Genomic DNA, 57,671 nt, shown 5'->3' with positions numbered 1-57,671 from the left:
CAACCAGATTGTGCGGATAATTTGAGATAAGATTTGCCCCTTGGGTTGCCTGAACAAGAAACATGTTCGGGAAGCCATGGACATGCATGCCATGCTTGGTCCGCATCCCCTCTTCCCACGCCGTTTCAAGCGTTAGCCCGTCACGACCGACGGGATCAAAGCCGGTGCGGCGTTCCAGCGTCGTGCCGACTTCGAAGCCCGACGCATAGACAATGCAATCGACCTCATATTCCTTGCCGCCGACAACAACACCTTTTTCGGTAATCGCTTCAGCGCCCTTGCCATCGGTATCTATCAAATGGGTACCAGGATTGTTGAAGGACTGAAGATATTCGTCATGGAAACATGGCCGTTTGCAGAGCTGGCGATACCAAGCCTTGAGGTCTTCAGCTGTGCTTTCATCCGCGATCAATTCGTCGACCCGGGCGCGGATCTCTTCCATCTTCTGGATATCGCTATCTTCCCAAACAGCGAGCATATTCTCTACCGTGCGCTGGTCTTCGGGAAGCTCGTGAATTTTGGACCGGATGCGCTTTGTGAGGTCAGTCCAGCCATCCTGGACAAGATCTTCCTCGGCATGGCCAATGCCTTGATTGGCCGTGAAGTTTTCAAGCCACCGCTTCTGCCAGCCTTCCGTTGCGATTTCTTCAAACCAGTCGGCATCGATTGGTTCATTGTTGCGGATATCCACCGAAGACGGCGTGCGTTGAATGACGAAGACTTCCTTGGCAGCGCGCGCAAGATGCGGAACGACCTGAACCGAAGTGGCGCCAGTGCCGATAATTGCGACCCGCTTATCGGCGAGATTCTCCATCAACGCACCGTTCGGATCGCCGCCGGTATAATCATAATCCCATCGGCTGGTGTGAAAGCTGTGACCTTTGAATTTTTCAATACCAGGAACGCCGGGAAGCTTTGGAACATGGAGAGGCCCAGTACCCAGGCCGACAAAACTAGCGGTAAAATTATCCCCACGATCGGTGATGATGCGCCAATGGGACTGCTCTTCTTCCCAACGCATACTCTCAACCTTTGTATGAAATACTGCGTTCTTGTAAAGGTCGAAATGCTTCCCAATGCGCTGACAATGCTCGAGTATTTCAGGAGCGTGGACATATTTCTCGCTTGGCATATGACCGGTCTCTTCGAGCAACGGCATATAAACCATCGAGGCGGTATCGCATTGTGCGCCGGGATAGCGGTTCCAGTACCAGGTTCCGCCGAAATCGCCGCCTTTCTCAAGGATACGGATATCATAAATGCCGGCTTCTTGTAGCCGAGCTCCGGAAGCCAAACCGGAAAAACCGCCGCCGACAAACGCGTACGTAACATGATCGGTCAGCGGTTCGCGTTCAGTGCGTTCAACATAGGGGTCTTCGGCAAAATGGGCGAGCTGCCCTTTGAGTTCGAGATATTGCTCATTGCCTTCCGGCCGAATTCTCTTGTCACGCTCAGCCGCATATTTCGCGAGAATGGCAGATTTTTCGGTGGGGTCGATTGCTGCATTGCTGGCCATGGGCTTCCTCTAACGTAAACGGAAAACGCGTCGCGACCTTTCTGTGCAACATGTCGGCACAGGTCAACCGGGCGGGCCAGCCTCGATTGGTTTACTCACTCGACAAGTGCGCGAGAATGCTTAGCATTCCGTAACGGCATGGAGGGTATACAATAATGTACAAAGTCGAACTGACAGAATCACTGTTTCCAGCGCAAACGGACACGGCATTTCGGCAAATGACGATTGCCGAAATGCTGCGCGAACAGGCTGCGGAGCGCGGAGATCAGCTGGCACTGCGGGAATTGCTGGAAGATGGCAGCATGGGACGGGATTGGACCTATACCGAGCTGCTTGCCGATTGTGAGAAGCTTGGTCGCGCCATGGCTTCGCGCCATGCCGAGGGCGATCGGATTGCGATCTATGCCTCAAACTGCCCCGAATGGGTGCTCTGTCAATACGGCGCAGTGCTGGCCGGTCTTACCGTCGTTACGGTCAATCCTGCATTTATCCCGCGAGAGCTTCACTATGTCCTCGAGCAGTCCGGCGCGACGGCGGTGTACCATTCACCGGTCGTTCGCGGCACGGACCTGAAGGCAATTGTCGACGAGGCCAGCTCCACCCTTCCGGCTGTCGTACACCGGATCGAGATTACCAATCTCGACGCGTTGTTCGAGGGGCATGATGTCGGCAGCCTGCGCGAGACGGATCCCGACCATATTCTTCAGATCCAATACACCTCGGGAACAACTGGCTTTCCGAAGGGCGTGCTCCTGAAACAAGGCGGCATCCTGCAGAATAACACGGATCTGATGCGGCGCTGGGGCGCGACTCCAGGAGCAATTGACCTGACCCCTACCCCCCTGTTTCATGCTGGCGCATCCTGCTTCATGTTCGGCTGCCTGGTCATCGGCCTCACCTTCATCCCGATGCCAGCATTTGACCCAGCCAATATGATCACCGTGATCGAACGGGAGAAGGTCGAATTCACTGGCGGTGTTCCGACGATGTTGGTGATGATGGTCGACGAAGTCCACCGTTCTGGTCGTGACATGAGTTCGGTGAAGGCGCTGATGTCTGGCGCCTCTATGGTTGCTCCAGAGCTGGCGCGAAACGCGCGCGATGCCTTTGGTGTCGGCGTCCAGGTCATTTACGGACAGACTGAGGCATCTCCGGCGATTACCTTTGGCTGGGCCGATGACAGCGAAGAGGATCTGACTGAGACGATTGGGCAACCCATGCCGCACATGGATGTTGCGATCATTGATCCAGGCAGCGATCGGATCTGCGATATTGGCGAACAGGGCGAAATTTGCGTGCGCGGCTACAATGTAATGGCCGGTTATAACGATAATCCCGAAGCTACGGCTGAAACGATCGATGCCAATGGATGGCTTCATAGCGGCGATCTCGGAACGATGGATCCGCGCGGGTACTTGAAAATAACCGGTCGGGTAAAAGAGATGATCATCCGCGGTGGCGAGAATTTGTTCCCGGCGGAGATCGAAAACGCAATGCTCGAGCATCCGGCTATCGCTGAAGTCGCCGTGGTTGGCGTGCCTGATGAAAAATGGGGCGAACTGGTCGCCTGCTTCATGCGCGCTGCAGACGGTGGCATTCCCGAGCCGGCAGAACTCAAAGCCTTTGTCCGCGACCGTTTGTCGCCACAAAAGACACCGGCCTATTGGATTTGGGTTGAAGAATGGCCGATGACGGGATCTGGCAAGATCCAGAAATTTGCCATGGCCGAAGCGTTTACACGCGGAGAATATGACGCTCAAACGGCTTAGGCGCTAGTTTGCAACTGGCTCCGCGACAGCCTGACCGCGGGCCACCTCGCCGGCGATATGACGAAACGCCTTCTCGAAAATGGCAGGCGGCTGCCCGCCATTGATCACATATTCATCGTTCACGATGATAGTGGGCACAGACTGCACACCCCGAGCGCGTTGATGCGATTGGGACTGACGCACATGACCAGCATAGTCATCGCCGGTCAAAATTTCCCGTGCTCGCGTACCGTCTAGGCCGACAGATTCAGCAATCTCGACCAGCGTCTCATGGTCGCCCATATTCTTGCCGTCAGTGAAATATGCCGAAAACATTGCGTGTTTGAGTTTCCGTTGCTTGCCCTCTTCCATCGCCCATTCAAGCAAGCGATGCGCATCGAAAGTATTGTAGATCCGAAACCGGTCGCCGGTATTCATAGCAAATCCTGCCTCTTCGGCCCGTGCGCGGATTTCGCCACCTCTGCGCTTCGCTTCATCTTCAGACATACGATATTTGCTGGCAAAATAATCGGCGCGATCGATCCCCTCGGGTGCCATGTCGGGGTTCAGCTCGAACGGTTCAAAGCGGACATAGGCTTCGATCTCGTCGCCGATTGCGACCAATGCCTGCTCCATATTCTTAAGGCCTACCACGCACCAGGGACAGGATATGTCAGAGATGAAGTCAATCTTGAGTTGGGTGGTCATGGTTCGCTCCTGTGACAAGAGGGGTTGGGCATTGAGACTCGTCAACCAAGCAATCATAGCATGATTCAGGGATTGAATGATCTCTTGACTACTCGATCCGTCCATAGCGAAAATATTCTAAAGGAATCAGACCAATCGTCGTGTTTCTGTTGCTTGCCGGTTATGGTAGTGCTGCCGCGATAAAACGAAAATAAGATATCGGGCCGCACATGCGATACACTTTTGGAGACTGCGTCTTCGACGCAGATACGTTCGAGTTGTTGCACAACAGTGTGGTGGTAGACACTACGCCCCAAGCCCTCTCGCTTCTCCAATTTCTTATACTAAATCGCGGCCGACTCATTACCAAGGACGAGATTATCGACGGTGTGTGGCAAGGCCGATCGATCAGTGATTCAGCCCTTTCCGTGAGGCTGCACGCTGTCCGTCACGCAATCGGTGACAATAATCAGCAGATGATCAAAACTGTTCATGGACGGGGTCTCCGCTTTTCGGCGGTTGTTCAGGAACTGGCTCCACAATCAATCAGCACATCCAATGAACTCCCCAGAACCATCGTGCACTCATCGCGCCCGCCATCCGTGGCCGTCCAACCCTTCCACATGTTGGTTGATGGCGGGGAGAATGCTTACCTAGCTGAGGCACTTCCCGATGAAATGATCACGGCCTTATCGCGACTGCGAATATTGCGAGTGGTTTCGCGCGGTTCGAGCTTCCGCTTTCCATCCTTTTCAACAGACCACAGAACCCTAGCAACAGAGCTCGGCGCCGATTATTCAGTTGCCGGCGAGATGGAAATACAGGGCCAAAAACTCTCTGTGTCGATCGAACTATCCGATACCGATGAAGGCGCCGTGATCTGGCGGGATCGACTTTCAATACCGCTTGGCGACATTCATCAAGCACGCGAAGAATTTGTGCAACGGATCGCGAGTGCCATTCATCATCATATCGAGCGAAGCGAGCTCAATCGAGCGCGAATTCAGGTGCCCGAATCATTGAGCGCCTGGCACGGTTTTCATTTTGGAATGCAGCGATTGATGTGGAATCGACGCCCAGACTATGAAGGTGCACGAAACTATTTCAGCAATGCAATTGACGCCGACCCATCATACGCGCGCGCAAATGCGGGCCTTGCGACCATGTATATCTGGTCCTTCTTCTTCTCCTGGGAGGAAGATTTAAAATCCAGATTGGCCGCCATGGATCGAACCTCGCGACTGGCCTATGAGCTTGATCCATCGGATCCATTTTGTGTGATGACGTCCGCCAGAGCCGATATGGCGCTTGCCCGTCCTGCAGAGGTGATGGACAAGCTAAACCGCGCCGTGGAGCTCGGACCAAGCGATACCCATGTGCGCTGTGAAATTGGGCGGGTACTGGCAATTGGTGGCCATGTCGATGAAGCCCAGGCCCATGTCGATGTTGCGGACGAGCTGCATCCGCTGGACCTGTCACCCCGGCAGCCGTTATTGGTCCATATCTATATCCAGCTGGTTCGCGAGAACGGACCACAGGCGAGCAAATATGCAGACCGATTGATGAGCCTACCGGCCCCTACAATCTATACTCTCTTTTCAGTGATTGCCGCCTATCACCTGAACGGAGAATATGCGAAAGCAGCTGCATCAGCAGCTGAAATCAAGCGGCGCTTTCCCGGAATGACCGGTACGCGTTTCATTGCTGTACAACAGATGTTCGGTGATCAGCTTGCTGGGCTTTTTAGAGAGGTATTTGCCGCTCACGATTTGCACTAATAGAAGATTGCTACCTTCTGAACCTGGCCTTCTAATCGGCATGCTGAGCTGCATATCTCATTCAAAATACATGAATCTTTGAAAAGATTAGGCGATCCATCGCTTTTCTGAATATCTCTGACACACGCTAGTCATTTCTCCTGCGTAGCATCCTAGCCTATACCCTTGTGACGACACCCCGAGAGACAGGAGATGGAGATGGACGCGAAGACAGGCGAAATGGATGGCGGGTGCCCAATGGGATTTGACGGTGGCGTGCGCTCGTTACTCGGCCAACAGAACCGTGACTGGTGGCCCGACCAGCTGCAACTCGAAGTGCTCACGCAGAACGGCAAATCTCCAAGCCCGATGGATGCGGATTTTGATTATGCCGAAGCTTTCAAAGCGCTCGACTATAATGCGCTAAAGGCTGATCTTACGGCGCTGATGACCGACAGCCAACCCTGGTGGCCCGCCGATTATGGGCATTACGGCCCCTTCTTCATCCGCATGACATGGCATGCCGCAGGTACTTATCGCGTCTCGGACGGACGCGGCGGCGGCGGCGAAGGGCAACAGCGCTTTGCACCGCTTAACAGCTGGCCAGACAATGGCAATCTCGACAAGGCGCGCCGGCTTCTGTGGCCAATCAAACAGAAATACGGCAACAAGATCAGTTGGTCTGACTTGCTATTGCTCGCCGGAAATGTCGCGATTGAATCCATGGGCGGCCCAACCTTTGGTTTTGCCGGTGGCCGACCCGATACATGGGAGCCGCAGCGCGACATCTATTGGGGCAGTGAAGAAAAATGGGTGGATGATGGCGCACCCACGAGGATCAACCCCGACGAAGAGAAAGCATTGGAGACCCCGCTCGCTGCAATCCAGATGGGCCTCATCTATGTGAATCCAGAAGGCCCGGGTGGCGAACCCGATATTATGGGCTCTGCTCGCGATATCCGCGAGACCTTTGGTCGCATGGCAATGAATGATGAGGAAACTGTTGCACTGACGGCCGGCGGTCACACCTTCGGCAAAGCCCATGGCGCAGGAGATGCAGCACTAGTGGGATCCGCCCCAGAAGCAGCTTCAGGTCCGAATATTGCTGCTCAAGGCTTTGGATGGGAGAATCGTCATGGTTCTGGCGTTGGTCCGGACGCCATCACCAGCGGAATCGAAGGCCCTTGGACCAATACGCCAGATAGCTGGTCAGAAAATTATTTCCGGCTGCTGCTCGATTATGAATATGAGCTCGTCGAGTCCCCGGCCGGTGCCAAGCAATGGCAACCGATCGATCAGGCCGAAGACGATATGGCGCCAGATGCGCATGACCCGTCGAAAAAGGTCCCGACGATGATGACGACGGCCGATATGGCGATGAAAACCGATCCGGATTATCTCAAGATTTCAGAGCGGTTCCGCGAAGACCATGACGCCTTTAAGGATGCTTTTGCGCGGGCCTGGTTCAAGCTCCTGCATCGCGATCTTGGTCCCAAGGCGCGGTATCTTGGGCCGGAAGCTCCTGATGAAGATCTCATATGGCAGGATAATGTTCCTACAGGGTCGGCGCCGTCCAACAGCGACGTGGAAGCCTTTAAATCCGCCATTCTTGGCAGCGGGCTGAGCGTTGGCCAGCTTGTGAAGGCGGCCTGGGCGTCTGCGTCTACTTTCCGCGGCACGGATTATCGCGGCGGTGCCAATGGCGCGCGCGTGCGTCTTGCGCCGCAAAAGGATTGGGCGGTCAATGATCCCGCTGACCTGGCAGCGACGCTTGCCAAGATTGACGAACTGCGGGGCAGCCTCTCCATGGCGGACGCGATTGTCCTAGCCGGCAGTGCTGCGGTCGAAAAAGCCGCAAGCGATGCCGGATCGACCATTTCCGTGCCGTTTACCGGCGGACGCGGCGATGCGACGGATGAACAGACGGATGCGGACAGCTTCCAATATCTGGAGCCGAAAGCCGATGCCTTCCGCAACTATCTCTCGGCCAAACATTCGGTGCCGACCGAAGAGCTGATGCTCGACCGGGCATCCTTGCTCAACCTGACGATTGCGGAAATGACGGCCCTAATTGGCGGCCTGCGCGTCCTTGGCGCAAACACCGGCGATAGCCAACATGGCGTGTTCACCGATCGGGTCGGACAGCTGACCAATGACTTCTTCGTCAACCTGCTTGACATGGCCACGGAATGGACTGTGGTCGATGATAGCAGCGAAGAGGAATTTGTCGGTACCGACCGCGCCAGCGGCGATCAGAAATGGACCGCAACCCGCGCCGATCTCGTGTTCGGATCAAATTCGCAACTGCGCGCGTTAGCCGAAGTCTATGCATCCGATGATGCCGGCGAAAAATTCGTCGCCGATTTTGTCGCGGCCTGGACCAAGGTGATGAACGCTGATCGTTACGATCTCGGCTAATCGCTGGATCACCACTGGATTGAATATCTCCACCGGACCTCTCCGTCCGGTGGAGAATTCCTAGTAACCGACGGCTTGCCCGTCCTTGCGCATTTCGGTGGCCCCGGAATAGACTCCCGTTTCCGGATCCCGGGCGATCGCCTGATAGCCGCCAAACATGATGCCGTTGGTCACGACTTCCACAGTATGCCCCATTGCGCGCAACTGCTCGACAGTCTCATCGGGAATGCCCGCCTCGACGCTCAAGACACCCAGCAGATTGGCACCGGTACCTTCAAGATCGTCAGTCGGCCGCCGTCCGCCATCATGATTGAGACGCGCGGCATCTCCGGCCTCCTGAATATTCATGCCATAGTCGACCATGTTGATCAGCACCTGGACATGGCCCTGGGGCTGCATCCCGCCGCCCATCAGGCCAAAGCTCATAAAGGGCGCGCCATCATACATCACAAAAGCCGGGATGATCGTCTGGAACGGTCGCTTGCCCGGCGCATAGACATTGGGATGATCTGAATCGAGAGAGAATAGCTCTCCGCGATCCTGGAACATGAAACCCAGCCCGTCGGCGACAAGGCCCGAGCCCATGCCGCGATAGTTGGACTGGATGAGCGAGACCATCATTCCGCTGCTGTCGGCAACGGTCAGATAGGTTGTGTCGCCCTCCCCTTCGATCCGCGGATCGCCGGGTTGAAATTCTGGATTGGCCCGCGCCGGATCGATCTCCGAAAAACGCTGGTGACCATATTCCGGTGAGAGCAATCCTTCGATCGGAATGTCGGAAAAGGCCGGGTCAGCATAAAAGCGTGCAAGATCTTCGAATGCCAGGCGCTTGGCTTCGGTGATGTAGTGCAAGACTTCAGCGGACCCACGCGGCCATTGGGACAGATCGACATTGCGCAAGATGTTGACCATCTGGAGTGCGGCAAATCCCTGGCTATTGGGTGGTAGTTCGCACAATTCATATCCGTCGCGATAGGCAACACAGCCCACCTCGACCCATTCGCTCTCATGGGCCGCAAAGTCTTCAAAGCGCAGATCCCCGCCGATGCGCCGCATATAGGCATCGATCGTCCGCGCAATTTCACCTTCATAAAAGGCTTCACGGCCACCGGTCGCGATCGCGCGATAGGTTTGCCCCAGATCGGGGTTTCTGAAGATATCGCCCGGTTCCGGCGCACCGTCTGCGAAATAGGTCGCGCGGGCATTGTCAAACTCGCCGATCATCTCGAGCCGCTCTTCGAACCGCGCCAGGTTGCGCTCGAAATAATGCGCAATCACCGGCGCCATCGGAAAGCCATTCTCGGCATAGGCGATGGATGGCGCGAGTATTTCCTCCATCGACAGCCGACCAAATCGGCCATGCAACTCGAACCAGCCATCAACGGCACCCGGTACGCTCACCGGTAAATGTCCAAAGGGTGGAATCGACGTCGCATCGCGCAATGCCTCGCGCAGATCATCATAGCTGCGCCCCATCGGGCTCCGGCCAGACGCATTCAATCCGTAGAGACGACCCGTTTCCGGATCCCAAATGATCGCAAAGAGGTCGCCACCAATTCCGTTACCGGTCGGCTCCATAAGCCCAAGCGCCGCGTTGGCCGCAATTGCGCCGTCCACTGCGGTGCCACCGGCCTGAAGAATATCGATCGCAATCTGACTTGCGAGCGGGTGCGCCGTCGCGGCCATCCCGTTTTGTGCATATACCGGGCTGCGAGACCAGGCCGCGCCGACCGGCCGCCCGCCAGCACCAATAGAGTCCGTGGCGGCTGTTGCTTCGCTCTCAGTCGTCTGCGCCATCGCCGTCGCCGATACTGACACTGCGAAAGCAGCGAGTCCCGCGCATAGATATCCACTCAATCTCTTCATAGCGACGGCTTCCTTTCAACCCGGGGAAAAGGCGCGGCCCAATATGGCGCCATGTCCGGTTTCATTTTGCAGCTTTTCTCGGCCCCGTCCACGCCGCATCTTCCATTCGCCGCCCGACCCGGGCAAGGACGGGCCATGCTGGCTTTCCTCAGGACCAATGCGCGATGGATCGCCGGTGGATTTCTGCTCACCTTCTTTTCCTCGTTCGGACAGACATTCTTCATCGGATTGTCCGGCGGAGAGTTGCGCGCGAAATTTGATCTGAGCGACGGCGAGTTCGGACTGCTCTACATGACGGCGACCTTGGCAAGCGCCGCCACACTCCCCGCACTTGGCAGAACATTGGACAGTATGCCGGGCTGGAAAGTTGCGCGCTTCGTGATCCCGGCGCTCGCCGGTGCCTGCCTGCTGATCGCCTTTGCGCCGATACTCTGGCTGGTGCTCGCGGCCCTCTATCTGCTGCGCTTGTTTGGCCAGGGCATGATGGCGCATATCGCGCTCACCGAAACCGGGCGCTGGTTCTCTGCAAGTCGCGGGCGGGCCATGTCGCTGGTCGTTCCGGGCCACCAGGCGGGCGAGGCATTGTTTCCGGTCACATTCGCAATCATTGCCGCAGCCTTTGGCTGGCAGATGGCGTGGATTGGCGGCGCGGCGTTCCTGATGCTTGTTGCACTGCCCCTGATCATTTGGCTCTTCTCGGTCGAGCGCGTGCCGACCTCGGCCGAAGATAGCGCGACACCTGAGCGCACTGCGCGTGATTGGACACGTGCCGAAGTACTCCGAGATCCCTATTTCTACATGCTGCTTTTCTGCGTCCTTGCTCCGCCATTCATTGGCACGACGATCTTCTTCCACCAGGACTATTTCGTCGATCTGAGAGGCTATGATCCACTGGCCTTTGCCGCTGCCTTCCCGGTGATGGCAGCAACCACGGTGACCTTCGCCTTGATCAGCGGCAGCCTGATCGACCGATATGGTGCGCTTGGCATATTGCCGTATTTCTTGCTGCCACTGGCTATAGCCAGCCTTGCAGCGGGGCTCGTGACGCCAGTCTGGGGTGTCTATGTCTTCATGGTCCTGCTCGGCGTCAGCTATGGCTTCACCTCGACGCTCGCTGGAGCGCTGTGGCCTGAGCTCTATGGCATCAAACATTTGGGCGCGGTGCGATCAGTGATTGTCGCCGCGATGGTGTTTTCCACGGCGCTTGGCCCCGGCATCACCGGAGCGCTGATCGACATGGGCATCGGATTGCCGGTGCAAATGCTCTGGATGGCCGGCTGGTGCATCGTCGCATCGCTCTTGCTTGCGCTGATGACACCAGCCCTGCGGCGTCGAACCTAACCCGGAATATCGACGACGATTTTCCCGAAATGCTTCTGGCCCGCCTGATGCTGGAACGCCTCGGATAACTGATCCAAGGCGAAATGCGTATCGATTACCGGCTTGATGCCAGTGGCATCGATGGCTGCGACCAAATCGTGCTGATCAGCCTGACTGCCGACAGTTATCCCAGTCATCACTAGATTTTTCTGGAAAAACAGAGCAGTCGGGACTTCGCCAGACAGGCCAGTCAGCACCCCGATCATTCCAATATGTCCGCCGGTACGACACGCATGGATCGATTGGGTGAGTGTACCCGGGCCGCCAATCTCAACAACATGGTCAACGCCGCGTCCGGCGGTCCAGGCCAGCGCGGCCTTACCCCAGTCGGGCTCTTCCTTGTAATTGATCACATGATCGGCGCCGAGATCGGTCAGTCGTTCAAGCTTCTCACCTGATGATGACGTCGCAATCACTGTCGCGCCCGCCGCTTTAGCGATCTGCAACGCAAAGATCGAAACGCCGCCTGATCCTTGCACCAGAACGATATCGCCTGGCTTGGTGTGCGCGGCGACCATCAAGGACCGCCAGGCCGTTAGCGCGGCGCAGGGCAAGGTTGCGGCTTCGGCAAAACTATACCCCTTCGGCATCTTGGTGAATGCCGTTGCTGGCGCGGCAACATATTCGGCAGCGAAACCATCGGCATGATCGCCGGGAACACCGAGCCGTTTTTCATTCTCGCCCGGTCCGTCCGCCCATCCGGGGAAGAATACGGACACGGCATGGTCACCGGCCTGCCAACCCATGACGCCTTCGCCGACGCCGATGACTTCGCCCGCACCGTCAGACATTAATATCCGGCCATCGACTGTCGGAATGCCGCCGATCGCAACGACATAGTCATGATAGTTGAGCGAATTGGCACTGACTTTGACGAGGATCTGCCCGGGACCTGCCTCGGGCTGATCGCGGTCGGCGATCACGATATTGTCCAGGCCACCTGGCTTTTTGAGCGTTCCGGCTTTCATCTATGCGACATCCTTGAAGTTACCAGGCCGTTTGGCCATGCCTGCCATGACGGCTTCGATCTGATTGGGCTTGCCGATTACACCGGCCTGTTCACGGGATTCCTCAAGCAGGATTTCCGGCGCATTCTGATCGCGAGACATGTTCAAGAGCCGCTTATTGGCGCGCACCGCGTCCGGGCTTTGTGCCGCAATCTCGTGCGCGAGCTTCATCGCTTCGCTATGCGGATCATCGGATAGCTTGGTGGCAAAGCCATATTCTTTTGCTTCTGTCCCATCGAAGATCCGGGCCGTGTAGCAAAGCTCTCTGACCACATCATCGCTAGCGAGATTTCGGACGATCGGGATGCCGGCCATATCCGGTACCAGACCCCATTTCATTTCCATGATCGCGTGGCGCGTATCAGGAGCGGTCACGCGAATATCGGCACCGCATGCAATCTGGAAGCCACCGCCAAAGGCAACGCCATGGACAGCCGCGATCACTGGAACCGGCAGCGTATGCCAGCCCCAGGCGACATGCTGGAACTTGTTCGCATCACCATAGACCCGCTTCATCAGGCGATCGGAGCCCGACCCGCCATCATCATCGTCATTGGCGCTGTTTTGCGCCATTCCGGCAAAGCTCGCCATATCGAGACCTGCACAGAAGGCCCGGCCTTCGCCGGACAAGACCACCGCCCGCAGGCTGGAATCTTTGCCAAGTTGATCGATCGCATCGACAATCCCGTCGAACATGGCAGGATCAAGCGCATTCATCTTGTCGGCTCGATTGAGGCGCACATCGGCGACACCCTGGTCGTCAATGGCGATAGTAACGCGGTCGGTCATCTGCTTCTCCTTTACGTCAACTTTGGCACAGCAGCGCGCACAGGCGCAACAGGGATCGGTCTAGGAAATCTTCACTACGGACAATTTCGGCATGCTGGCCAATGGTTTGTCGGCGCAGGGTTAGAAGCGGCCCTGTACGGACATTTGATACCCATTGGGACCCGGCGCAAAACCGGATTGCGCCAGTTGCTGCCGCGCATCTTCATTGGCCACAGTGATCCGCAATTCGGCTGAGAAGTCTCCGTCGGCCAAGATGCGGACATCCATCTGTTCCATGCCACTCTGACTGATCAGCGGCAGAAGTAATGCATCATCTTCGCACGCTGCATTGCCGACCAATGCTTCGGGTAAGGCGATGCCGCCCAGGCTGCCACCGATCCGTGCACGAACCAGGCCGTCTGCATCTGCGCATTGGCCGTTATCGAATTCCACGGTGACATTTTCGAGCTCGAGCGCGGACACTGGCAGTGGTGCGAATAGCCAGTCGGCCGGGAGCGTCGCATTCATGTCGCTTATTCCGGATACGGATATTGTGCCCCGAAAATCGCCAAATATAGCCGCATTGTCCGGGCTGCGAGCGACAGCAACCCGCGCGCGGCCTAGCATGAGCGGGAACAGGTTGAGTCCTGCATCAACATTGCCGAGTGCAGCGTCGCCGAACTGAGATTCGATCAGCTGGCCGTTCCACACACTGCCATCTGCAGACCGTGCCGCCACCCCGCGATCGCTCAAGCCGAGCCATTCCATTCCCGTCCGCATCGGCAGCAAGGCCAGCAGGGCAACGATAAACACCGCGCCGAACAGGATAATCCGTGATCGGGAGGATACGCCGTTCATTGACCGCGCGCGCCGCTGCGGAATGTAACATCGACGGTCAGCGTCTCATCGGCATTCGGGCGAGCAACCAGCGCTTCGACATGCAATCCAAGCCGCGTTTCCATGTCCACAGCCCAGCCGAAGAAAGTCTGCGGGCGCGCGGCGCTGATGACGATGCGGGCCCCATCCGTCCCAGCCGCGTCGGCCTGGGCCGTGTTGAACCCGACGCGCACCGCTTCCGCCGTCACGATATCGGTGATCCGACCGGTGAGCGGCGGCGACGGATTGGCGGCGGCATCTTCGATCGCTGCCAGTCGCGTTTCGACCCGCGCCAATGCGAGCACGGCGGCATCGTGACGAGCCTTGGCGGATTCCCGCATCGCATCGATAGGCCGAATGATCAGCAGCCAGCTCAACACGATAACGGCCAATGCGCCCGCAACACCGATCAACCAGCGTTCGCGCAGGCTTTGCGCCATGAACCAGATACGTATGCGCTCCATCATGGCGCGCTCACCCTATACTCGGCGATCTGACGCCCGCCACCGTCACGGATTGCACCTGGCGCGACCAACAGTCCTGACGCCATCATGCGCTGCTGGAAGGCGACGAGTTCAGCTTCACCCGGCGCCGCTGCAGTCACCTGCAATCCGCCATCGACATCGAAGATCAACGCCTGCAGCTCGACACCCGCTGTCTCGCGAACAGCGGTAAAGGTCGCGCTCGCAATCTCGCCATAGCCTGCACCGCCACCCAGCGCGTTCAATCGCGCGCGCAATTGAGCATCCGGATCGGTTATCTCGACAGTACCGGGTATCGCATCGCGCGCGGCTTCCACCGTCTCGCGCTCAAGCGCATCGGCGGCAAAGCTGTATCGGGCAATCATGGTGAGCTGGATCAGCAGCGTTACTGCCAAGATAGCAGCGGCAATGATTGCGATCCTGCGAACGAAGCCCGGATCAAGTTTCAACTGCCGCCGCTTGGCATAATCCCCCTGCCGCAGGTTAAGGGGCAGCTTCTCCAGCGCCTCGCCTATCTCGCCCTCGAATTGCTCGCTTGTAATATTCTCCAAAGGCGTATCGCCGAGTAGCAAGGCCGCGATATTCGCTTCGGCGACAAAGGCTCGATTGGCGCCACGGACGATGGAGTCGTCACCATTGCTCAAAATTCGGGCGCCATCATCCGGCGGGCACAGCAGAAAGGGCTCAGGAACGACCAGATCGGGATCGAATCCATAGTCAGCCGCTTGCGCCAGCCATGCGTCCATATTGGCTCGAGAGGCGAGCCCGATACAGCGCTCATCACCTTCGGCACTGCCGACCGCCAGATGCTGCCTACTCAAGGGTTCGGCGCTTAGCTCTTCCGCTGCAATGCGAGCCGCGGCCCGCTCCTGAGCAGTCGTTAAGCCGCCGGGGATCTTGGTCCAATGCGTGGCAACGTCCGTGCCGGGGACAACCAGCACGGATGTCTCAGCTTCATCACCCTGCTCATCCGAAGTTGGCAGCGACTCAAGGCCGGATTGCCGGACCACTGATCGGCCATCGACCAATCGCATCCATCCGGATTGCGCGCCAAGAAAGACGACAAGGTAGTTCCCGCTCACTCGTCCGTCCCCCAACGACGGGACACGATACGGGCTGGCGACACGCTTGCATCGATAAGGGCGGACTGTTGCAGTTCGACATCTCCAAGCCGGACATCGAGATCAAGCCGGAAATAGCGCGTGCGAATTTCTGGCTGGCCGATCACTTCGCTCATTGGCTCCTGATTGGCGAGCACTGGCTGGTTCCAGAAATCCGCAATCGAATTCCAACCATTTTCCGGACGCGCCGCAATGGCCTGGCTGGCGCCATTGGCATCGAGACGGTTTGGCAAGAGCATTGCAATAAGAGGAGCCTGTTCTGGAAGTAGCGTATTGACGTTGATCGGCGACAATTCGGTCGTCGGCAACGCGCAGAGCCAAGGTCGCATCCGCTCATAATAGGCTGGCGTTACACCGGCAACCGCGCGCAGCTCACTGACTTCGGCAAGCAAGGTGTTTCCAGTTCGATAGGGTTGGTCCGCCTGTCCGTATGTCCGATCTTCATTACCACTCCGGGCCGCAATAGAATCCGCATCAATCCAGTCGGCGAGCGACCAGGCAATCCGTTCGGCATCACCCCGCGGTATGCGCAGCGCCGTCATCAGCCCGGTAAATTGCAGAACGCCGACCTGATCAGTCGTCAGAGCAGCTGGATCCTCGCCGCGCGCCACACTGTTGAGATTGAAACAGTTGCTGCCGTCCCAGATCGTCGCTTCGGCGACGCCCCCACCGGGTAGAGGCAACAGAGTCGGCTCCCCAAGCCACCCGCCCTGAAGCGTCGTCTTTCCCGGTGTCGTCGCCAGCAGATCGTTGATCCGCAATATCGCCAGCGATTCCGCGCCGGTCGCGAAAGCGCGTGACTGATCAATCGATGCAATGTTGCCGGCAAGGCGTGTCGCGAGTTGCAGACGCTCCAAAGAGGCCGCCGCCAGCGCCGCCATTATCGCAACCAGCAGCAGCACCGCCAAGAGTGCGGCACCTTCCTCTGATGGCCTGCCGGGCTTCATCCTGTCACGCTCGTCTGAAACAGCTGGCGAACGGGACCCCGGCCTTCGATGACCACAGTCAACTCGACCGCGTCGGGCAACTCGGTTGCCAGGGTTGGATCCCAGCGATCCCGCCATTCGCCTTCGCTGCGATACCGAAGCGCGATAGTTTGTACACCGCTGACAAGCTGAGCGGCCGGCAATGCTTCGCTGCCATCGACATAGGGATAGGCTTGGCGCTCCAAGACACCATCAACCAGGCGATAGTCGACCTTCTGCAAAGATGAGCGCGCATCGCCATCATAATTGCTCCAGCCGCGCCGAACAAAACTGATCAGGAGATCGCCGTCAGCTCCGCCCCCACCGAAAAAGGCGTTTTGACGAGCTCCCGCTTGGTCGCGAGCCGGTCGGGGAGCGATCTGACCCAGATCGTTCGTGAGCGCTGCATTCATCCGGCGGATCGAACTCATTTCTGTAAGCACTTCGCGAGAGGCGGTTTGCGAATCCACGCTGAACCGCAGCAATGAAACACCAGCGGCTGACACTATGCCAAAGATAAACAAAGCAACCATCAGCTCCACCAGGGTGAAGCCCATCTGCGTATCGCGTCGCGTACTCATTGGGCTGCAAACCGGAAGATAGTGAGATCAGCCGCGCGACGGCCCGTCTCGTCGACCACGGCGATTTCTATCTGCAATATCCGCGATTCCGGCGATGGTGCTGTCGTCCGCGTCCATTGCCATGTCCGGCCGCCATTATTCTCCTCTCCACTGACCGCACCGATTGATGGCGGCACCGGATCGGTCAATGTCTCAACGGCAATATTGCGCGCGACGATTTGTCCGACCGTACGGTCGGCAATCTGGCTGGTGTTGGTAACCGTCACGGTTTCGAGATTCAGCAGGGCGAGCGCCGCAATGCTGAACACCGCAAGAGCGACCAGCATCTCGAGCAGCGTGAAGCCGGTTTCGCTATGTGTCCGCCTAGCCATCGATTGAGATAGTTCCATCTGCACCAATTGAGACGCTGACGCTGTTTTCGTCGCGCGCCAGACTGACGTCCAGCGGATCGTTCAGGCCAGTAGCGTCAAAGATGATGCGGGTGCGTTCAGTGGAAGTCGGCGTAATGGACACCACGACATCTTCTGCCCATTCGCGATCCTCAAATGGCGGGCGCGCCATGGAAATCCAGTCTTCGCCGTCATGGCGTTCAAACCCATAGCCGGTGGGAGAAACCCACATCGCCGTATCGCTCATTTCGACAATTGCGGCCTCCTGCGCGGCATGTGCACGAGCGGCAAAGGCCTCGCCTTCATCAATCAACCGTCCACGCGGATCGGGCATGACGAACACGACTGCTGATGCCAGCATCCCCAGGATCACAAGCACTACCATCAATTCGGTGAGCGTGAATCCGCCCTCCCGATCCGGGATGTCAGCCTTTAGGCCAATGCTATTCCCAGTTGCCGATATCAGCATTCTCGGCCTCGCCGCCCAACTGTCCGTCGGCACCAAATGTGTAAATGTCAAAGGAGCCGCCGCTCTGCGTTCCGGGCATCGTATATTGATAGGGATTGCCCCAGGGATCATTCGGCAAGCGGCGGATATAGCCGCCGCTGCGATACCGTTGTGGCTGGGCAAGGTCGGTTGGCGGTGCCACCAGTGCCTGCAGTCCCTGCTCGCTTCGTGGATAGGTCATATTGTCGAGACGATATTGCTCAAGCGCTGATTCCAATGTGCTGATATCGGCGCGCACTTTTGTCGCGTTCGCTTGATCAGCAGCCGGCAAGACATTGATGACGACAACCGTGGTCAGCAAACCAAGGATCACGAGTACGACCATCAACTCGGTCAACGTGAAGCCGTCTTCATTGCAGTTTTTTTCGCCAAGTTTGCGACGAAGGAATGCGATTACAGACATGGTCTTTCCTATGCGAAAGCGAGAGTGTTGAGTTGGAGAATTGGCAGCAGGATCGCGAGCACGATCAGGGTCACAATAGCACCCATGACAATGATGATGGCGGGTTCGAGCAGTGACAGCATCGCTGAAGTGAACGCATCGAATTCGCGTTCAAGATAATCGGCTGCCCGTTCGAGCATAATATCGAGCTGACCCGATGCTTCACCGCTCGACGCCATGTAGACGAGCAGCGGTGGAAAGATGTCCGTCTTGCGGAGCGCCGCCGAGAGGCTTCCGCCCTGACGGACGGATTCGGCTATTTCCTCCGAGGCTTCTCGCAGTGCCGCATTGCGGACCGTCTTGGCTGTCAGCGACAATCCTTCCAGAACCGGCAAACGGCTGCCGATCATTGTTGCCAATGTGCGCGCCATTCGTGCGGCGTGGAGATCGCGAACCAACCGACCGATGAGCGGGAAACGTAAAACCCGTCGATCAAAGCGCAGTCGAAAGTCGGGATTCTTCATCGCGCGCCAAAGGCCAAAACCCGCCAGCCCAATGACCAGCGCCAACGCCCACCACCAATTGGCGAGGAAATTGGATAGTCCGATCACGATCCGCGTCAGCAGCGGCAGATCCTGGCCAACGGAATCAAATTGCTCGACCACCTGTGGGACGACGAAAATCATCAGCGCGAAAACGACGATGATAGCGACAATCGTCAACATGATCGGATAGGCCAGTGCTGTGAGAACTTTCCCGCGGACCTCAGCCTGACGTTCCTGTAAATCGGCGAGACGCGCGAGAATGTTCGGCAATGCTCCCGATCCCTCACCGGCGGCAATCATCGCGCGATAGAGAGGTGGAAAGCTATTGCGCTCGCGTTCCATTGCGCGCGCCAGCCGCTGCCCTTCGACGACACCGCTATGGACGGATTCCAGCACGCGGCGGACGCGCGGCTTCTCGGCTTGCATCGCGATTGTTCGCAATGCTTCTTCGAGCGGGCTGACATCGGCCAGCGTCGAAAGCTGCCGGGTGAAAAGCGTTAGCTCCTTAGCCGTAAGATTTTTGCGAAGCTCAATCGAGCGACTGAGCAACGGGGCCGTATCATTGGCCGCCTTGGACGCACCGCCCGATCCCGGCGCAATCCGCACAACATATAATCTGCGTGCATCGAGCCGTTCACGCGCTGCATCCAGCGTCTCTCCATCGATCGTACCGCGTTTTTCGCGGCCCGCAGTATCGAGGGCGAGATAATCGAAGCTAGGCATCGATCGACTCAGGCTCATCCATGCGTGAAACCCGAACCGCTTCCTCGGCAGTCGTCACACCATCGCGGACAAGTTTGCGGGCCGCAGCGCCCAGATTGGATGCGTGAAGGAAAGAGTGGCGCGCAATTTGCGATTCATCGCCACCGGCATTGATCATCGCCCGAATATCGTCATCGATCCGAATGATCTCGAAGACGCCGATCCGGCCCTTATAGCCGCTATGGCCGCACTCATCGCAGCCGCGCGCTTCGTAGATTGGTGTTCCTGGGTCGAAACCGAGCAATGCAGCCGCGGCTCTGCTGGCCTGGACCTTTTCACGACAATGCACGCAGAGTTTCCTCACAAGGCGCTGGGCCACCACCGCGCGCAAGGTCGATGCGAGCAGGAAGGGTTCGATCTGCATGTCGCGCATCCGCGTGATCGCGCCGACCGCGTCATTGGTGTGTACCGTCGACAGCACCAAATGGCCCGTCAGCGATGCCTGAACCGCGATCTGGGCAGTTTCTTGATCGCGAATTTCGCCGACCATGACAACTTCGGGATCCTGTCGCAGGATCGCCCGTAGGCCTGTTGCGAAGTCGAGCCCAACCTTCGGGTTCACCTGTGTCTGGCTGACGCCTTCAATTGCATATTCCACCGGGTCTTCGACGGTGAGGATGTTGCGCGAGCCGTCATTGAGTAATCTGAGGCCGCCATAAAGCGTCGTCGTCTTGCCGGATCCGGTTGGGCCGGTGACGAGGATGATTCCATTGGGCTCTGTGATGGCATCGCGAAAAATCTGGTCCGCATATTCGGGCATGCCGAGCTCTTCCATACCGATCCCGGCATTCTCCTTGTCGAGGATGCGCAAGACAACGCGCTCACCGCCGCTGCACGGCAAGGTCGATACGCGCACATCGAGCATCTTCCCGCCAAGTGTCAGCGCGATGCGACCATCCTGCGGGATGCGACGCTCGGCAATGTCGAGCCGGGCCATGACCTTGATCCGGCTCACAACGGTCGATGCGACATGCGGCGGCATCCGGAGCGTTTCCTGCAACACGCCGTCCATGCGCATGCGGATAACAAGGCCGGTGTCATAGGGTTCGATATGAATGTCCGACACGCCCTGCCTCGCGGCGTCAGCGATGATGCCATTGATAAGGCGGATCGCCGGCGCATCGTCAGCGCTGTCGAGCAAATCTTCTGCGGTCGGAATATCGCCGGCGAGCATGTCCAGATCGCCAATCCCGCTGGCAGCATCGGCTGCTGCCTGGCCATCAACGGCATAGCGTTCGGATAGAATCGCATCGAACTGTTCGGCCGGAACGAGCTCGACATCAAATGGTCTGTTCAGGAACCGTCGCACCTCGAGCAACGCGCCAGGGTCCTCCCCTTCGCGCAAGGCAACCTTGTAGCGATCCCCCCCCTCTTCACTGGCGCCGATGATTGCCACGCCAAATTTGCGGGCAAAGCCATAGGGAATGTTGATTTCCAGGCCAGTGACCGGCGGCGCATCGTCCGAGCCGAGGGAAACGACCGGCTGGTCTACCGTGCCGCCTTCTTCAATCTCGTTTCCACGCCGCACCGTCGTCATGGCTGGGGTTCCTCCGTTTCCGGCTCAGCGACTGGCCGGACAGTGGCGCTACTGGTGCTCACCTGTGGAATGATGATCTCGGGATCGACAGGTGGCGGATTCAGCGGCGGGCGCCCCGGCGGGGTTACGCCGAGATACTGCCGGACCAACGTATCGATGCCCGGTTCGCTATCCGGATCCGCCATGAACTGGCGCGCCCGGATATAGCCATAGCGGCGTTCCATCACGGCACGGCGATCTTCGGCACTGCTCAGGATGGTCGGGCGGATAAAGACCATCAAATTGGTCTTGGTGCGGGTTCGCGAGCGCGAGCGAAACAATTGGCCGATAATCGGGATATCGCCAAGGATCGGAATACGCTGGATCGTCCGCCGTTCATTATCGTCGAGCAGGCCGCCCAGCGCGATAATCTCGCCGTCATTGACGGTAACGGTGGTCTCAATCTCGCGCTTGTTGATGATCAGCTCGTTGAAATCATCGGACACCGGGCCAGCGATGGAACTGACTTCCTGCCGGATATCGAGGCGGATTGCGCCGCCCGCATTGATCTGCGGCCGAACCTCGAGCTCAATGCCGACATTCTCGCGCTGGATCGTGCGGAACGCATTGTCGAAATTGCTCGACAAGGCTTCGCCCGTCGAGATCGGAATTTCCTGGCCGACCAATATGCTGGCTTCTTGATTGTCGAGCGTCGTTATCGACGGTGTCGACAGGATGTTGGAGTCTGTGTCCTCCTGGACGGCATTCAGGATCGCGCCAAAGATCAGGTCGGAGCCGAGCTCAGAAGCAAAGCCAAGGAAACCGCCCCGCGCGCCAAGCACTGCCCGGGCCGCATTCTCCCGCAACAAATCGCTGACCGAACTGTTTTCGCTGGTGGTCACGACATTGCCATTGATCACCGTCGTCGTCTGATCGAGCTCATTGGCGAGCACACCGCCGGCAAGGTCCAAAATTCGCGGCTGCACATTGGAATAGTTGGTGACAGCAAAGGGCACATCCTCGCCGCCAAACAGGAATTGCACGCCAAGCTCTCGCGCGGCCGCATCGGAAATCTCTACAATGATCGCTTCGACGAGCACCTGGTCCCGACGCGTATCAAGCTGGCGAACCAACTCGCCCAGTGTCCGCTGCATTTCTGGCGGCGCTGAAATGATGATCGCGTTCGCCCCTTCATACCCTGTCACGATCACGCGCTGACCGGGGCGCCCGCCAGCAGCCGCGCCCGTTCCCGCAGCGGAAGCACCCTCGCCCGCGTTGGGCGCTGCTCCACCGCTGGACGTCGCCGCAGAAACGGCCCCTGTTTGTCCGGTCACCCGTTCAAGGACGGGAAGGATCTGCCCGGCATCGGCAAATTCGAGGAAGATGACGCGAATTTCGGTGCCACTTGCGGCGCGGGCATCCAGCTCACGGGCCAGCGCAGCCATGCGCGCCACAGTCGACGGATCACCGCGGAGCACGAGAGAGTTGGAACTGTCCACGGGGACAATCGATGCTGGAGATGGCCCCTCGCCGCTCGCCACCAGCCCCTGCAGCGAGGCGGCTATCTCACGCGCGCCGGCATTGTTGAGCGCGACAATCTCGCTGGCACTGGAATCGATATCGATCCGCGAGATCAGTTCCCGCATGCGGCGCACATTGTCGGCAAAGTCAGCAATGACCAGTGAGTTACCCGCCGAGTTCGCGGTGATCGAACCTTCCTGGCTGATCAGTGGCCGCAGCGTTTCCACGGCCGAAGATGACGGAATATTCCGCAACCGAAAAATCTCGGTAACAAACGCATTGTTGCCAGCACGCTGTGTTCCCACAGCGCCGGGCTGACCCGCTGCGCTCGCGGTCGATTGGATGCGCAGCGCACCACCGGCAGTTGGAACGGCAACCAGGCCATTTGCCCGCAAGGTCGACAGGAACACTTCGAAATATTCGGATTGGGACAAGGGTCGATCAGTAACGACCGTGACCGTCCCGCTGACCGCTGGGTCAATTACAAAAGTTCGTCCGGTGACCCGGGACGCGTCCTGGATAAAGGCGCGGACATCGGCATTGCGCAGGTTGAGCACATGCTGCGCGCTTACCGGTGCAACCGGCATTGCCAGCATTGCAGCCATGGCAAAAATTGCTGTTATCTTTTTCATTCACCTACCCTTGCGCGAAACGAAATGGTTTCGCCATTGCGTTCCACCTGCACAAACCTGTCTCCAGTCCCAAGGTTATTAGCAAAGCTCACCGCCTGGCCCATATCCTGCACCCGTTCGCCATTAATCGAAACAATCACATCACCAGGTTCAAATCCTGCCGCTCGCAATGCATCGGCACTCTCTCCGCTGGGCTGAAGTACGATGCCCGTCAGACGATTGCCTTCACGTCGCGGGGAGATCTGCGTGCCGGCCGCGAGGGCGCTTGGTGTGATGCGCTGGGCTGTTGGCCGATTAATCCGCTGCGACACTGTTGATCGTGTTGGCGGGCTCGCTGCACTGGGAGCTGTGGCCTGAGGCGTTGGCGAGGCAGTGGATCCCGACTGGTCCAGGAAAATTTGTTCGCTGCTGCCGTTGCGCGAGATCGAAACGAAATCAAAATCGACCGCCTCCAAAGTCACGCCAGGAACTATCTCATCGCCTACCGAGAAACTGTCCTGCTCCCCGTTTGGCAGGGCAATAATGGCAGATCCGCGGCCGCTCGCCTCGTCCATACGAATACCAAACAGCCTGAGATCCAGATCCGTGACCACAACGCGCGCATTTCCTTCCAACCGGAAGAAGGGATCAAATGTCTCAAGCAATGCCATATCTGGCGCGGATAGCGTGGGGACCCCGGCATCACCGCGCCAATCACCGACGGGCCCAACCGGAGTCGCGATCGCCCAAACAAGACGCGCGCATTGCACGGCCAGCACAGAGATCAAGACGATCTCCAGCACGGTAAACCAGCGAGTTTGCGGCAGCCGCCTCAGCATGCGCTGAATACGGGTGTCGAGTGAAAGGCTCATATAAATCCCCGAAACACGCGCGCTAGGCGTTGTGTGTTACACAGCGATGACGGGTTTTATGACATTTCCGGGACTCAAGCGACTCACAATCCCGGTAAAATTCCGCCCAATGCATCTCTCGCCAGCCATAGCGGCCATGCGACGAGCGCCAGAAATGCGCCGAACGGCAGGCGATCAGCCCCACTGATTGCACGCCCCCGCACGGCAAAGATCAGCACCGCAATCAAACCGGACGTGCTGGCGAGTAAAAGAATCAACGGCAGCATTTCCCAACCGAGCCAAGCGCCAATCGCCGCCATCAATTTCGAATCACCACCACCCAAACCATTGCGGCCCCGCAGTGCGCGATAGAGCAGATTGATAATCGTGAGCAGAAGATAACCTGCAGCTGCCCCGATCGCTGCACTCAATGGTGAGGGTGCGCCGAACATCCATGCCGCACCCAGCCCGACCAGAATCAGCGGCAAAGTCACTCGGTCCGGAAGCCAGAAATGTCGGATGTCGAGGACCGCCAGCAGCAGCAGCGCCCAACCCAATATAGCGCCCGCCACCCCATGGAGATTCGGCTGGATGCTAATTGCCAATGCGCCAACTAGCGCAGCGGCGATTTCAGTAAGCGGGTGGATCTGATCGATGACAGCGCGGCAATTCCGGCAGCGACCGCGGTTCGCGAAATATCCAATCAACGGAATGAGATCGAAAACCCCGAGAGTCTGATCGCAGCTGTCGCAGCGCGATCGGCCAGCGCTGGCTGATTCACCCTGAGGCCAGCGAATGGCGAGAGTCGCCAGGAAGCTTCCGATTATCGCGCCCAGAACTGCGCCAGCCGCAATCCGCCAGATCAACGGTACGGCGGCCAACCCGTCTGCGAATTCTCCCACCCCTATTGTCGCAAGGACGCAGAAAGGCGCGTGCTAGCAGTCCTATTCATCAACGCGTTCATCATCGCTCACACCATAAAGGTGGCTGGTTTCGACAAAGCCGGTCCGCCCGCGCACATCGAACTCGCACCAACCCCGACGGCAGCTGCTGATCCGACCGACAACGCCGGGTTCTGCGCGATAGCGAATGCGCGCATCCGGTCGCGGCGATTCCCGCAGCGGGCGGATATCGCCAACAATCATTCCCGTGCGATCGGCGGAGAGCAGATTCACAAGCATCCAGCCCTGCGTCCCTTCCGGATCTTCGATCTTGCGCCAATTCTCATAGACTTCGACCACCTGCACCGGGAGGCCTGCACGCTGATACAGCCAGCTGATCGGGAAATTGCGGCCCGGTCCCGTCCGCATCCGCGCTTGCCCGGCCGATATCGAGGCCCAATAGGGTGTCTCTCGGCTCTGCGCTTCGACACTGTTGGGAAGCGACAGGGCAAAGACCGCCAGCGCCACAATCGCCAATCGCATAATAGTATGCATTTCTTCCCACCGTCCCCCGTTTTGATGGCCGCTCTGCACCTCTAAGCAAAGCGTTGCCCTCGCTTCAAGCCGTGATGCGCTTGACGCGATGCCATGCAGGCGGCAATCCACAGCCCGATGTCGCAATCCGAACGCCCGAAAACGATCGTAACGCGGACGCTCCCGTCCCAAGTGGAAGCGCGCATGGCGGAGCTATTCGATGTCGAGTTCAACGGCAACGATGTGCCGATGTCCGTCGACCAGCTCAAGGACGCCGTTGCGCGGGCCGAGGTTTTTGTGCCGACGGTTACCGACACAATTGATGCCGAGCTGCTCAATAGCGCTGGACCGCAGCTCAAGCTGATCGCCAATTTCGGCGTCGGCGTCGATCATATCGATCTTGCCGCCGCGCGCGCCAATGACATCATCGTCACCAACACACCCGGCGTGCTCACCGAAGATACAGCTGACATGGTCATGGCGCTGATCATTTCCGTACCGCGCCGTCTGGCCGAGGGTGAAAAGCTCGTCCGTGCGGGGGACTGGCAAGGTTGGGGGCCGACCGGCATGCTTGGCCATCGGGTCAATGGCAAACGGTTGGGAATCATTGGCATGGGTCGGATTGGCCAGGCCGTCGCCCGCCGTGCGAGCGGATTTGGTATTCAGGTCGATTATCATAACCGCCATCGTCTGCCGGAAGCCGTTGAGCAGACGCTCCAGGCAACTTGGCGGGACAATCTCGACGATATGCTCGCTGATATCGATATCCTGTCGATCAACTGCCCGTACACCGCTGAAACGCATCATCTGTTGAATGAGAAACGGCTCGGGCTGTTAGGCAGCGATGTCTATGTCATCAATGCCGCACGGGGCGAGATTATCGACGAGGAAGCGCTGACCGAGGCGCTGGAAAAAGGCGCAATCGCAGGGGCCGGCCTCGATGTGTATGAAAATGAACCGCATATTGGCGAGCGATTACTCGCGCTCGAAAATGTGGTGCTGTTGCCGCACCTCGGTTCCGCGACCTTTGAAGGCCGTGAAGCAATGGGCGACAAGGTGATCGCCAATATCCGGATCTGGGCCGATGGCCATCGCCCGCCGGATCAGGTGCTGGAAGGCTGGGCATAATTGATCGGGCTCAACCCGGCGCAAGAATTCTGAGGGGAATAAGAATGCGGAACATCATCCAAGCGGGACTGGCGTTGATCGGCACTGCCACTATTGCCGGCCCCGCAGCGGCCCAGCCCGGATTCCCCGCTCCGATCGTCGTCAATTCGGGAGACACGGCATGGATCCTGACCGCGAGCGCACTTGTGCTGCTGATGACGCTGCCGGGACTAGCGCTTTTTTATGGCGGCCTGGTGCGAACCAAGAACTTCCTATCAGTGGTGATGCAGTGTTTCGGGATCTGCTGCCTCGTCTCCCTGATCTGGGTCACGATTGGCTATAGCCTGGTATTTTCTGGACCAGGAGGCGGCTTTATTGGTGGACTTGAAGTCGCCATGCTGTCCGGACTTGGTGAAGTTTTCCCGGGCACCACCATTCCCGAATCCAGCTTTGCCCTGTTCCAGATGACTTTCGCAATCATCACACCAGCACTCATGGTTGGCGCTTGGGTCGAACGGGCGCGTTTTGGCTGGGTAATGGTCTTTTCGGCGCTGTGGTTGTTGTTCGTCTACATCCCGGTCGCCCATTGGATCTGGGGTGGAGGCTGGCTGGCCGAACTCGGTGCACTCGACTTTGCCGGTGGTATCGTAGTCCATACGACGGCCGGTGTTTCGGCGCTCGTCATCGCTCTGCTGCTCGGTCGCCGCGAAGGATTTCCGAAAAAGCTTATCCCTCCGCATGGCGCTGCGCTCACAATGGCGGGCGCGGCCCTGCTCTGGGTGGGCTGGTTCGGTTTCAATGGCGGTTCTGGCCTGGTGGCCAATTTTGCCGCAGGTTCGGCAATCATCAATACCCATATCGCCGCCAGCACGGCCGCGTTGACCTGGGCATTGATCGAGAAGCTCCGGTTCGGAAAATCAACTGGCATCGGCGTTGCTACCGGCGTGATTGCGGGCCTGGCGACGATTACGCCAGCCGCCAACCTGGTCGGCACCGGCGGGGCAATATTGCTCGGCTTCTTGGGCGGCCTGGTCTGCTTTGGCGCGGTCGGACTGATCAAACGCCGCTTTGCGATCGATGATTCGCTCGATGTGTTCGCCGTCCATGGAGTCGGCGGCATGCTCGGTGCAGCACTGCTGGCGATCCTGATGGCGAGCAGCCTGGGCGGTGCCGGTCACCCCGATGGGGTCACCATGACCAGCCAGCTGGTTAGTCAGCTCACTGCAATCGGTGCGGTCGCATTATGGTCAGCGGTTGCCACTGCGGGCATTGCATGGATCGTCGGCATCGTCTTCCCGATGCGCGCGACCAAAGAGCAAGAGCAGGAAGGCCTCGATCTATCCCAGCATGGCGAGAAGGCCTGGGATTGGGAATAGGCTTCAAGCGCTGAAAAAAGCCCGCCAGGCGACGAACGCCAGGGCCGGTAAACCGACAAGATCGACGAGCGCGATGATCCGCAGCGATGCGGGCTGGCCGTTTGCGAGGTAGATGGCGAGAAAGCTGAGCATCGATACCGCAACGGCAACAACCGCCAGCTGGCGCACCGCCGGATCGACGGCTGCCCAGACACAGACCAAAAGTATCACCGCAAACAGCGCCGCACGATGATGGAGCAGCGGAAACACTGGCGATCCGGCGTCCACCCCATAAAGTCGCGAAATGGTCGATGGCACGATGGCGGCCAGGGCCGGCATCAGATGCACCAGTGCGAGAATGATCCAGGCGATGCGTTCAGCCATGCGGGACTCCTTACCGAGCCTGATGGCCTGGCAACAGCCGCATTTCAATTATGTCCGAGGTAAGCGTTTCGCCTTAATCGCCGGTCTGGATACGCTCGACCAGCTGTTTCACCGTCGGAACAAAGCCGTTCGAGTAAAAGGGATCGGTCTTGAAGTTGAAGGCATTATGCCCGGCAAACATCAGATTATGGTCCATCGGGCCGCCATGAACGATGTCCTGCAGCGTTTTTTGAATGCAGAAAGACCGCGGATCGGCAAGCCGGCCGGTGGTGTAGTTGTCCTTGTCCTTCCAGGACGAGAATTGGCACTGGCTGAGGCAACCCATGCAATCGGCCTGATCCTTCCGGATCAAAGCGGCTTCTTCGGCTGTCACGAAAACCAGCGTATTATCGGGGGTTTTGAGCGCCATTGCGAAGCCCAAAGCGTCCCATTCCCGCGCCCGCAACAGATCGCCGCGCGTCACCCAGAAATTCTTGCCCTTCACACCAACATCGAGTTGATATTGGTGATCGCCTGCCGCCTCGAGCGAAAAGGCGATCTGGCGTTCAGACCGTGCCTCAAGATTGCGCAGGAAATCATTACGAACAGCCGAGGAATAGAATCCTGTCGGCGAAAATTTGTGGAGCAGGATATCGCCTTCATCGAGGTGCGTAAGTCGGTCTTTCCAGGTCTGCGGAATGGGGCTTTCCTGGGTCAACAACGGGCGCGTTCCATATTGAAAGGCGATCTGGCCAAGCTCAGGATTATCGATCCAGTGATCCCAATCGCGAAGATACCAGACACCACCCGCCATAATGATCGGCAGATCGTCTGAAATACCCTCGGCGCGCATCGTATCGCGCAGAGCCTTTACCCGCGGATAGGGGTCTTCAGGCTGTAGCGGATCTTCAGCGTTGGACAGGCCATTATGCCCGCCAGCCTTCCACGGATCTTCATAAACCACCGCGCCCAGCCATTCAGCGGCCTTGGAGTAGGCACGCTTCCATAACGCCCTAAATGCCCGGGCAGAGCTGATAATCGGGAGATAATGGACTTCGTAGGAGGCCGCGATCTCAGACAGCTTATAGGGCATGCCTGCGCCGCAGGTTACGCCGGCTACCAAGCCACGCGTTTTTTCGAGAACGCCATGCAGAACATCCTGCGCACCGCCCATTTCCCACAGCACATTGATATTGATTGCACCGCGACCGCTGGCGACTTCAAAGGCGCGCTGGACCTGCGCAACCGCACCGTCGATCGCATATTGGATCAGCTCCTGGTGCCGATCTGCGCGGCGCTTGCCGCGGTAAATCTGCGGAATGATACGGCCCTCCGCATCATAACTATCTGCGTTTACGGCGGAAACCGTGCCGATTCCACCAGCAGCCGCCCAAGCGCCGGAACTCATAAAGTTCGTCGCTGCGACTCCTTTGCCGCCTTCTATCAACGGCAATACTTCGCGGCCGCCATAGTTGATGGCATTCAAACCTTTGAACATACTCACTCCGACCCGGTTCAGGGCGCCATATAGGCATATTTCTTTGCGGATGCGACCTATTTACTCACCGACCAAGGGTTCCGCCCGCTGCATCGCTTCTGTGTAGAGATCCGAATAGGCCGCGATCATATGGGCTTCGTCAAACGCATCTGCCGCTTTGACACGGTTTTCTGCGCCAATCTGCCTGGCCAAGGGGGCATCTTCGATCAGCTTGCGAAGCGGATCCGCCAGATTGGCACTTTTTCCTACGATCAACGCCCGATTGGGGACCGAAACCATAGTGAAGACATCGCCTACATTCGGCGAAACCACCGGCAGACCTGCCGCCATGGCTTCAACCACCGATATCGGGAACTGCTCACTGCGCGACGAGAGCGCGAAAATGTCGAAATGGCCGATATAGCGCCACGGGCGGTCCAGAAAGCCGGGCAGCACTACCCGATCAGCAATTCCGCATTTTTCCGCCTCGGCAGCGATCTTGATTCGATCCGGCCCCTCTCCGGCGATTACGAGCCGGACATTGTCCGGCAACTCTGCCACCGCCCGCACAAGCCGCGTTAAATCCTTCACTTCGCGCAAGCCTGCAACGGTGCCGACAACGATATCGCCAGGATTGCGGGTAAACCCTGGAATTGCGTCCGGCTCTGGCGGATGGCCATAGCGCGACACGGTGATGCCATTGGCAATCTGGTGCAGTCGCTCGCGCGGCTGTTTCCAAATCGCGATCGCAATGTCTCTCAGTCGATCCGACGGCACGACGAGTGCATGAAGCGTTGGAAAAGCCAAACGGCGAAACACGGATCGCCTGCGCTTCAATCGATCGGCTTCATCGGCATTGAAGCCGTCTTCGTGATGGATAATTGGCGGGAGCCGACCCGGTGCCAGGCGATGCGCCATTACGGCATCCATCGATCCCCAATTATAGGTGAGGATCAAATCAAACTGCCGCAGGTATTTCGCCCATGCCCGATAACGGCGCAGACCCGGCTTGCCCTGTAGCGAGGGCGCATGATCGGGATAGTCGACGGAAATAGCCGGGTCGATCGCATCGCGCGCACCCATTTCATCCGGCATTGCGCTGATGATCGAATGCCGCGCAGAATCACCAAACACATTCATCAGCTGCACCGCGCGCGCTTCCTTCCCGCCAAGCGAAAAGGTTGAGTGCAGGTGCAGGATGTTTGCGGGTTCGGTCATGCTGTAGCTCGCCCAAGCAGGCGATCAATTGCCGCTTCGGCCTCGGGTTCGTTGAGCAACGGCGCATGCCCCACATCCGGCACTATCACCACGTCGAGATCGGGGTTTCGGCGCTTCATTTCGCTCGCCGTATCAGTTGACAATAGTTCCGAATGGCCGCCGCGAACCAGCAGGGTCGGCACATCCTTCAGGCCATCATAGGCAGGCCACATATCGAACCCGGCCTCGCCGCCCGGAACGCGGAAAGGTTCGGCTATCCGCATGTCATAATCATAGCCAATGCGTCCGGAGGGCTGCTCCTTGCAGAGGCGCTTGGCCATCGCGAGCCAATCGTCGAGCTCCCAATTGGGGTAGATATCGCCAAAGCCCCCACGAAGCGCTCGTGCCGCATGGAGCCAAGTGGGATAGTTGCCACCCTTGCCCACATAGCCCCGGATCCGGTCTACGCCCGCTTCCTCGATCACCGGGCCGACATCGTTGAGGAGCGCAGCTGCGAGCCGCTCGGGCCGGGTGGCTGCCTGAAGCATCGTAATCAGTCCGCCAAGCGAGGTGCCAAAGGCAATGTACCGCTTGATATCCCGGTCAGTCAGAAAGGCCTCGACATCCTGGACATAAGTGAGCGGTACATAGGTCATCGGATCGGGTGCATAGGCGCTCTCGCCGCGGCCTCGCATTTCCAGGACATAGATGTGCCAATCATCGGCCAGGCGATCGACCACCGGCTCCCAGTCCCGCGCATTGCGGGTCAGGCCATGCATGCAGATAATCGGTGGCCGCGCGCCTGGGCTGCCATATTCGCGATAATGCAACCGCAGGCCATCATTCGACCACCAGACGCCATCGCTATATTCGGCCATGCTTGCCTACTCCCGTTGGTTACCCCCATATCGGGCCATGTCGATTTTCCCGCAAGCTTCAACTTTCCGTCCCGAAACCGCAATCCATGAATTGGGACCCGAGTTTTACGATCCCGTGAGTGCGGCGGACTTCCCCAAGCATATCCTGCGCTTCCGCAATGATCGATGGGCTGAGACGGTCGGACTTGCCGAGCTTAACGACGACCAGTGGATCGCCCATTTCGGTCGCTTCGAGCCGCTAGAAGGGTCACTCCCCTCCCCGCTAGCGCTGCGATATCACGGCCACCAGTTTCGCAGCTACAATCCGGATATCGGCGATGGCCGTGGATTCCTTTTTGCCCAGATGCGCGATCACGAAAACCGATTGATGGATCTGGGTACCAAGGGGTCCGGCCAAACACCCTATAGCCGGTTCGGCGATGGGCGCCTGACGCTCAAGGGCGGGGTCCGCGAAATCCTCGCCACCGAAATGCTCGAAGCATTGGGCGTCGAAACCTCGAAAACCTTCTCGATCGTCGAAACCGGCGAGCCGCTTGAGCGCAATGACGAACCCTCTCCTACCCGATCTGCGGTGATGGTGCGGCTCAGCCATGGCCATATCCGGATCGGTTCATTCCAGCGCCTGGCGACGCTCCGGCAACCAGAAAACATGCAAAAGCTGATCGCCTATTGCCTCAAACACTATTTCGGGGAGGAAGCCAGCGAGGATGGCGCGGAACGGCTGCTCAGCCATGTCGTCGCAGGCGGAGCGCGCCTTGCGGCCTCCTATATGACCGCCGGCTTTGTCCATGGCGTTCTCAACAGCGACAATATCGCGATCACCACCGAAAGCTTCGATTATGGTCCGTGGCGCTTCACGCCCAAATGGGAGCCTGGCTTCACCGCTGCCTATTTCGACGAGACCGGTCTTTATGCCTTTGCCCGCCAGGCCGAGGCGATCCACTGGGATATCGCCCAGCTCGCCGTATCGCTTCGGTTGATCGAAGAAGACGCCGATCCGCTGATCAAGATCATTGAAAGCTTCGGCTCGCTCTATCAGCAAGCTTATATCGGCGAGATGCTCAACCGGCTTGGCGTCCAATCCCGTAGCCGCGATGACGATATCGCCCTGCTGACGGTCGTCGAGAAGGCGCTGCGGGAATCCGACATCAGCATCGACCGGTTCTTTTTCGATTGGCGCGGCGGCCAGCGGCGCGGCTCCTCATCCGCTGATGCCGTTTACGAGCAAGACATTTTCACGCCCGTGGCCGATGCCATGGCAGCTTATGCCGGCAAGCCACCGCAGCACGCCTATTGGACCGATCCCGAACCCTGCTCCATGCATATCGAGGAAGTCGAAGCCTTATGGTCGCATATCGACCAGCGTGATGACTGGGATCCGCTGTATCAAAAGGTCGACGCCATCCGTAGGATGGGCAAAGCGCATCGTGGGATCACCGATTAGCGGCTATCCGCCCTGCACATTTTGCAGCGTCAAGGGTTGCAAGCCGATGGCCAACACCTTCCAGCGATTGGCCTGCCACTGATAGTGGATGTCAAACTGGATCGCGACAGGACGCAATCCGAACACTCCTTGCAGGCGCAAGACATCAGCTGCCACCATCTGCGGCGGCTGCGTGAACTCGGGCGCCAGTAGCAACGTATTGGAAAGATCAATTTGTTGTTCGCGCAGGTAGCGAAATGTCTCGGCGAGTTGCGCTGCACTGTTCTGGATCTGAAAATTGGTTGCACCGGTATCGCGCAGCACGGAATAATTCCCTGAGGTATTGGCATCATGAATGGAGACCATAGTGCCCCATAATATGCGCGATAGCGTCAACGGGTCTGGTGTCGGCAAGGCGACATTCGGGGTTGTGCGGGGGCCTTGCGCCTGACTCGGCACCGCAAGCATCATCATGCTCACCAACAACAGCAAACGCCCGAACATCATCAATCCCCCAATGGATTACGCAACACGGAACCGAGCATAGCGGCTACGCCGCATGATTCCAGAGGTTTGACGCTGCCCCTACCAACCGATCTGGAAACCGGTCCGCGCACCGACTTCGCCGGAATCGAAGCCGAAGCCGACACCTGCAGAGAAGGAGGCGTTATCGGAGATACGTGCGGAGAGCGACGTCGATGCTGCAAAGCGATCCGAATAATAGCCGATGCCGGACGACAGGGCGAAGTTCATACCCGGCAGCAGTACCGGCGATTCCATCGATAATGCCATGGCGACACCCTCATTTGCCCGACGAATATCCAAGCGGTTCTGGGTCGTCAGTTCGAACAATGTCGCCGTCTGCCCTTGTAGGGCCGCAATCGCCGTCGAGTTTGACGAGATTGCCGTCGCATTATTCGCAATCGCCGTCGTGTTCGTGGCAATCGCCGTGCTGTTCGCCATCACCGCTGCGTCATTATGCGCAAGCGGCGCTACGGACCCGAAGGAGCTTTGGGTCATCGTCGCGGTCTGCTGCACCGTGGCTGTCTGGCTCGCGCCATTGGTCGTCATCATCCCGGTCGTGATAGCAGCCACGTCCGCCGATACGCCCGTGGACATCGGTGTCGCAGTCGCCATGCTGTTGTCGCCAGGGCCCTGCGCAACCATTAGATCACCACGTCCCACCTGGGGCGAGCCGCGATTATCGCCTGCAGAAGCGGAGATCGGGCTGGGCCGACCCGTCTGGCTCATTGACGCCATTGGCACAGAGTTGGTCGTCATCATGCCCGGCGATGCGCTGGCGGTTTGCGATGCGGCCGAGGCAGACGGAGCCGTACCGCCTGAACCGGACGGCGCCGCTACCGAGAGCATACCACTGTCATTGACCGTCACATTATAGGTCTGTCCCGCGGGCACCAATGCGCCCAATCCGGCTAGCGTGTAGGTCGCATTCGCGTTTCCGATGGCGATGTCGTTGTTGCCTGACGCCACGGCACCAAAGCCGATGGCCATCGAGTTGGTAAAGGCTGCCTGGGCCTGATAGCCGAGCGCCGTCGAGCGTGCGCCTGATGCCACTGTCTGGTCACCGACCGCCATGGACCGGTTGCCCGAGGAGTCGGCCTGGCTGCCGATTGCGGTTGCGCCGACACCAGTGGCCGAAGCCCGGTTGCCGATTGCCAGGGCATTGGTCTGGTTGGCGAGGCTGATCCGGCCGATCGCCGTCGTCTGATCGGCAAGCGCCCGTGCATCCGCACCGATCGCGGTGGCTTCATCGCCTTCGGCTTGAGCGCCGTCGAGATCGGCATCGCCGCCATCGCCGCCAATCGCAATCGATGCCACACCTGTCGCATCGGTCGCTGAGCCCAGCGCTACAGCTTGTGAGCGTGTTGCATTGGCGAGATCGCCAATCGCGGTCGATTCTGCGCCTGATGAATTGGCACCATCGCCCATCGCGATCGCGCCGGTTACGCTTGCCGCAGCCGCCTCACCAATCGCAATGGATTGCGTGGCTGACGATACAGTATCAACGCCAATTGCAATCGCGCTTGTTTGAGTGGCCTGGGCACCGAGTATATCGGCATCTCCAGCATCGCCGCCGATTGCTACCGAACCTGCCAGGATGGCATCCGATTGTAGACCGATGGATATCGAGTTTGCCCCACCCGCATTGGCATCTGCACCTAGCGAAGTTGCTCCAATGCCGCCCACATCCGCACTCTGTCCGATAGCGGTGGAGTCCGTGAAATCGGCAACCGCAAACTCGCCGACTGCAGTTGATGTTATGCCCGAAGCAAGCGCGTTGGTGCCAACCGCAACGGAGTCCGTTTGTGTGGCACGAGACGAATCGCCCACCGCGAGAGAGTCGAGGCCTTCGGCCCGCGCAAATTGTCCAACGGCAGTCGAATCTCCTCCCGTAGCTTCGCTGCTGCGCCCAAGGGCAGTACTCTCATCTGCTGTTGCCTGCGCGTTGGTGCCCAACGCTGTGGATCTATCTCCGCTAGCATTCGAATTCGTACCGATTGCAACAGCACCAAGACCAGCGGCACTTGCGGCGGGCAGTGCGAATGTATCACTTTCACCACCGATCGCGATACTGGCTGCCTCGATCGCTGACGCGCCGCTGCCAATCGCAATAGCGCCCGACGCTGTGGCACTCGCTTCTTCTCCAAGCGACGTACTCTCAAATCCCGAAGCGACCGAGGCTTCTCCAATCGCCGTACCGCCTGCGCCGCTCGCATTGGCGGTAGAGCCAACCGCTGTGGCACCGCCAGTGCCGGTCGCGCTCGAATTGACGCCGCATTCAAGCGACACCGAACCGCCAGTGCCATTGGTGTTGCACGAGGCCGTGGCGTCCTGAGGGACGGTTATTCCTGTAAGCTGACTAGCCGCCGGAGCGCTTGCACCTCCGCCAATGGCCTGTGCCGAAAGCATGCCACCATCGTTTACCGTAACCCCATAGGTCTGTCCCGCTGGAACCAGAGCACCGAGCCCGGCCAGCGTATATGTCGCACTCGCATCGCCGATGGCAATATTGTTGACGGCGCTCGAAATTGCGCCAAAGCCGATCGCCGTTGAGTTAGTGAAGGCGGCCTGGGCCTGATATCCGAGCGCAGTTGATCGGGCACCGGAGGCAATCGTCTGATCGCCAATCGCCATTGCGCGCAGCCCGGACGATGCGGCCTGGCTGCCGATGGCTGTGGACCCCACTCCGGTCGCCGAAGCACGATTGCCTATTGCAGTCGCATTCGTCGCGCCCGCGTCTGAGATCCTTCCAATCGCAAGAGACTGCTCACCCGATGCTACTGCGTCGGTGCCGAGTGCAGTCGATTCATCGCCGGTTGCCTGGGCGCCAAGAGCGTCCCCATCCGTGCCGTCCGCACCGATAGCTGTGGCGTTCGCACCGCTTGCGGTCACATCTGCGCCAATCGCGATTGCGCCGATCGCCGTTGCCTGTGCACCCAATATGTCGCCGTCGCCGCCGTCACCGCCCAGTGCAATGGCTCCGGCCGCCGTCGCATCAGACTCTGCGCCAAGCGCGATAGCATCATCTGCAGTCGCCATGGATTCGGTGCCGATGGCTATCGCCCCGGCTCCGCTCGCAGTCGTTCCGGGAATGCCACCATCGCTCCCATCGGCGCCGAGGGCGATCGAAAGAGATCCGGTAGCCTGTGCACCGCGGCCAAGAGCCGTGCCGCGGTCGCCCGTGGCCTCGGTTCCGAACCCGATTGCCACGGAATTGCTCGCTGCATCGGCTAAATTGCCGATTGCGACGCCAAAACTGCTATTCGCCTGGGCACCATCGCCGATGGCAACCGCTTCCTGGCCTACGGCGCTGGCTTGGCTGCCTGCGGCAAAGGACCGTAGACCCGATGCAACCGCATCCGGACCAAGAGCAACAGACTCGCTGCCGGTTGCCTGAGCCCCCAGCGCATCGCCATCTGAGCCATCCGCGCCAATGGCCACCGCATCTGTCCCAGTAGCATCGCTCTGTATGCCCACCGAGATTGCGCCGGCGGCAGCGGCGTTTGCAAAGGCACCGAGGCCGATAGCACCGCTTTGGTTGGCGACAGTCGACCGGCCCAGTGCCATCGCATCACCCGCTGAAGCATTGGCTTGCCGCCCCAGTGACACAGCTCCCGTGCCCGTCGCCTGCGCATCGGTGCCAACGGCCACGGCTGCTGACGCTGTGGCATCGCTATTTTGTCCGATCGCGAGCGCCTCACTCGCGCTGGAAATCGCCAAACGGCCAAACGCCGTGCCAAAGGCCGCAGCCTGGGCACCGGCACCGATCGCCGTCGCATCTTCGCCGTTGGCCGCGGCGTCGCCACCAAGCGCCGTGGAGTTGTTGCCCGAGGCAATCGCACCCTGCGTTCCGCCATCCGTGCCATCACCGCCGATCGCGACCGAGTTGGTGCCCGTCGCATCGCTCTGTCCTCCGATGGAAATTGCCGAAGCGGCATTCGCATTGGCATCCGCGCCCAGCGCAATCGCCGCGGTACCTCCGATATCGGCACTCTGGCCTATTGCAATGCTGTCAGCGAAGTCAGCGACGGCACCTTGACCCAACGACGTGGAATCGTTGGCGGTTGCACCGGAGTTTTCGCCGACAGCTGTCGATCGAAGACCCGTGGCCTGGGCTTGCTCACCCACGGCAGTCGAATCGGTTGCCGTCGCATCCGTATTTGATCCCAGTGCAGTTGAATCGGATCCGCTGGCGAGCGAGTTCACACCGCATTCAAGAGAATTGCTTCCAGCCCCGACATTACAAGGAGCGGTCGCATCTTGCGGCTGTTCGATTGCCGCAAGCTGGCTGCCGGCCAACGAACCGTTGGCGCTGCCGTCCGGTGCGGCCGAAAGCATGCCGCTGTCATTGACCGTCACACCCCAGACCTGGCCGCCTGGTACCAGCGCCCCGAGACCGGCTAGCGTATAGGTCGCATCGACATTACCGATGGCGATGTTGTTGTTGCCTGACGCAACGGCACCAAAGCCGATGGCCATCGAGTTGGTAAAGGCTGCCTGGGCTTGATAGCCGAGCGCCGTCGAGCGTGCGCCCGATGCCACTGTCTGGTCGCCGACCGCCATGGACCGGTTGCCCGAAGAGTCGGCCTGGCTGCCGATCGCGGTTGCGCCAACACCAGTGGCCGAAGCCCGGTTGCCGATTGCCAGGGCATTGGTCTGGTTGGCGAGGCTGATCCGGCCGATCGCCGTCGTCTGATCGGCAAGCGCCCGTGCATCCGCACCGATCGCGGTGGCTTCATCGCCTTCGGCCTGAGCGCCGTCGAGATCGGCATCGCCGCCATCGCCGCCAATCGCAATCGATGCCACACCTGTCGCATCGGTCGCTGAGCCCAGCGCCACCGCTTGTGAGCGTGTTGCATTGGCGAGATCGCCAATCGCAGCTGATTCCGCACCCGATGAATTGGCACCATCGCCCATCGCGATCGCGCCGGTTACGCTGGCCGCAGCCGCCTCACCAATCGCAATGGATTGCGTGGCTGACGATACAGTATCAACGCCAATTGCGATCGCGCTTGTTTGAGTGGCCTGAGCACCCAGCGAATTTCCATCTCCGGCATCGCCGCCGATCGCAATCGATCCGACGGCATTGGCATCAGTGTTCGACCCAATGGCAATAGAGAAGTCAGCATTCGCATCGGCACCGGCAATCGCGTTGCCGGCCCTCGCCCCGCCTATCGCAACCGATCCAATCCCGGTCGCGTTTGCTGACGTGGTTGTGTTGCCACTCCCGACCGCCACTGCACCTTCGGCTGTGGCCTGCGCATTAACGCCAGCAGCAACTGTTCGAGCACCGGTGGCATCGGCCGACCCACCGAGCGCAGTGGATTGCGAACCGGATGCGATTGCGATGCGTCCAAACGCAGTTCCCACGAAACCTGTTGCTTGAGCACTTTCTCCGACTGCCGTCGAGGAAGATCCCGTTGCAATTGATCCTGGGCCACACTCCAACGACAAAGTGCCAGGCCCGCTAACACAACCCGCACCTACACCCTGTGGCGCCTCGTTGCTTGAAAAGTTGATCGGCCCACTTGCGCCGCCGCTGAGCGCCTGTGCCGAGAGCATGCCGCTGTCATTGACAGTAACACCCCAGACTTCACCGCCAGGAACCAGCGCCCCGAGACCGGCTAGCGTATAGGTCGCATCGACATTACCGATGGCGATATTGTTGTTTGCGATCGCCACCGCGCCAAAACCAAGCGCGAGCGAGTTGGTGAAGGCCGCCTGGGATTGATAACCCAGGGCCGTCGAACGCGCGCCCGAAGCAATGCTCTGATCGCCGATAGCCATCGAACGATTGCCCGAGGAATCTGCCTGGCTGCCGATCGCGGTCGCACCGATCCCGGTTGCCGAAGCCCGGTTACCGATTGCCGTTGCATTCGTCGCGCTCGCATCCGTGATCCGGCCGATCGCGAGAGACTGCACACCCGAAGCTACCGCATCGGTACCGAGCGCAGTCGATTCATCGCCGGTGGCCTGTGCACCGACCCCATCACCATCTGTGCCATCCGAACCGATTGCCGTCGAGTTTGCGCCGCTGGCCGTTACGTCCGCGCCAATCGATATGGAATCCAGTCCCGAGGCCAGAGCATCGGAACCCAGCGCGGTCGCGCCCGTTGCAGTGGCGCTCGATTCTGATCCGAAGGCCGAAGAACTAGTAGAGTCTGCAGTCGTGCCGAAGCCAACTGCGGTACTGGCCGAACCCGATGCCGTGGTACGATCGCCAATAGCAGTGGCGCTAAAGAAGGAGGCAACCGCATCCGGGCCAAGCGCCACAGCGTTGGAAGCAAGAGCGTCCGCATCATTGCCGATCGCAATCGACGCAAGTCCGGTGGCCTCTGCGCCTTCCTGTCCGCTCGAACCGCCTCCAATCGCAATCGAGTTTAGTCCCGAAGAACGCGCAGCATTAATCGAACTCGCACCGCCGCCCAGTGCGACTGATTGCACACCCGTCGCTTGAGCGTTTGCTCCTACGGCCAACGAGGTACTGGCTGATGCGGTGCTCTGGCGGCCCAGTGCATGCGCGCGGGTCGCGCTCGCGACAGCATCAGTGCCTAAAGCCGTCGAGCCTATTCCAGAAGCTGTTGAGTTGTTACCAATTGCCGTTGATTCAGTCTGACTAGCCGCTGACTCAGCACCCAGGACCACCGCGTCAATGCCGCTTGCGACGGCATCCGCGCCAATCGCTATGGAATCAGATCCAGTCGCCTGTGCGCCTAACGTGTCAGCATCGCCGCCATCGCCGCCAAGCGCAATCGCGCCGGTAGTGGTTGCGTCGCTTTGTGCGCCAATCGCGATTGCATCTGCTGCAGCCGCATTTGCGTCGGCACCCAGCGCGGTTGCTCTAACACCTGCGACATCGGCGCTGTGGCCGATAGCCGTGCTGTCAGTAAAGTCGGCAATTGCGGCCTGACCATATGCGGTACCCTGCGCGCCCGATGCGATTGCATTTTCGCCGACGGCGGTCGAATCCTCACCGGTTGCTCTTGAACCCTGCCCAACTGCCGTAGCATCACCTGCCGTTGCTTCAGCATCATTGCCCAGTGCGGTTGCTTCACTCTGACTGGCAAGCGAGTTAACGCCGCATTCCGTGGAGTTGACACCCGCACCCACATTACAGCCGACCGTCGCATCCTGCGGTGTTACACCGCCAGCAAGGTTGATTGGCGCGCTCGCGCCGCCGGCCAACGCCTGCGCAGACAGCATGCCGCTATCATTGACCGTCACACCCCAAACTTCGCCGCCTGGCACCAATGCACCAAGGCCGGCCAACGTGTATGTCGCGTCGACATTGCCGATGGCGATATTGTTGTTGGAGCCCGCCACGGCGCCGAAGCCAAGCGCGAGCGAGTTGGTGAAGGCAGCATTTGCCTGATAGCCAAGCGCGGTCGAGCGTGCACCTGAGGCAATGGACTGGTCGCCGATCGCCATGGACCGGTTGCCGGACGAATCCGCCTGGCTGCCGATCGCTGTCGCGCCGACACCCGTTGCCGAAGCCCGGTTGCCGATTGCCGTTGCGTTCGTCGCGCTCGCATCCGTAATCCGGCCGATCGCGAGAGACTGCGTGCCCGCCGCCACAGCATCGGTGCCGAGCGCCGTCGCTTCGTCGCCGGTCGCCTGGGCACCGAGCGCATCGCCGTCGCTGCCATCCGACCCGATCGCCGTCGCATTATCGCCGCTTGCGGTCACATCCGCGCCGATCGCCACGGTGCCGCGCGCCGAAGCCTCGACATCGCGGCCGACGCCGATCGCATCCGCCACGCTCGCTTCGGCCCGGTTGCCCATGGCCATCGCACCGACCCCGTCAGCATCGGCAAAGGAGCCCAATGCAATCGCCGTCGCATCCGCTGCATCGGCATTGCGGCCGATCGCGATATTCTCGGTCGCGTTCGTTCGAGACCCCTGACCAATGGCAATCGCGTAAAAGCCGGTACTCACCGCGTCCTCACCAACGGCAATCGCCGCATCGCCGGTTGCCTGAGCGCCAGCGAAGGAGGCGTCCGCACCGTCCCCGCCAATTGCGATCGCACCGTTCGCAGTTGCTTCGCTGCTCGACCCAGCAGCTACAGCGTCCACGCCTGAAGCTTCCGAGTTAAAGCCAATAGCTACAGCGTCCTGGCCCGACCCATCGGATTGCGATCCGAGAGCGGTCGCATTCTCTCCGGACGCACTGGCATTATTGCCGAAAGAGGATGCGAAACTGCTTGGTGCCTGGGCATTGGAGCCAACCGCCGTCGCGGCAGCCGCTGTCGCATCCGCGCCATGCCCTACGGCTGTCGAATTAGTGAAGGAGGCAACGGTGAGGCTACCGATAGCCGTTGCAAACCCGGCACTGGAGGCGCCCCGGCCAATTGACGTGCCTTGATTGCCGGAGACAACCGCATCGCCGCCGATGGCGACCGCGCCAGTACCGGTCGCCTGTGCCCCAAGACTATCTCCATCAGAATTGTCCCCGCCAATCGCTATTGCGGCGGTCCCGGTTGCATCGCTTTGTTCACCAACGGCGATGGATTGCGCGCCCGACGCGTCGGAAAATGTACCGATTGCAATCGCTTCTATGCCGGTCGCATCCGCATCCTGACCAAGCGCCGTTGCCCCAACCTGATTGGCCGTCGCAAACGCGCCGATTGCCGTGGCATCCGTGGCCGTTGCTGTTGCCGACTGGCCATAGGCCGCCGTATCATCTGCCGTCGCATTCGCCGCATCGCCGACCGCGACCGCATCGCCGGTGGTTGCCTGGGCATTGTCACCAATAGCGACATTGCCGGATATTGTGGCATTCGCGGCATCACCGATCGCAATTGCTCCGATCGCGCTTGCAATCGCATCATCCCCGATTGCGGTCGCACTTGTTGCGCTGGCCACCGCGTCGGCGCCGAGCGCAACAGACCGCGCGCCAGTCGCCTGTGCGCCAAGAGCGTCACCGTCGGTACCATCTCCGCCAATCGCGATCGCCCCGGCCTGGCTAACATCGCTTTCGAAACCAATCGCGATACCATTTGTTGCCGATGACCCTGCATCGGCGTTTCTGCCAAGTGTCGTTGCCCCGACTGCTAACGCATTGCTTGCCTGACCGACAACCGTTGTATCATTTGCACTAGCATTGGCATTTTCACCCAATGAAGTAGACCGTTGTCCAGAAGCCCGCGATCCCTGACCAACTGCCGTCGCATCAATGGCAGTTGCTTCGGCATCATTGCCCAGTGCGGTTGCTTCACTCTGATTGGCAAGCGAGTTAACGCCGCATTCCGTGGTGTTGGCACCCGCCCCCACATTACAGCCGACGGTCGCATCCTGCGGTGTTACACCGCCAGCAAGGTTGATTGGCGCGCTCGCGCCGCCGGCCAACGTCTGCGCAGACAGCATGCCGCTATCATTGACGGTAACGCCCCAGACTTCGCCGCCCGGTACCAGTGCGCCAAGCCCGGCTAGCGTATAGGTCGCACTCGCATTGCCGATGGCGATATTGTCCACGGTATTGGACACAGCGCCAAATCCAATTGCTGTTGAGTTTGAGCGTGAGGCGACTGCCTGATAGCCAAGTGCGGTTGATCGCGTTCCGGACGCAACGGATTGGTCGCCCACGGCCAGTGATCTGCTTCCCGATGCGGTGGATTGATTGCCAATCGCTGCCCCGCCGGACCCCGTCGCTTCCGCGCGGCTGCCAAAGGCCAAGGCATTGGTTGCACTCGCCACGGCATTGCGACCGATCGCGATGCCATTGTCACCGGTTGCACTGGATGATCCACCCATCGCGATAGTCCGGTTGCCCGTAGCAACACTGGCTTCACCGATCGCGATTGCATCGCCCCCGGACCCATCCGCATCCGCGCCGGTGCCATTCACATCGATAAAGGCTGCAAAGGCGGTTGCCTCCTCGAGTTGCTCCAGATTGACCGCATCGGTTTGGTCGGTGCCGGCCGCGACATTTGTGATACGGCGTTGAAGAAATTCATGGCCAACCGATACCGTCTCGGCCGCGCCGGCCTCGGAATCACTGCCGATCGCGACGGAACGATTACCGGTGGCAGATGAATCTCTCCCGATGGCAATTGAATCCGTCGCGTCTGCCGATGAGCGGGCGCCGATGGCCACCGCGGCGTTTTCTCGTGCGTCAGCCGCATATCCTACTGCCGTGCTCTCCGCAGCTCTCGCGCTCGAAATGTTGCCGAGTGACGTGGTGCTGTTTTGCTGCGCTGAAGCGCGATAGCCCAGCGCCGTCGCGCCCACGCCTTCCGCCTCGGCGTTCGATCCGATCGCGACGGACAGATCCTCGGTTGCACGAGACACACGACCAATGGCGATGGCTTCAGGGCCTGATGCATTTACGGCCACACCGAGGGCCACAGAACTATTGCCACTTGCAATGGAGCTATGACCGAGCGCCGTCCCTCCGACGCCAGACGCCGTGGTGTTACGACCGACAGCAACCGCCTGCTCGGCTGAAGCATTCGCCTGCGCTCCCAGTGCAGTTGACCAAGAGCTCGTCGCGCTGGCGGAATTTCCGACCGCTGTCGCATCGCTAGCTGACCCGGTAGAGGCATTAACACCGCATTCCAGTGTGCTAGCTCCCGAACCCACGTTGCAAGGCGCGGTCCCATCTTGTGGCTGTTCGCTAATATCAACCAAAGAATCCTGAGCACTGGGCAAGATGCCGACTATGTGCGCCGATGGCCGCTCAACCGCTTCGGCTAGACGATCCTCATCACACTCTGCGACGTCGAGGTCAGCCTCATCGTCGCACACCGGTTCGGTCTCAACCTGTGCATAGGCGGGCTCTGGTGGAGCGAGCATCCCGATTGATAGAAAGGCGCTTCCTGCAAGCGCAATTGGTCCCCAAGCAAACGATCGAATAGCCATCAAAGCCCCCCAAGGCTGTGCAAGAATGTGCACAGTCACACAGAGCCGATCGATGCTGACAAAGGCTCGTCAGCATCAAACCGACTCGCTTCCCGTTGGCGGCGAGTGTCAAATTAACCTTTGCCGGAGTCAAGCAAGCCCGCGTTACACTCTTGTTTCAAATAAGGATTCCGCGTGCCTAATCGGCTGTTAACCCCGGTTTCCACGCCTGACGCTTGACCTTCAGCAGCGGGCGTGTTGGAGCATTGCCAGCGTACCGACCAATGACCAACACCATCATCTCCACCAATCCCGCTACTGGCGAGACGATCTGGGAACAGCCCGTCGGCGATGCCGATGGCCATGTTAAGGCTGCTCGCGGTGCCTGGGCCGAGTGGGCTTCGCAATCCAGCACCTACCGGATTGAAACGCTGCGGCGGTTCGCGAATATTGTCCGCGGCAAGAAGGATGAGTTTGCGGCGTTGATTTCAAGCGAGACAGGCAAGCCTCTCTGGGAGACCGCGACTGAAGTGACAGCGGTCATTAACAAGGTCGATATTTCCGCCGAGGCCTATTTTGAACGCACGCCTTCTCGCAACAAGGAAGGCGATCTAAGCGAGCAAAATTCACTGCGCCATAAACCGCATGGCGTGCTTGCGGTGCTTGGCCCGTTCAATTTTCCCGCTCACTTGCCCAATGGCCATATCATTCCGGCGCTGATCGCTGGCAATGCAATCGTCTTCAAACCGTCCGAAAAAACACCGGCAACCGGCGAGTTCCTGGTCCAATGCTATCATGAAGCCGGGGTTCCCGAAGATGTTATCCGCCTGGTGGTCGGTGGCCCGGACCAGGGCAAGGAGCTTGCAAGCCATGACGGTATAGATGGATTGCTGTTCACCGGCTCAGTTCGCGGCGGGATGGCGCTGCATCAGCAATTTGCATCGCGGCCAGACAAGATCCTGGCGCTCGAACTCGGCGGCAACAATCCGCTTGTCGTCTGGGATTCTCCCGATCTTGACGCAACTGCTGCCATCATTGTCCAGTCTGCCTTTATGACAGCCGGCCAGCGCTGCACCGCTGCGCGCAGATTGATCATCGAGGAAGGCAAGCATGAAGAGCTGCTCGAGAAACTGCGCAAACTGATCGAGCGGATCATTGTTGGCGCACCCGATGAAAAGCCCGAACCCTTTATGGGCTGCGTGATCGACAATCGATCGGCCGAGGCCGTGACCGACGGTTTCCTCGATCTGATGATGAAGGGTGGCAATCCGATCGCACATTTGAAGCGGATTGAGGATGACAAGCCGTTCCTTACGCCCGGACTGATCGATGTTACGGGAATCGAGAAACGCGCTGATGAAGAGATATTTGGACCGTTACTCCAAGTGATCCGCGTTCCAGATTTCGCCACGGCCATACGCGAAGCCAACAATACGCGCTTTGGCCTGTCTGCCTCGCTGCTCAGTGGATCGCCGGATCTGTACAACCAGTTCTGGGCCAATATCCGCGCCGGCATCGTCAATTGGAACAAACCAACCAATGGCGCATCGTCTGCAGCGCCATTCGGCGGGATCGGATTATCGGGTAATCATCGTCCAAGCGCCTATTACGCGGCTGATTATTGTGCCTATCCGGTGGCTTCGGCAGAAGCGCCTTCGGCACGGGCAGCAATCAAGACCGGCCTCAAAGACCCGGAATTCTAGCTTTTCGTTCAGGGCGAAAGCTCAGCTAAACCCGCAACAAGCAAGCATGCTTTGTTTGCCGGCCGCGCATTGATCATGTTGCAGCCATGGAAAGAGCGAACACAAATCAGGATAGCGGCGGCAAGGTGCTGCTGGTGGGCGCGGGTCCCGGCGATCCGGACCTGCTGACGCTGCGCGCCTTCAACGCGATCAACACCGCCGATATCGTCGTGCACGATGGGCTGGTCGATCAACGTATCCTGAATCTCATTCCGAAGAACACCCCGCGTATCTCGGTTGCCAAGAAACGCAGCCGGCACACGGTGCCGCAACCAGGCATCAATGCGCTGCTTGTTGAAAAAGCATCCCAGGGTCGCACGGTATTGCGCCTTAAAGGTGGGGACCCTTTCATTTTTGGACGTGGCGGCGAAGAAGCCGAAACGCTCCGCAAAGCCGGGATTTCGGTCGAGATCGTTCCCGGTATTTCTGCCGCACTTGGCGCTGCCGCGGAGGCCGTGCTCCCTCTCACCCATCGCGAGGCGTCAAGTGCGGTTACCTTTGTTGCCGGTCAGTGCAAGGGCTTGTCGGACCAGAACTGGTCTGGCCTTGCCGGAACCGGTCGTACGCTGGTCATCTATATGGGCGTCGCAACCGCCGCCGATATCGCCGACAAGCTGATCGCCGATGGCGTCTCCCCGGCCATGCCGGTCGCGATCGTCGAGCGCGCAACCCTGCCAGGCGCGCGCGCGATGCGCAGCCTGCTCGCCGATCTTGGCGGGCTGGTCGAACGCGAAGCCATCGAAAGTCCGGCTGTGATCATCGTCGGTGATGTTGTCGATCGCTCATTGGCGGAAGACAAATTACTGACCCTCGCTGAAAAAGCGGAGAACGCAGCATGAAGATCCTGACAGGCAATGACCTGCGCAGTGGCGATGTCGTTTGGTGGACCGGCTACGACTGGTCCCGCCATGTTTCCGATGCAGCCGAAATCGGTGACAATGCACCAGACATCATGGCTCGCGAAGTGGCCAAGCGCGTCGTCAATGACTGCTATCTTGTCGATGCCGAGCGCACGGACGATGGCGTCGTGCCGGTTCATATCAAAGAAAAGGTCCGTGCCACCGGGCCCACCGTTCGCCCTGATCTCAATATCGCACCGCCGGACCCCGGGGCCGGAAACTGGGTAATCTGACATGTATCGCTATGACAATTTCGACCAGGAAATGGTCAACACTCGGGTTGCGGAATTTCGCGACCAGGTCGAGCGCCGCCTCGCCGGCAAGCTGACCGAAGAGCAGTTTCGTCCGCTGCGCCTGATGAATGGCGTGTATCAGCAGCTGCACGCCTATATGCTGCGCGTTGCTATCCCCTATGGTACGCTATCGGGTGGGCAAATGCGCATGCTGGCCGAGATCGCCCGGAAATATGACCGGGATTATGCCCATTTCACGACCCGGCAGAATATCCAGTACAACTGGATCAAGCTCGAACAGATGCCTGACCTGCTCGCAGATCTTGCCTCGGTTGAAATGCATGCGATCCAGACCAGCGGCAATTGCATTCGCAATATCAGTTCCGACCAGTTTGCCGGCGCGGCCGCAGACGAAGTGGCCGATCCGCGGCCCTATGCTGAATTGCTGCGCCAATGGTCGAGCTTCCATCCGGAATTCTCCTTCCTCCCGCGCAAGTTCAAATTTGCCGTGATCGGATCCGATGAAGACCGCGCGGCGATGCGGCTCCATGATATCGGCATCCAGATCGTCAAGAATGATGCCGGTGAAATCGGCGCGCGCTATTATGCCGGTGGCGGCATGGGCCGTACGCCGATGATTGGCCCGCTGATCCGTGATTACGTGCCGATCGATGAGCTGGTCAGCTATGCCGAGGCCATTATGCGGGTCTACAATCGGTACGGCCGACGCGACAATAAGTACAAAGCGCGTATCAAGATTCTTGTCCATGAAATGGGCGCAGAACAGTTCATCCAGGAAGTCGAAGCTGAGTTCGCCCATCTCCAGGGCCAGAATATTGATGCACCGGCTGCCGAGCTGGAAAGTATTATCAGCCATTTTGAAGATCCGGCCTATGAAACGGGCCTGAGCGATGAAATTGATCGGGCCGATCCGGATTTTGCTGTCTGGGTCGACCAGAATGTCCATGCCCATAAACAAGCCGGCTATGCGATCGCGACGATCAGCCTGAAGCCGGTCGGCGGCATCCCGGGCGATGCAAGTTCTGCACAGATGGACCTGATGGCCGATCTGATGGAACAGTATAGCTTCGACGAAGCCCGGGTGACCCATTCGCAGAACATCGTCTTGCCGCATGTGCGTAAGCAAGATCTCTATGCCCTGTGGCAAAAACTGGATGCAGCAGAACTCGCGTCGCCCAATCTCGACCTGATCAGCGATATCATTGCATGTCCTGGCCTCGATTATTGCAGCCTCGCCAATGCCCGATCGATCCCGGTCGCGCAAAAGATCGCCAAGCGGTTCGCCGATATTGATCGGCAAAAAGAACTGGGTGAATTGAAGCTCAAGATTTCAGGCTGCATCAACGCCTGTGGCCACCACCATGCCGGCCATATCGGTATCCTGGGTGTCGATCGTAAAGGTGTCGAGAATTACCAGCTGTTGCTCGGTGGTTCGGGCGCGGAAGACGTGAGTCTCGCCAAGATAACCGGACCCGGTTTCGATGAAGACGGCATCGTCGATGCGGTTGAAAAAGTGACCGATGTCTATGTCGGTGCGCGCGAAGATGACGAGCGCTTTGTCGATACCTATCGCAGGATCGGCATGGAGCCGTTCAAGGAGGCGCTCTATGGCTGATATCCTCAGCTTTCGCGATGATGTGCCGCTCGAAGAACCGGCCGTCACGCTCGATGCATTTCTCGATCAATCCAACGCCACATCGGTGCGCCTCGAAGATGGCGAGGATGTCCGGCAACTCTTGCCCTTTCTCGATCGGCTCGCGTTGATCGAAGTCGGGTTTTCGCGCTTCGGCGATGGTCGTGGCTATTCGGCCGCCCGTGTGTTGCGTGAACATGGCTTTACTGGCGAGCTGCGCGCACAGGGCGATATCCTTGTCGATCAGCTCTCATTCATGCTGCGCTGTGGATTTGACAGCTTCGCTCCGGAAACCCCGCTCGATGCGGCGGATACGGAAATTGCGCTTTCGCGTTGGAAGAATGTGTATCAGGAGGCCGCCGATGACAGACAGCCAATTTGGAGCAAGCGACATGGCTAGTGCCGCCCGCGCCCTTGACGTCATCGATGCGCGCCCGCGCTTCACACAAGCCGATGCCGATGCGCTCAATAAACGCTTCCAAGGCGTCGATGCGCTGACCATGCTTCGCGCCCTGTTCGCGGAAGACGCGCTGGGCGAGATTGCAGTTGTCTCCTCATTCGGAACCGAAAGTGCTGTCCTTTTGCATCTCGTGGCAACGGCCGATGCGGCGATCCCGGTCATCTTTGTAGATACGCTGCGGATGTTTCCCGAAACACTCGACTATCGCGACACGCTTGTCGAAGCTTTCGGCATCAAGAACGCGTCCGTGGTGACTCCTGATGCCGCCGTCCTTGCTGAAAAGGACGAAAATGAACTGCGTTGGTCTTTCGATCCGGACGGCTGCTGTGCGATCCGCAAGGTCGAGCCGCTTGCCCGCGCTAAATCGGGCCTTGATACCTGGATTTCCGGTCGCAAGGCATTCCAGTCCGTAACGCGGGAAAATATCGACCGCTTTGAGGTGGAAGATGGCCGGCTCAAGCTCAATCCGCTGGGTAATTGGATCAAGGATGATCTCGACGCCTATTTTGAGGAACATGACCTGCCGCGTCACCCGTTGGAAGCCGAAGGCTATCTCTCGGTCGGCTGTGCACCCTGCACCAGTAAGGTATTGCCAGGCGAAGACCCGCGGGCCGGACGCTGGCGGGGCTGGGACAAAACTGAGTGCGGCATTCATACGCCAATCGATGGCGGTGACGCCGATGATGACGAGGCTAATCAGCCCGTATTCTAGGGTGCAAGACCGGCTTTAGGCAGGTGTCAGAATCTGCCCGAGACGGGGGAAGTGGACATGCACTTCGCCGCAGCGCTCATGCTCGCGAGACAGAATGATTGTCCGTTCGTCGAGACCGACGAGCGTACCGGTCACCGCAGCAGGATCTGGCGATTCCGTTTTCACCGAGACCATTTGCCCAGCTTCAAAACCCTTGCTATCAGCGACTGAATGACCACCGACGGGCGCATTATCTCGCGCATGATCAATGGCCGCGTCTGCGGTCCATGCTTCGCGATCACCCTCTCCGATTGCGCCGAGCCGATCATGCCAATTTGCTACCGCATCGCCAAATGTGTTCGGCATGATCCCGGCAAACTGGACGAAGCGGATATTCACGAGCAGCGCAAAATCGGCATGGCCTGGCGCATCGCCAGCGATGTACGGCCGTCCGTCAGCCAGCGCGTCCTGGAGGAGCTGCGCCGCGCCGTGGAACTGGGCCTGCATATGCGGAACGGCCGGCAGGAAGGTCTCGCGCTTCATGCCGAAGCGTCGACCCCGATCCTCCCAGAATTCTTCAGGCACAATATCGGGATTGGCGCCGAGCGCCGCACCGGCTGAATTCATGAACCAGCTATTGGCAGCCCACAGCGCGATCATCTTTCCAGCTGAACCAAGCGGCGCGGGGTAAAGGCTGGGCTCCGGTGTATGCGCTTCGAGGGCAGCCGTGATGATATCCGTGTCGCAGTAAATGTCCGCGCCGATCTGCATCACCGGGATCCGCTCATAGCCACCGGTCAGGACACTCAAGTCGGGCTTCGGTGTGATCACCGGAGCTTCGACCGATTTCCAGGCAATATCCTTATGCGCGAGGCACAGACGAACGATCTGTCCGAACGGTGAATTGTCGTAGTGATGCAGGACAATCTGGCTCATGGGTATCCTCTCAAATATCTCTAATCGTCATTGCGAGCGCAGCGAAGCAATCCAGAACCGCATGCTGTATCGCTAACTGTTCTGGATTGCTTCGTCGCTTCGCTCCTCACAATGACAAATCGCGCTAACCCAGCGCCTTTTTCAGGAGTTCATTGACGACCTTCGGGTTGGCCTTGCCGGCCATCGCTTTCATCGTCTGGCCGACAAAGAAACCGAACAGCTTGTCCTTGCCGCCGCGATATTCTTCGACCTTGTCGGCATTCGCCTCAAGTATTTCGGCGATCACTTTTTCAATCTCACCGGTGTCTGACGTCTGCTTGTTCTTGTCGATCTCGGCAGTGATATCGATATCACTGGTCAGATGCTGTTCGAAGATTTCCTTGCCCTTACTACCTGAAATCAGGCCGCTTTCTGTCGCGACCACAATCGCAGTATTCGCTTCGACCGAGTTCATTGGATCATCGGCGGCAATATCATTCGCGTTGAGCAAGCCGGGCTGTTCGGAGGTCAGCCAGTTGGCGACGCGCTTTGCGACTTCCTTGTCCGGCTTGCCGCTCGCCTTGGCAACCGATGCCAGCAGTTCCTCAAAGCTGACATAGGTGTCGACATCGGCCGTCAGAACCGCAGCATTATACGCCGTCAGCCCGAGCTCATTTTCATAACGATGGCGCTTGGCATCCGGCAGTTCGGGAAGGCTCGCGCGCGCTTCTTCGACAAATTCTTCGGAGAGTTCGATCGGCAACAGATCGGGGTCCGGAAAATAGCGATAGTCATGCGCATCTTCCTTGGAGCGCATTGAACGCGTTTCGCCCTTGTCCGGATCGAACAGCCGGGTTTCCTGTACCACTGCGCCACCATCTTCGAGCAGGTCGACCTGGCGTCGCGCTTCGGTCTCAACCACCTGTTGGATGAAGCGGATCGAGTTCACATTCTTGGTTTCGGTGCGAATACCGAGTTCATCCCCAGGCTTACGCACGGAAACATTCACATCGGCACGCATTGAGCCCTGTTCCATATTGCCGTCACACGAGCCCACATAGCGCAGGATCGAGCGTAGCTTGCGGACATAGGCGCCGGCTTCGGCAGGTGACCGCATATCGGGACGCGAGACAATCTCCATCAAGGCAACCCCCGATCGGTTGAGATCGACATAGCTCATCGTTGGATGCTGATCATGCATCAGCTTGCCGGCATCCTGCTCGACATGGATCCGCTCGATACCGATGGTTTTAACTGTGCCTTCGGGATCTTTTTCGTCGAGCGACACCTCGATCTCACCCTCGCCCACAATCGGGTGGAACAGCTGGGAAATCTGATAGCCCTGCGGCAGATCGGCGTAGAAATAATTCTTCCGGTCGAAGCGCGACCAGCGATGGATCTCGGCATTGAGTGCAATTCCGGTGCGCACCGCCTGGCGCAGACATTCGCCATTCACCACCGGCAACATGCCCGGCATCGCCGCATCGACAAGCGACACGTTGGAATTGGGTTCATTGCCGAACTGGGTCGACGCGCCGGAGAACAGCTTGGCATAGGTTGTGATTTGCGCATGGACCTCAAGGCCAATCACAACCTCCCAATCGCCCGTGGCGCCCTGGACTCGATATTCGCTCACCACCATTTCTCCGCGCGTGCTGTGAAGCCGGCGCGTTCTTCCAGCGCCAGGCCTGCATTCATGACGCCCTGTTCGTCCAGCGCCTTGCCAATCACCTGAAGGCCGAGCGGCAGTCCGTGATGATCGAGGCCACCGGGTACCGCGATCGCCGGCAGGCCAGCGAGCGAGCTCGGGACAGTGAACACATCGTTCAGATACATGGCCAGCGGATCATCGCTGAGATCACCAAGGCCAAAGGCGGCAGATGGCGCCGTCGGGGTCAGCAGATAATCGCAGCTTTCCCATGCCGCATCGAAATCGCGCGCAATCAGCGTCCGAACCTTGGCGGCCTGCGTATAATAGGCGTCGTAAAAGCCGGCTGAGAGCACATAGGTGCCAATCATGATGCGGCGCTTCACTTCGTCGCCAAAACCGGCGGCGCGGGTTGCGGCATACATTTCCTGGAGGTTCGCGCCCTCCGGCAGTTCGCGCAGGCCGTAGCGCACGCCGTCATAGCGGGCGAGATTGGCCGAAGCCTCTGCCGGTGCGATGATGTAATAAGCGGGCAGCGCATATTTGGTGTGCGGGAGCGAAACATCGACAATCTCGGCGCCCGCATCGCGCAGCCAGTCTACGCCCTGCTTCCAGAGTGCATCGATATCTTCGGGCATATCGTCGACGCGATATTCCTTGGGAATACCGATTTTCTTGCCCTTTAGGTCGCTGTTCAATGCACCTTCCCAGTTGGGCACTGGCTCATTGAGCGACGTCGAATCCTTGGCGTCATACCCCGCCATCGCTTCGAGCAGGATGGCGCAATCCTTCACGCTGCGTGCCATCGGGCCCGCCTGATCGAGCGAAGAGGCAAAGGCGACCATGCCGAACCGCGAACAGCGGCCATAGGTCGGCTTCATCCCGCATATACCGGTAAATGCAGCCGGCTGACGGATAGACCCACCGGTATCGGTGCCCGTGGCCGCCGGTACAATATGCGCGGCGATCGCCGACGAGGTTCCGCCCGACGATCCACCCGGAGACAGCGGCGCATTGCCACCGTCATTACGCCGCCAGGGCGAAATCACATTACCGAAATGGCTGGTTTCGTTGGACGAACCCATTGCGAACTGATCCATGTTGAGCTTGCCGAGCATGCCTGCGCCTGCGGCCAGCAATTTGCCGGACACGGTCGATTCATAGGGCGGGACAAAGCCTTCAAGGATATGGCTCGCTGCGGTCGACTGGACGCCGTTTGTGCAGAAGAGATCCTTGATCCCCAGCGGAACACCAGACAGTGGCGCAGCATCACCCGAAGCCAGCGCACGATCAGCCTCTTCGGCAGCCTCGACCGCCTTTTCAGGTGTCGTGACAATAAAGCAGTTCAACGCATCCGCATCGGCAATGGCCGCGTTGTATGCATCGGCGACTTCGCGCGCAGAGAATTCCCCACCGCGAAACCCGTCGCGGATTTCCGCAACGCCCAGATCCGTAATCTCGGCCACTATTCGATCACCTTGGGAACGGCGAAAAAGCCATGTTCGGCAACCGGCGCATTGGCGAGAATATCATCCCGCTTGTCGCCATCGGTTACGACATCGTCGCGCATCCGGGTGTGGTTATCGATCACCACGGCGAGCGGTTCGACGCCCGAGGTATCGACCTCTCCCAATTGCTCGACCCAGCCGAGAATATTGTTGAGTTCGGGTTTGAGGCGCTCGGCCTCCTCTTCGCTCATCGCAATACGGGATAGAGCCGCAATGCGGAGCACGGTTTCTGTATCGACGGACATGGACGCGCGGCTAGCATCGCCCTCGCCTTGCTGCAAGCGCGTTCAACGCATGTCAGGGGTTGTGACATTGGCCTTTTGCACAGCTTGGCCTATGGCGCGCGCCTGAACACCGGAAAGTAAAACAATGGCCGCCCGCATCTTCCTCTATCTGATCGCGATCATCATCGTGCTGGTCCTGCTTGCCGGGATCGCCTGGTCGCTGTTCCAGGACGAGCTCCTGGAAATGGCGCTGGTACCGAGCGAAGAGATCGAGATCCTCGAAGAGATTGAGGAAAACGCGTACGCAGACAGCGCATTGTGGTTGATCCGCCCGGACATCGAAAACCCGCCCAGCGACTGGATGCCGGACGATTATGGCGACGCCTCCGGCGCCGACGAAGCTACCGATCTCGAGGTCGCCGAAAGCTCCGGCGATATCGGCCCAGATCCTGTGATCGATGGCGAGGAGCCTGAACGGCTTCCCGTCTTCTACGTGCTGCCGACCACCTATCTTGATCGCGATCGCTGGAATGCGCCGATCCGCAGCCCCGCCGCGCTGGAACGCCAGCGCTTGTTCGCGGCAAGCCAGGCCAGCGTGTTCAATGCCGTCGGTGAAATCTGGGCACCGCTCTATCGCCAGGCAGTGATCGGCGCTTTCCTCACCGACCATCGTAATGCCGAAGTCGCGCTGCGCTTTGCCTATCAGGATGTAGAGGTCGCTTTCGCACATTTCCTCTCCGAGATCGGAGAGGATCAGCCCTTCATCTTGGCCGGCCACAGCCAGGGCAGCCTGCATCTCACGACGTTGCTCGCCGAGCGTATCGCGGGCACGCCGCTCGTCGATCGCATCGCTGCCGCCTACATCATCGGCTGGCCGATCTCGGTGGATGCCGATCTTCCGGCGCTTCCCCTCGCGGCGTGCGCCGATGCGCAATCCACCAATTGCATCATTGCTTTTCAGAGCTTCGCGGAGCCCGCCGACGCCCATCAGATATCGCGCATCTATGATGTCAGTACCGGGCTTACCGGCGCCAGCCGAGCGGACACCGCGATGCTATGCGTGAACCCGGTAAGCGGAGCGGTGAACGGTGAAGCGGAAGCAGCCGATAATCTGGGCGCGCTCGTGCCGAATGAGGATATGAACGGAGCCAATCTGACGCCTGGCGTGATCCCCGCGCGCTGTGATGAGCAAGGCCTGCTGCTTGTTGGACAACCGCCTGAAGAATTCGGTCGCTACATCCTGCCCGGCAACAATTATCACGTGTTCGATTATATGCTGTTCTGGAGCAATCTACGCGCCGATGTCGAACGGCGCGTCGCGAACTTTGTGGCGGCGAGCGAATGATCACCCAGGATGTTCCGGACTTCCGCGAGGCACTGCCCGATGGCGGGCGGCTGGCCGGGCTCGATGTCGGCAGCAAGACAATCGGCGTTGCGCTGTGCGATGCGCAATGGACCTTTGCGAGCGCCGCTGAAACCATCAAGCGACGCAAATTCACGCAGGACCTGGAACAGTTGCAAGCAATCCTTTCAGCGCAGCGGATTGTTGGCCTGGTGATTGGACTGCCACTAAATCTCGATGGCACCGATAGCCCACAAACGCAGTCCACCCGGGCCTTTGCGCGCAATCTGGATCAAGCGCTCGAGCTGCCGATCCTGTTATGGGATGAGCGCTGGTCGACCCAGGCCGTGGAGCGCGCGATGATCGACGCCGATATGACGCGCAAGAAGCGCGCCGAACGCGTCGACGCCGCCGCTGCAGGCTTTATCCTGCAAGGGGCAATCGACGCGCTCGTGGCGCATTAGCGCAGCGTTGCAGTAAAAGCGGTATAGTCACCGCAGCTGCGACCCATTCACTCCGATAGATAACGCCAATCGGGGCGTTTACGCTTCTTCGTCTGCTCCTGGAACTTCCGGAACAATGCGGGTGACCGTTACGGTTTCACCAGTCTCGCTGGTCGACGTCCAGCTGCCATCTTCTGCGGCCTCGCTGTTGGTCCAGCATTGGGTAGGCGTTTCGCCATCGTCATTGGTGTAGCAAATTTCGCCACCTTCGCCCATTTCGACGGTACCGGTCAGGGTGTCTTCGCCAATCACCACTTCATAAGTGCCGGTGTCTCTGACGGTAAGTACTGAGGCCGAACCGTCTTCATAGGCGATGTCATAGCTGCCGGCCCAAGCGGACCAATCAGTTGCAGCTTCTTCCGCTTCGGCTTCTTCGACCGGCTCTGGTGCCGGTGCGCTTTCCGAGCAGGCGCCGAGCGCGATAACGCCGGCAATCGCAATTAATCGCTTCATGTTCTCCTCCCGTTGATCCTCAACAGATTGAAATTACACCCTCCAAGGGGGTCAAAGCAAATCGCGGACGACGAAATCTGACCGTGTCCCCCGCAACACACCGGAATCCCTACCGATGTTGCCCCATGGCGATCGGCGCTCTAAGAGGCCCCTTTAATGCAAAACGCGATTCCCACTGCTGCGGCCACTCCCGAAGGCGCGCACCCGTTCCCGCACAGGCATCTCACCGGTATTTACGGTCTACAGCCTTGGGAAATAACCTTTCTTCTCGACGAAGCCGAGCAATGGGTGGACCTCAATCGGCAATCAACGAAGCATGATGATCGGCTTGCCGGGCTGACGCAGATGAATGCCTTCTTCGAAGCCTCGACTCGGACGCTGCTGTCGTTCGAGGTCGCTGGCAAACGCCTGGGCGCCGATGTTGTGAACATGAATGCTGCGCAATCGAGCGTAAAAAAGGGCGAAACGCTGATCGATACGGCCGTCACGCTCAATGCGATGCGCGCCGATGTCATCGTGATCCGGCATCAGGCATCCGGTGCGGTGCAGCTCATCGCCGACAAGGTGGA

46 protein-coding genes and 1 pseudogene (2 of these 47 running past the window's edge) are annotated in these 57,671 nt (G+C 59.1%); 17 read left to right on the top strand and 30 right to left on the bottom strand.

All coding sequences use genetic code 11. From position 1 onward, the window contains the following. Nucleotides 1-1,516: the 5' portion of an NAD(P)/FAD-dependent oxidoreductase gene (locus HFP51_RS03320; protein ID WP_176874360.1), read on the bottom strand. Its footprint begins 287 nt before the window's first position; only the first 1,516 of its 1,803 coding nucleotides appear in the window; the start codon lies at nt 1,514-1,516; the stop codon falls past the left edge of the window. A gap of 155 nt (nt 1,517-1,671) precedes the next feature. Between HFP51_RS03320 and HFP51_RS03315 the strand changes: the two genes are divergently transcribed. Beyond that, nucleotides 1,672-3,285 carry a class I adenylate-forming enzyme family protein gene (locus HFP51_RS03315; protein WP_176874359.1) on the top strand — a complete coding sequence of 538 codons (1,614 nt, stop codon included), beginning with the start codon at nt 1,672-1,674 and terminating at the stop codon, nt 3,283-3,285. Nucleotides 3,286-3,288: 3 nt separating this feature from the next. On the opposite strand, the gene HFP51_RS03310 is transcribed toward HFP51_RS03315, so the two are convergent. Beyond that, nucleotides 3,289-3,972: a DsbA family oxidoreductase gene (locus HFP51_RS03310; protein ID WP_176874358.1), complete on the bottom strand. Its 684-nt coding sequence runs from the start codon at nt 3,970-3,972 to the stop codon at nt 3,289-3,291. Nucleotides 3,973-4,181: 209 nt separating this feature from the next. Between HFP51_RS03310 and HFP51_RS14795 the strand changes: the two are divergent. The 3 genes and pseudogenes from HFP51_RS14795 to katG all read left to right on the top strand — a co-directional run. Further along, nucleotides 4,182-4,403: pseudogene (locus tag HFP51_RS14795) on the top strand (transcriptional regulator); the annotation flags it as partial. A 387-nt stretch (nt 4,404-4,790) separates the two neighbouring features. After that, complete coding sequence (locus HFP51_RS14695; RefSeq protein WP_255454811.1) at nt 4,791-5,729, top strand: hypothetical protein; 939 nt, start codon at nt 4,791-4,793, stop codon at nt 5,727-5,729. Nucleotides 5,730-5,927: 198 nt separating this feature from the next. Continuing rightward, complete coding sequence (gene katG, locus HFP51_RS03300; RefSeq protein ID WP_176874356.1) at nt 5,928-8,126, top strand: catalase/peroxidase HPI; 2,199 nt, start codon at nt 5,928-5,930, stop codon at nt 8,124-8,126. Between the two features lie 60 nt (nt 8,127-8,186). On the opposite strand, the gene HFP51_RS03295 is transcribed toward katG, so the two are convergent. Continuing rightward, entirely contained in the window at nt 8,187-9,923 is a 1,737-nt protein-coding gene (locus tag HFP51_RS03295) for a gamma-glutamyltransferase family protein (RefSeq protein ID WP_255454810.1), read from the bottom strand. A 204-nt stretch (nt 9,924-10,127) separates the two neighbouring features. Here HFP51_RS03295 and HFP51_RS03290 point away from each other — a divergent pair, with 204 nt between their 5' ends. Further along, nucleotides 10,128-11,333 (top strand): nitrate/nitrite transporter, encoded by a 1,206-nt coding sequence (locus tag HFP51_RS03290; protein ID WP_176874354.1) that lies wholly within the window; start codon nt 10,128-10,130, stop codon nt 11,331-11,333. Here the strand turns inward: HFP51_RS03290 and HFP51_RS03285 are convergent. The 16 genes from HFP51_RS03285 to HFP51_RS03210 form a co-directional block, all read right to left on the bottom strand. Next, nucleotides 11,330-12,340: an NAD(P)-dependent alcohol dehydrogenase gene (locus HFP51_RS03285; RefSeq protein WP_176874353.1), complete on the bottom strand. Its 1,011-nt coding sequence runs from the start codon at nt 12,338-12,340 to the stop codon at nt 11,330-11,332. The genes HFP51_RS03290 and HFP51_RS03285 overlap by 4 nt on opposite strands. Continuing rightward, complete coding sequence (locus HFP51_RS03280; RefSeq protein WP_176874352.1) at nt 12,341-13,168, bottom strand: crotonase/enoyl-CoA hydratase family protein; 828 nt, start codon at nt 13,166-13,168, stop codon at nt 12,341-12,343. Nucleotides 13,169-13,288: 120 nt separating this feature from the next. Continuing rightward, complete coding sequence (gspN, locus tag HFP51_RS03275; protein WP_176874351.1) at nt 13,289-14,005, bottom strand: type II secretion system protein N; 717 nt, start codon at nt 14,003-14,005, stop codon at nt 13,289-13,291. Then, nucleotides 14,002-14,490: a type II secretion system protein GspM gene (gspM, locus tag HFP51_RS03270; protein WP_176874350.1), complete on the bottom strand. Its 489-nt coding sequence runs from the start codon at nt 14,488-14,490 to the stop codon at nt 14,002-14,004. The genes gspN and gspM overlap by 4 nt, the downstream gene beginning before the upstream one ends. Continuing rightward, nucleotides 14,487-15,587, bottom strand: coding sequence for a type II secretion system protein GspL (gene gspL / locus HFP51_RS03265; RefSeq protein WP_176874349.1), 1,101 nt, complete (start codon nt 15,585-15,587; stop codon nt 14,487-14,489). The genes gspM and gspL overlap by 4 nt, the downstream gene beginning before the upstream one ends. After that, the gene (gene gspK / locus HFP51_RS03260; protein ID WP_176874348.1) at nt 15,584-16,573 is read right to left on the bottom strand and encodes a type II secretion system minor pseudopilin GspK; all 990 of its coding nucleotides are present in this window, start codon (nt 16,571-16,573) and stop codon (nt 15,584-15,586) included. The genes gspL and gspK overlap by 4 nt, the downstream gene beginning before the upstream one ends. Further along, nucleotides 16,570-17,172: a type II secretion system minor pseudopilin GspJ gene (gspJ, locus tag HFP51_RS03255; protein ID WP_176874347.1), complete on the bottom strand. Its 603-nt coding sequence runs from the start codon at nt 17,170-17,172 to the stop codon at nt 16,570-16,572. The genes gspK and gspJ overlap by 4 nt, the downstream gene beginning before the upstream one ends. After that, entirely contained in the window at nt 17,169-17,543 is a 375-nt protein-coding gene (gspI, locus tag HFP51_RS03250; protein WP_255454809.1) for a type II secretion system minor pseudopilin GspI, read from the bottom strand. The genes gspJ and gspI overlap by 4 nt, the downstream gene beginning before the upstream one ends. Next, on the bottom strand, nt 17,536-18,030 hold the full coding sequence (locus HFP51_RS03245) for a prepilin-type N-terminal cleavage/methylation domain-containing protein (protein ID WP_255454808.1): 495 nt from the start codon (nt 18,028-18,030) through the stop codon (nt 17,536-17,538). Before HFP51_RS03245 ends, gspI begins: the two co-directional genes overlap by 8 nt. After that, on the bottom strand, nt 18,005-18,472 hold the full coding sequence (gene gspG, locus HFP51_RS03240; RefSeq protein ID WP_176874345.1) for a type II secretion system major pseudopilin GspG: 468 nt from the start codon (nt 18,470-18,472) through the stop codon (nt 18,005-18,007). Before gspG ends, HFP51_RS03245 begins: the two co-directional genes overlap by 26 nt. 8 nt (nt 18,473-18,480) lie before the next feature. Then, nucleotides 18,481-19,719 carry a type II secretion system inner membrane protein GspF gene (gene gspF / locus HFP51_RS03235; RefSeq protein ID WP_176874344.1) on the bottom strand — a complete coding sequence of 413 codons (1,239 nt, stop codon included), beginning with the start codon at nt 19,717-19,719 and terminating at the stop codon, nt 18,481-18,483. Then, the gene (locus HFP51_RS03230) at nt 19,712-21,295 is read right to left on the bottom strand and encodes a GspE/PulE family protein (RefSeq protein WP_176874343.1); all 1,584 of its coding nucleotides are present in this window, start codon (nt 21,293-21,295) and stop codon (nt 19,712-19,714) included. Before HFP51_RS03230 ends, gspF begins: the two co-directional genes overlap by 8 nt. Next, nucleotides 21,292-23,427, bottom strand: coding sequence for a type II secretion system secretin GspD (gene gspD / locus HFP51_RS03225; RefSeq protein ID WP_176874342.1), 2,136 nt, complete (start codon nt 23,425-23,427; stop codon nt 21,292-21,294). Before gspD ends, HFP51_RS03230 begins: the two co-directional genes overlap by 4 nt. Beyond that, a complete protein-coding gene (locus HFP51_RS03220; RefSeq protein WP_176874341.1) occupies nt 23,424-24,278 on the bottom strand; it encodes a type II secretion system protein N in 855 nt (284 codons plus the stop codon). The genes gspD and HFP51_RS03220 overlap by 4 nt, the downstream gene beginning before the upstream one ends. A gap of 83 nt (nt 24,279-24,361) precedes the next feature. After that, nucleotides 24,362-25,159 carry an A24 family peptidase gene (locus tag HFP51_RS03215; protein WP_255454807.1) on the bottom strand — a complete coding sequence of 266 codons (798 nt, stop codon included), beginning with the start codon at nt 25,157-25,159 and terminating at the stop codon, nt 24,362-24,364. Between the two features lie 42 nt (nt 25,160-25,201). After that, a complete protein-coding gene (locus HFP51_RS03210; protein ID WP_255454806.1) occupies nt 25,202-25,693 on the bottom strand; it encodes an SH3 domain-containing protein in 492 nt (163 codons plus the stop codon). Nucleotides 25,694-25,786: 93 nt separating this feature from the next. On the opposite strand from HFP51_RS03210, the gene HFP51_RS03205 reads away from it, so the two are divergent. Then, entirely contained in the window at nt 25,787-26,800 is a 1,014-nt protein-coding gene (locus HFP51_RS03205; protein WP_255454805.1) for a D-glycerate dehydrogenase, read from the top strand. 44 nt (nt 26,801-26,844) lie between these two features. After that, complete coding sequence (locus tag HFP51_RS03200) at nt 26,845-28,155, top strand: ammonium transporter (RefSeq protein ID WP_176874340.1); 1,311 nt, start codon at nt 26,845-26,847, stop codon at nt 28,153-28,155. A gap of 3 nt (nt 28,156-28,158) precedes the next feature. On the opposite strand, the gene HFP51_RS03195 is transcribed toward HFP51_RS03200, so the two are convergent. From HFP51_RS03195 to HFP51_RS03180, 4 genes are all read right to left on the bottom strand, one after another. Beyond that, entirely contained in the window at nt 28,159-28,518 is a 360-nt protein-coding gene (locus HFP51_RS03195) for a hypothetical protein (protein WP_176874339.1), read from the bottom strand. Between the two features lie 73 nt (nt 28,519-28,591). After that, the gene (locus HFP51_RS03190) at nt 28,592-29,995 is read right to left on the bottom strand and encodes a nitronate monooxygenase family protein (protein WP_176874338.1); all 1,404 of its coding nucleotides are present in this window, start codon (nt 29,993-29,995) and stop codon (nt 28,592-28,594) included. Nucleotides 29,996-30,055: 60 nt separating this feature from the next. Continuing rightward, the gene (locus HFP51_RS03185) at nt 30,056-31,192 is read right to left on the bottom strand and encodes a glycosyltransferase (RefSeq protein WP_176874337.1); all 1,137 of its coding nucleotides are present in this window, start codon (nt 31,190-31,192) and stop codon (nt 30,056-30,058) included. Further along, nucleotides 31,189-32,049 (bottom strand): alpha/beta fold hydrolase, encoded by an 861-nt coding sequence (locus HFP51_RS03180; RefSeq protein ID WP_176874336.1) that lies wholly within the window; start codon nt 32,047-32,049, stop codon nt 31,189-31,191. Before HFP51_RS03180 ends, HFP51_RS03185 begins: the two co-directional genes overlap by 4 nt. A 37-nt stretch (nt 32,050-32,086) precedes the next feature. Here HFP51_RS03180 and HFP51_RS03175 point away from each other — a divergent pair, with 37 nt between their 5' ends. Then, nucleotides 32,087-33,493 carry a protein adenylyltransferase SelO family protein gene (locus HFP51_RS03175; protein ID WP_176874335.1) on the top strand — a complete coding sequence of 469 codons (1,407 nt, stop codon included), beginning with the start codon at nt 32,087-32,089 and terminating at the stop codon, nt 33,491-33,493. Nucleotides 33,494-33,496: 3 nt separating this feature from the next. Here the strand turns inward: HFP51_RS03175 and HFP51_RS03170 are convergent, their stop codons facing one another. Then, on the bottom strand, nt 33,497-33,979 hold the full coding sequence (locus HFP51_RS03170; RefSeq protein WP_176874334.1) for a hypothetical protein: 483 nt from the start codon (nt 33,977-33,979) through the stop codon (nt 33,497-33,499). 78 nt (nt 33,980-34,057) lie between these two features. Beyond that, the gene (locus HFP51_RS03165; protein ID WP_176874333.1) at nt 34,058-44,785 is read right to left on the bottom strand and encodes a hypothetical protein; all 10,728 of its coding nucleotides are present in this window, start codon (nt 44,783-44,785) and stop codon (nt 34,058-34,060) included. 329 nt (nt 44,786-45,114) lie between these two features. Between HFP51_RS03165 and astD the strand changes: the two genes are divergently transcribed. The 6 genes from astD to HFP51_RS03135 all read left to right on the top strand — a co-directional run bounded on the left by astD (nt 45,115) and on the right by HFP51_RS03135 (nt 50,530). After that, nucleotides 45,115-46,533 (top strand): succinylglutamate-semialdehyde dehydrogenase, encoded by a 1,419-nt coding sequence (astD, locus tag HFP51_RS03160; protein WP_176874332.1) that lies wholly within the window; start codon nt 45,115-45,117, stop codon nt 46,531-46,533. 86 nt (nt 46,534-46,619) lie between these two features. After that, entirely contained in the window at nt 46,620-47,411 is a 792-nt protein-coding gene (gene cobA, locus HFP51_RS03155) for a uroporphyrinogen-III C-methyltransferase (protein WP_176874331.1), read from the top strand. Continuing rightward, nucleotides 47,408-47,704, top strand: a complete 297-nt coding sequence (locus HFP51_RS03150; protein WP_176874330.1) for a DUF2849 domain-containing protein — start codon at nt 47,408-47,410, stop codon at nt 47,702-47,704. The genes cobA and HFP51_RS03150 overlap by 4 nt, the downstream gene beginning before the upstream one ends. A gap of 1 nt (nt 47,705) precedes the next feature. Next, nucleotides 47,706-49,340, top strand: a complete 1,635-nt coding sequence (locus tag HFP51_RS03145; protein ID WP_176874329.1) for a nitrite/sulfite reductase — start codon at nt 47,706-47,708, stop codon at nt 49,338-49,340. Then, nucleotides 49,333-49,758 carry a DUF934 domain-containing protein gene (locus tag HFP51_RS03140; RefSeq protein ID WP_176874328.1) on the top strand — a complete coding sequence of 142 codons (426 nt, stop codon included), beginning with the start codon at nt 49,333-49,335 and terminating at the stop codon, nt 49,756-49,758. Before HFP51_RS03145 ends, HFP51_RS03140 begins: the two co-directional genes overlap by 8 nt. Further along, nucleotides 49,751-50,530, top strand: a complete 780-nt coding sequence (locus HFP51_RS03135; protein ID WP_176876511.1) for a phosphoadenylyl-sulfate reductase — start codon at nt 49,751-49,753, stop codon at nt 50,528-50,530. Before HFP51_RS03140 ends, HFP51_RS03135 begins: the two co-directional genes overlap by 8 nt. 15 nt (nt 50,531-50,545) lie before the next feature. On the opposite strand, the gene HFP51_RS03130 is transcribed toward HFP51_RS03135, so the two are convergent. From HFP51_RS03130 to gatC, 4 genes are all read right to left on the bottom strand, one after another. Next, nucleotides 50,546-51,445 (bottom strand): glutathione S-transferase family protein, encoded by a 900-nt coding sequence (locus HFP51_RS03130; protein ID WP_176874327.1) that lies wholly within the window; start codon nt 51,443-51,445, stop codon nt 50,546-50,548. A gap of 124 nt (nt 51,446-51,569) precedes the next feature. After that, entirely contained in the window at nt 51,570-53,066 is a 1,497-nt protein-coding gene (gene gatB, locus HFP51_RS03125) for an Asp-tRNA(Asn)/Glu-tRNA(Gln) amidotransferase subunit GatB (RefSeq protein ID WP_176874326.1), read from the bottom strand. Then, nucleotides 53,057-54,538, bottom strand: coding sequence for an Asp-tRNA(Asn)/Glu-tRNA(Gln) amidotransferase subunit GatA (gene gatA / locus HFP51_RS03120; RefSeq protein ID WP_176874325.1), 1,482 nt, complete (start codon nt 54,536-54,538; stop codon nt 53,057-53,059). The genes gatB and gatA overlap by 10 nt, the downstream gene beginning before the upstream one ends. Then, nucleotides 54,538-54,825: an Asp-tRNA(Asn)/Glu-tRNA(Gln) amidotransferase subunit GatC gene (gene gatC / locus HFP51_RS03115; RefSeq protein ID WP_176874324.1), complete on the bottom strand. Its 288-nt coding sequence runs from the start codon at nt 54,823-54,825 to the stop codon at nt 54,538-54,540. Before gatC ends, gatA begins: the two co-directional genes overlap by 1 nt. Nucleotides 54,826-54,949: 124 nt before the next feature. Between gatC and HFP51_RS03110 the strand changes: the two genes are divergently transcribed. After that, entirely contained in the window at nt 54,950-56,149 is a 1,200-nt protein-coding gene (locus HFP51_RS03110) for a DUF3089 domain-containing protein (protein WP_176874323.1), read from the top strand. Beyond that, on the top strand, nt 56,146-56,610 hold the full coding sequence (gene ruvX, locus HFP51_RS03105) for a Holliday junction resolvase RuvX (protein ID WP_176874322.1): 465 nt from the start codon (nt 56,146-56,148) through the stop codon (nt 56,608-56,610). The genes HFP51_RS03110 and ruvX overlap by 4 nt, the downstream gene beginning before the upstream one ends. A gap of 78 nt (nt 56,611-56,688) precedes the next feature. Here ruvX and HFP51_RS03100 read toward each other — a convergent pair whose 3' ends face one another. Next, nucleotides 56,689-57,102 (bottom strand): hypothetical protein, encoded by a 414-nt coding sequence (locus tag HFP51_RS03100; protein ID WP_176874321.1) that lies wholly within the window; start codon nt 57,100-57,102, stop codon nt 56,689-56,691. A gap of 156 nt (nt 57,103-57,258) precedes the next feature. Between HFP51_RS03100 and HFP51_RS03095 the strand changes: the two genes are divergently transcribed. Further along, nucleotides 57,259-57,671 carry the beginning of an aspartate carbamoyltransferase catalytic subunit gene (locus HFP51_RS03095; protein WP_176874320.1) on the top strand. It continues 577 nt past the right edge of the window, so 413 of the gene's 990 nt are visible here — the first part of the coding sequence; it begins with the start codon at nt 57,259-57,261; the stop codon falls past the right edge of the window.

The organism is Parasphingopyxis sp. CP4, from assembly GCF_013378055.1.
Taxonomy (GTDB): domain Bacteria; phylum Pseudomonadota; class Alphaproteobacteria; order Sphingomonadales; family Sphingomonadaceae; genus Parasphingopyxis.
The sequence above is the reverse complement of the archived record's forward strand: the minus strand, read 5'-3'. Positions and strand labels throughout refer to the sequence as shown.

Coding starts and splice junctions, on each gene's coding strand:
- HFP51_RS03315 (WP_176874359.1), top strand. CDS start 1,672: ATGTACAAAGTCGAACTGACAGAATCACTGTTTCCAGCGCAAACGGAC.
- HFP51_RS03310 (WP_176874358.1), bottom strand. CDS start 3,972: ATGACCACCCAACTCAAGATTGACTTCATCTCTGACATATCCTGTCCC.
- katG (WP_176874356.1), top strand. CDS start 5,928: ATGGACGCGAAGACAGGCGAAATGGATGGCGGGTGCCCAATGGGATTT.
- HFP51_RS03295 (WP_255454810.1), bottom strand. CDS start 9,923: ATGGCGCAGACGACTGAGAGCGAAGCAACAGCCGCCACGGACTCTATT.
- HFP51_RS03290 (WP_176874354.1), top strand. CDS start 10,128: ATGCTGGCTTTCCTCAGGACCAATGCGCGATGGATCGCCGGTGGATTT.
- HFP51_RS03285 (WP_176874353.1), bottom strand. CDS start 12,340: ATGAAAGCCGGAACGCTCAAAAAGCCAGGTGGCCTGGACAATATCGTG.
- HFP51_RS03280 (WP_176874352.1), bottom strand. CDS start 13,168: ATGACCGACCGCGTTACTATCGCCATTGACGACCAGGGTGTCGCCGAT.
- gspN (WP_176874351.1), bottom strand. CDS start 14,005: ATGAACGGCGTATCCTCCCGATCACGGATTATCCTGTTCGGCGCGGTG.
- gspM (WP_176874350.1), bottom strand. CDS start 14,490: ATGATGGAGCGCATACGTATCTGGTTCATGGCGCAAAGCCTGCGCGAA.
- gspK (WP_176874348.1), bottom strand. CDS start 16,573: ATGAAGCCCGGCAGGCCATCAGAGGAAGGTGCCGCACTCTTGGCGGTG.
- gspJ (WP_176874347.1), bottom strand. CDS start 17,172: ATGAGTACGCGACGCGATACGCAGATGGGCTTCACCCTGGTGGAGCTG.
- gspI (WP_255454809.1), bottom strand. CDS start 17,543: ATGGCTAGGCGGACACATAGCGAAACCGGCTTCACGCTGCTCGAGATG.
- HFP51_RS03245 (WP_255454808.1), bottom strand. CDS start 18,030: ATGCTGATATCGGCAACTGGGAATAGCATTGGCCTAAAGGCTGACATC.
- gspG (WP_176874345.1), bottom strand. CDS start 18,472: ATGTCTGTAATCGCATTCCTTCGTCGCAAACTTGGCGAAAAAAACTGC.
- gspF (WP_176874344.1), bottom strand. CDS start 19,719: ATGCCTAGCTTCGATTATCTCGCCCTCGATACTGCGGGCCGCGAAAAA.
- HFP51_RS03230 (WP_176874343.1), bottom strand. CDS start 21,295: ATGACGACGGTGCGGCGTGGAAACGAGATTGAAGAAGGCGGCACGGTA.
- gspD (WP_176874342.1), bottom strand. CDS start 23,427: ATGAAAAAGATAACAGCAATTTTTGCCATGGCTGCAATGCTGGCAATG.
- HFP51_RS03220 (WP_176874341.1), bottom strand. CDS start 24,278: ATGAGCCTTTCACTCGACACCCGTATTCAGCGCATGCTGAGGCGGCTG.
- HFP51_RS03210 (WP_255454806.1), bottom strand. CDS start 25,693: ATGCATACTATTATGCGATTGGCGATTGTGGCGCTGGCGGTCTTTGCC.
- HFP51_RS03205 (WP_255454805.1), top strand. CDS start 25,787: ATGCAGGCGGCAATCCACAGCCCGATGTCGCAATCCGAACGCCCGAAA.
- HFP51_RS03200 (WP_176874340.1), top strand. CDS start 26,845: ATGCGGAACATCATCCAAGCGGGACTGGCGTTGATCGGCACTGCCACT.
- HFP51_RS03195 (WP_176874339.1), bottom strand. CDS start 28,518: ATGGCTGAACGCATCGCCTGGATCATTCTCGCACTGGTGCATCTGATG.
- HFP51_RS03190 (WP_176874338.1), bottom strand. CDS start 29,995: ATGTTCAAAGGTTTGAATGCCATCAACTATGGCGGCCGCGAAGTATTG.
- HFP51_RS03185 (WP_176874337.1), bottom strand. CDS start 31,192: ATGACCGAACCCGCAAACATCCTGCACCTGCACTCAACCTTTTCGCTT.
- HFP51_RS03180 (WP_176874336.1), bottom strand. CDS start 32,049: ATGGCCGAATATAGCGATGGCGTCTGGTGGTCGAATGATGGCCTGCGG.
- HFP51_RS03175 (WP_176874335.1), top strand. CDS start 32,087: ATGTCGATTTTCCCGCAAGCTTCAACTTTCCGTCCCGAAACCGCAATC.
- HFP51_RS03170 (WP_176874334.1), bottom strand. CDS start 33,979: ATGATGTTCGGGCGTTTGCTGTTGTTGGTGAGCATGATGATGCTTGCG.
- HFP51_RS03165 (WP_176874333.1), bottom strand. CDS start 44,785: ATGCTCGCTCCACCAGAGCCCGCCTATGCACAGGTTGAGACCGAACCG.
- astD (WP_176874332.1), top strand. CDS start 45,115: ATGACCAACACCATCATCTCCACCAATCCCGCTACTGGCGAGACGATC.
- cobA (WP_176874331.1), top strand. CDS start 46,620: ATGGAAAGAGCGAACACAAATCAGGATAGCGGCGGCAAGGTGCTGCTG.
- HFP51_RS03150 (WP_176874330.1), top strand. CDS start 47,408: ATGAAGATCCTGACAGGCAATGACCTGCGCAGTGGCGATGTCGTTTGG.
- HFP51_RS03145 (WP_176874329.1), top strand. CDS start 47,706: ATGTATCGCTATGACAATTTCGACCAGGAAATGGTCAACACTCGGGTT.
- HFP51_RS03140 (WP_176874328.1), top strand. CDS start 49,333: ATGGCTGATATCCTCAGCTTTCGCGATGATGTGCCGCTCGAAGAACCG.
- HFP51_RS03135 (WP_176876511.1), top strand. CDS start 49,751: ATGGCTAGTGCCGCCCGCGCCCTTGACGTCATCGATGCGCGCCCGCGC.
- HFP51_RS03130 (WP_176874327.1), bottom strand. CDS start 51,445: ATGAGCCAGATTGTCCTGCATCACTACGACAATTCACCGTTCGGACAG.
- gatB (WP_176874326.1), bottom strand. CDS start 53,066: ATGGTGGTGAGCGAATATCGAGTCCAGGGCGCCACGGGCGATTGGGAG.
- gatC (WP_176874324.1), bottom strand. CDS start 54,825: ATGTCCGTCGATACAGAAACCGTGCTCCGCATTGCGGCTCTATCCCGT.
- HFP51_RS03110 (WP_176874323.1), top strand. CDS start 54,950: ATGGCCGCCCGCATCTTCCTCTATCTGATCGCGATCATCATCGTGCTG.
- ruvX (WP_176874322.1), top strand. CDS start 56,146: ATGATCACCCAGGATGTTCCGGACTTCCGCGAGGCACTGCCCGATGGC.
- HFP51_RS03100 (WP_176874321.1), bottom strand. CDS start 57,102: ATGAAGCGATTAATTGCGATTGCCGGCGTTATCGCGCTCGGCGCCTGC.